Source organism: Kitasatospora sp. NPDC057015 (genome assembly GCF_042673745.1).
Lineage (GTDB): Bacteria > Actinomycetota > Actinomycetes > Streptomycetales > Streptomycetaceae > Kitasatospora.
The window spans coordinates 112,881-168,020 of record NZ_JBHUSG010000009.1; the positions used below are offsets into that span (position 1 = coordinate 112,881).

Genomic DNA, 55,140 nt, shown 5'->3' on the forward strand with positions numbered 1-55,140 from the left:
CCACCAGCAGGGTGGTGCCGCGGCCCATCGAGTCGATCTGTGCGGTGAAGGCGTCCCGCTCGCTGTCGTGCAGCAGGGTGAAGGCGTGCGCGGCCGTCCCGGTGGTCGGGATGCCGTGGGTGAAGCCGGCCTCCAGGTCGGAGGTGGCGCTGAAGCCGGCCACGTAGGCGGCCCTGGCGGCGGCCACCGCGGCGCTCTCGTGGGCCCGGCGGGCGCCCATCTCGATGCAGGGGCGCTCGCCGGCGGCGGCGGTCATCCGGGAGGCGGCGGCGGCGATCGCGGAGTCGAAGTTGAGGATCGACAGGATGAGCGTCTCCAGGATCACGGCCTCGGCGAAGCTGCCCTCGACGGTGAGCAGCGGCGAGCCGGGGAAGTACACCTCGCCCTCCGGGTAGCCGTGGATGTCGCCGGTGAAGCGGTAGCCGGCGAGGAAGCGCAGGGTGTCCTCGTCGACCACCCCCTGGTCGGCCAGCCAGTCCAGCTGCGGGGTGGTGAAGCGGAAGGCCTCCACCGCGTCCAGCAGCCGGCCGGTGCCGGCCACCACGCCGTAGCGGCGGCCGTTGGGGAGCCGGCGCGTGAACACCTCGAACACGGAGCGGCGGTGTGCCGCGCCGCTGCGCAGGGCGGCCTGCAGCATGGTGAGCTCGTAGCGGTCGGTGAGCAGCGCGGTCGAGCCGGCCGCGCGCGAAGTGGCGTCCATGGGGATGATGCTACTACCACTTAGCGTCAAAGTGACGATTTCTCTTTCGGGATGTTTCCGTCCGCATCCGGACGACTGCCGGTGCCTCCGGTTGCGGCCCGCGGTGCCCGTTGGTACGGAGTCGGTGACTCCGGCGGCCCGGGCGCCGACGACGGTGGCCGCGGGCCCCCGCCGCCGATCGCCGCCGGCCGTCGCCGCCCTCCCGCTCCGGCCCGCGGGGTCGCGCCTGCGCCCCCCGGTCCGACCGGGAGGTCCGGATCCTCCGGGGTCGCTGGTCCGTTCCGGGCGGGTCTGTCCGGATCGTCCCGCCGAACCCGGGTCGGAATCGCCCGAGGGTCCCCCGGATGGCAGCATGGGGAGCGAAAGAGCATGTGGGAAGCGTGCGAGGAGGAGAGCCAGCGGTGAGTGTCGCGCCCGTCGAGATCGAGCGCCCGGAGGTCGAAGGCCTGCCGGTGGCGGAGCCGGACACACCGTGGGTGACGATCGTCCACAACGACCCGGTCAACCTGATGAGCTACGTCCAGTACGTCTTCCAGGCCTACTTCGGCTACCCGAAGGACAAGGCCAGGAAGCTCATGATGGAGGTGCACACCAAGGGCCGGTCGGTGGTCTCCAGCGGTTCGCGCGAGGAGATGGAGCGCGACGTCCAGGCGATGCACGGCTACGGCCTGTGGGCCACCCTCCAGCACGACTAGCGTCCCGGCGCGGCCCGCGGGAGCGGGTCGGACGCGGGCGGACCGGTGCTACCGAGCAGACGACGAGACGGGCTGACCGATACAGATGGCTGGGTTGTTCGAGAGTGCCGGCGGCGGTGGCGCGGCGATCGCACTGGACGAGCTGGAGGCCTCCATCCTGCGCTCGCTGGAGGTGCAGATGCTGGAGCTGATCGGGCCCGGCCCGGGGGCGGGCAGTGACGACCCGCTCGCGGCGCTGTTCGCGGAGGGGCCGACCGAGGCCCCCAGCGATCCGGCGCTCGCCCGGCTCTTCCCCGACGCGTACGGCGAGCCCGGCGAGCCCGCGGACGCCGACACCAGGGCCGCGGCCTCGGAGTTCCGCCGGTACACCGAGATCGACCTGCGGACCCGCAAGCGCGACGACGCCCTGCACGTGGTGCGGGCCCTGGACGGTCTCGGCGGCGAGGGCGGCGTCCTGAAGCTGGCGGCGCCCGACTGCCTGCGCTGGCTGGGCGCGCTGAACGACCTGCGGCTCACCCTGGCGGCCCGCCTGGAGGTGACCGAGGAGGACGAGCAGGGCCTCTACCGGCTGCCCGACAGCGACGAGCGCAAGCCGCTGGTGATGGCCTACCTCTGGCTCGGCGGCATGCAGGAGTCGCTGCTGGAGGCCATGGCCGACTGACCGGCCGCCCCCGATCCGCCCGCTCGCCGGGCCCCGATCCGCCCGCTCGCGAGTGCGCCCGCGGGCCCGTCGACCCCCTGTCCGAATCCTGGACGGGGGGTCGCCGTATTCGCGGGCGAACCGGGCGAAACCGTGACGTGACATGCTCAAATATCGCTCAGATGCACACCGCTATCCGGTCACCGCGTGGTACGACTGCTCCACCCCACGAGACCAGGACGGTGCACCATGGCCGAACAGATCTACGACGAGCTGACGGACGCCAAGCCGGACGAGGAAGGCTACGAGCGGGGCCTCGGCAGCCGGCAGATCCAGATGATCGCGATCGGCGGGGCCATCGGCACCGGCCTCTTCCTCGGCGCCGGCACCGCGATCTCCAAGGCCGGCCCCAGCCTGATCCTCTCGTACGCCGTCGCCGGCGTGGTGATCTTCGTGATCATGCGGGCCCTGGGCGAACTCCTCACCTACCGGCCGGTGTCGGGCAGTTTCGCCGAGTACGCCCGGGAGTTCATCGGCCCCTTCGCCGGGTACGTCACCGGCTGGACGTACTGGCTGTTCTGGGTCGTCACCGGCATGGCCGAGACCACCGCCGCCGCCGTGTACGTGCGGTTCTGGGAGCCGGGCATCCCGCAGTGGTGCAGCGCGTTGGTCTTCCTGCTGATCCTCTACGCGGCCAACCTGATCTCGGTGAAGCTGTTCGGGGAGATCGAGTTCTGGTTCTCGATGGTCAAGGTGACGGCCATCATCGGCATGATCCTGATCGGCATCGGCGTCCTCACGCTGGGCTTCAGCGACGCCGGTGACACCGCGTCGATCACCAACCTCTGGCAGGACGGCGGGTTCTTCCCCAAGGGCGTCGGCGCGACCGTGATGACCCTTCAGATCGTGATGTTCGCCTACCTGGGCGTCGAGTTGGTGGGTGTCACGGCCGGCGAGAGCGAGGACCCGCAGAAGACGCTCCCGCGCGCGATCAACACCCTGCCCTGGCGGATCGGCCTGTTCTACATCGGGGCCCTGACGGTCATCCTGTGCGTGGTGCCGTGGACCGAGTTCCAGCCCGGCGTCAGCCCGTTCGTCGCCGCCTTCGGCAAGATCGGCATCCCGGCGGCGGCCGGCATCATCAACTTCGTGGTGCTCACCGCGGCGCTGTCCTCCTGCAACTCCGGGATGTACTCCACCGGCCGGATGCTGCGCGACCTCGCCCTGCGCGGCCAGGCGCCCGGCCGGATGGCCGCGCTCAACCGCCGGCGCACCCCGGCGGCGGCGATCACCGCCTCCACGCTGTTGATGGGCCTCGGGGTCGTGCTCAACTACCAGGTGCCCGCCAAGGCGTTCGAGTACATCACCTCGGTCGCCACCGTCTGCGGGCTGTGGACCTGGGCGATGATCCTGATCTGCCAGATCCGCTACCGCTCCGCCTGGAAGAACCGCCACCTGCCCGAGCCGGGCTTCAAGGCGCCGACCGGCGTGTGGTCCAGCTGGGCCGCGCTCGCCTTCCTGGTCCTGGTGGTCGTCCTGATCGCCTTCGACGAGGACAGCCGGCTCTCGCTGTACGTCTTCCCCGGCTGGGCCGTCTTCCTGGTGGTCGGCTACCAGGTGCTCAGGCGCCGCAGGCCGGAGGCCGTCCACGGGGTGCCGCACGACCACCTGCACGTCCCGGACGGACGGTGAGTCCGGCCCGGGGGCGCGCTGGCTATCCTGACCGCATGCTGACCATCACCCGCGAACTGCATGACGCGATCGTCGCCCACGCCCGGGCCGACCACCCGGACGAGGCCTGCGGCGTCATCGCCGGACCGGCCGGCACCGGGCGGCCCGAGCGGTTCATCCCGATGCTCAACGCGGCCCGCTCGCCCACGTTCTACGAGTTCGACTCCGGCGACCTCCTGAAGCTCTACCGGGACATGGACGACCGGGACGAGGAGCCGGTGGTCGTCTACCACTCGCACACCGCCACCGAGGCCTACCCCTCGCGCACGGACGTCTCGCTGGCGTCCGAGCCGCACGCGCACTACGTGCTCGTCTCCACCGCGGACGGCACCGAGCCGGGCGACCCCGTCCAGTTCCGCTCGTTCCGCATCGTGGACGGCGAGATCACGGAGGAAGACGTCCAGGTCGTCGAGGCCCACCAGCCCTGATCGCACCCACCTGGATCCGGCCCGCCGGGCGACCACCGGCGCCCGGCGGGCCTTTCCGCGACCACCGGACGGCTCCCTCCGGCCCTTCTCCGTTCACTCGAATCTCATCAGGAGATACGAAAACATCCGGATCGCGAGACGGGAATGTCGGAGCAGGCCCGGGAATCTATACGATGAGTCCATGCGTTCCGTCGATGTGAGCACTCAGGCACCGGGCACCCGCCTCGTGGCGCGCCTGCACGTCGACCTGTGCCGGCTCGCCAGCGCGATCTGTCCCGGTACGTCCGCCGGCTCCCGCTGAGCCGCCCCGCCCCGGCTGCCGCCCGGCACCGCTCCGGGGCCACGCCCTGCCGCGCCCCTGCGGCCCACCACCCCACCTGCACAGGAGCGCACTCATGGCCATCGAGGTCCGCATCCCCACCATCCTCCGCACCTACACCGACGGCGCCAAGTCCGTCGAGGGTTCCGGCGCCAACCTCGGCGAGCTCATCGCGGACCTCGACGCCCGCCACCCCGGCATCGCCACCCGGCTGCTGGAGGGCGGCGACCTGCGCCGCTTCGTCAACGTGTACCTGAACGACGAGGACGTCCGCTTCCTGGAGGGCATCAGCACCGCCGTCGCGGACGGCGACAGCGTCACCATCCTCCCCGCCGTGGCCGGCGGCGCCCGCTAGCAGCACCCCGCCCGCCCCGCCGCACCGGCGGGGCGGGCGCTTCAGCGCTCTCCCACCCTCACCCGCGTCGCACCCGCGCCGCACCCGCCCGTTGCCGGAGGCTCCCTTGCGTTACGACAGCCCGCTCGAAGCCGTCGGCAACACCCCGCTGGTCCGGCTGCCGCGGCTCTCCGCCGGCGTCCCCGGCAACGAGGACGGACGGGTCAGCCTCTGGGCCAAGCTGGAGGACCGCAACCCCACCGGATCGATCAAGGACCGCCCGGCCCTGCACATGATCGAGCGCGCGGAGGCGGCCGGCCTGCTCACCCCCGGCTGCACCATCCTGGAGCCCACCAGCGGCAACACCGGCATCTCGCTCGCCATGGCGGCCAAGCTCAAGGGCTACCGGATGGTCTGCGTGATGCCCGAGAACACCAGCGAGGAGCGCCGCGAGCTGCTGCGCATGTGGGGCGCCGAGATCATCGGCTCGCCCGCCGCCGGCGGCTCCAACACGGCGGTGCGGATCGCCAAGGAGATCTCCGCCGAGCACCCCGACTGGGTGATGCTCTACCAGTACGGCAACCCCGACAACGCCGGCGCGCACTACGCCACCACCGGCCCCGAGATCCTCGCCGACCTGCCGACCGTCACCCACTTCGTGGCCGGTCTCGGCACCACCGGGACCCTGATGGGCGTCGGCCGGTTCCTGCGCGAGAAGGTCCCCGGCGTGCAGATCGTCGCCGCCGAGCCGCGCTACGACGACCTGGTCTACGGCCTGCGCAACCTCGACGAGGGCTTCGTCCCCGAGCTGTACGACGCCGAGGTGCTCACCACCCGGTTCAGCGTGGGCTCCGCGGACGCGGTGCGCCGCACCCGCGAGCTCCTCCAGCAGGAGGGCATCTTCGCGGGCGTCTCGACCGGTGCGATCCTGCACGCCGCGGTCGGTGTCGCCCGCAAGGCCGCGGCGGCCGGCGAGCGCGCGGACGTGGTCTTCGTGGTCGCGGACGGCGGCTGGAAGTACCTCTCCACCGGCATCTACACCGCGGAGAGCACCGAGGACGCGGTCGAGGCCCTGCAGGGCCAGCTCTGGGCCTGACCTCCCGGGCCTGAGACCTCCCGGGCCTGACGAAGGTCCGGGCCCGGCGCTCAGGCCCCGCGCCGCGCCCGCGCCCAGGTCCGCTCGTCGAGCGGGCCGATCCGGCGGCGGAAGGCGGTCAGCGGGACGTCGCGCAGCTCGTCCGTCTCCAGCCAGCTGGCCCGCCCCCGGGCGTCGCCGACCGAGCCGGGCGGCAGCGCGAGCACCCCGGGCCGCTCGGCGTGGTGCTTGCTGGTGATCTTCGCGACGGTGGCGGTCCGGCCGTTCACCCGCAGCACCAGGCACGGCCGGTCCTTGGCGCCCGGCCCGTCCTCGAACGGCACCTCGGCCCACCAGATCTCCCGCGGCGCCGGCCGCCCGCCCCGGCCCGTCCCCGGCGGCCTGGTCCCGCCCCGCCGCGGCCGGGAGGGCGCCGCTCCCCGCCGGGCCCGGCGGGCCAGCGCCCCCGCCAGCGCGGCCAGCGCCGCGACCACCGCCCCCGCCGCGACCATCCAGTACCCGTTCATCTGCCCGACGGTATACCGGGCCGGTTCCCGCCCGCCCCGCACGGTCGCGCCGGCCGCGCCCCGGGGCCATTTATCCGTTCTCTGCCCCTGATTCGTCACAGAACGGTCACCGCGGCCGATACGCGGCCAAGTCGCCCTCCCGGCCGGAAAGGCTGGACCCGCAGCCGAGGCCGGCCTCGGAGCTCCCCGGCCGAAGGTGTCCCCATGAGCGCGCACAGCACCGACCTGTGGTCCTACGCCGAGATCGCCCGCCACATCAACGTCCAGCCCGAGACCGTCCGCAACTACCGCCGGCACGGGCTGCTGCCCGAGCCCGACCTGCACGACGCCGCGGGACACCCGCGCTGGTACGCCGACACCGTCAGGAACTGGGCCCGCAGCCGCCCGCGCCACCGCTGACCGCGCCACCGCCGACCGCATTCCCGCTCGCCGCGCCCTCCGGCACGCGCCCGCACCCGCGCGCGTCACGCCTGCCCGGGCGGCCGGCGAACGGGGCCCGCAGTCGAGTCGGGGGCGGCGCGCCGCCGGCCCCGCGCGCCGCTCGCCCACGGCCCCCGCCCCGGAGCGTTCTGGTGATTCCAGCCACAGCCCGGCACGGAGACGGGGGCAAAGTGCCTCTCCGCCCTTACTCTCGACACGCGAACGCAGTGCTACCGACCGGTGTACCGGCGGGTAGCAGCGGACCCGGGCCACCGCCCGGGCGGACAGGCACGACCAACAGCAGCCAGCGCGCGTCGGGGCGGAGGGGCTCGGTATGAAACTGACCGTGGTGGGGTGCTCGGGAAGCTTCCCGTCCGCCGAATCGCCGTGCTCCAGCTACCTGGTGGAGGCCGACGGCTACCGCCTCGTCATCGACCTGGGCAACGGCGCGCTGGGCGCCCTGCAGCAGTACAGCGGCCTCTACGACGTCGACGCCGTCCTGCTCAGCCACCTGCACGCCGACCACTGCATCGACCTCTGCGCCTACTGGGTCGCCCGCAACTACCGGGCCGAGGGCTGTCCCGAACTCCTCCCCGTCCACGGACCGGCCGGCACCGCCGAGCGCCTCGCGCGCGCCTACGACATGCCGGAGGAACCCGGCATGCGCGAGGTCTTCGACTTCCACACCCTGCGTCCCGGCAGCTTCGACCTCGGCCCGCTGCGGGTCACCGTCGCCCGCGTCAACCACCCGGTCGAGGCCTACGCCTTCCGGATCGAGCACCAGGGCCGCTCGCTCGTCTACTCCGGGGACACCGGCGAGTGCGCCGACCTCGTCGAGCTCGCCCGCGACACCGACCTCTTCCTCTGCGAGGCCGCCTACCTCGACGGCCGCGACACCTACCAGGCCGTCCACCTCAACGGCCGCGAGGCCGGCGAGCACGCCACCGCGGCCGGTGCCCGCCGCCTCGTCCTCACCCACATCCCGCCGTGGACCGACGCCGAGCACAACCGCAAGGACGCCGCGGCCGCCTTCGCCGGGCCCGTCGAGATCGCCCGGCCCGGAGCCGTCTACGAGCTCTGAGCCGGCCCCACCGGCTCCGCCTCGTCCACCTGCTCCGATCAGCGGCCGACCGGAGTCAGCCAGCCCCGGTAGCGCGGCTCGGCCCCCGACACCGCCGCCTCGTACAGATCGGCCAGACGCTTCGTCAGGTCGCCCGGAGCATCCGGCAGTTCGCGGTCGTCCAGCGAGTGCACCGGCACCACTCCGGCCGCCGTCCCGCAGACGAACACCTCGTCCGCCGCGTACAGGTCCGAGCGCAGCAGGTTCTCCACCCGCACCTCCACGCCCAGCTGTCGCGCCAGTGTCAGCACCGTGTCCTGGGTGATCCCCTCCAGTGCGCCCGCGCTGGCCGGCGGCGTCCGCAGCACACCCCCGCGCACCGCGAAGACGTTCTCCGAACTGCACTCGCTCACGAAGCCCTCCGCGTCGAGCAGCAGCGCCTCGTCGTACCCCGCGTCGGTCGCCTCCCGCCGGGCCAGCACCGAGTTCAGGTACGGGCCGGTGGCCTTGGCCGCGTTCGGCACCGCGTTCGGCGAAGTCCGCTGCCAGCTGCTGGTCTTCACCCGGATCGCCCGGCCGCCGGAGTCCAGCGCCGCGAGCGAGTCCCAGCTCGCGATCACCGTCGAGACGGGGGAGGAGCGCATGTCCAGGCCCATCGCGCCGTACCCCAGGAACGCGAAGTGCCGGAGGTAGCAGGACTCGTGGCCGTTGGCCCGCACCAGGTCCACCGTGGCCCTCGCCAACTCCTCCTCGCCGTAGGGGAGATCGATGCGCAGCATCCGCGCACTGCGCTCCAGCCGGCGCAGATGGTCGGCCAGCCGGAACACCGCAGGCCCCTCGGCGGTGGCGAAGACCCGGGTGCCCTCCAGCACTCCGGTGCCGTAGTGCAGGCCATGGGTCAGCACATGGACCCGCGCCTCGTGCCAGGGCACCAGGGCGCCGTCCATCCAGATCACGGAAGCTTCGGAGAGAGACATGTGCCCATCCTCGACCGCGGCGGCGGCCCGGACCGGGGCACGGACCCGTCCGGAACCGGTCATGACCGGGAACGGCCACGGCCGCGACGGTCGTGCCGGAACGACCGGCACCGCGTGGCCGGCCGGCCCCGGGCCGTCTCGCCGTGCGAAACCCCGGTGCCGCCCCGCCCGGCCCTCGGTAGGGTGCCGCAGATGAAACGGCCCGACGACGCGGCGCCACCCGGCGGCGACGCCGCCCACCTCTACGGCCGGCTGCTCGCCGAGCCCGGCCTGCCGCCCGAGACCCTCGGCTGGCCCCCCGACCGGCTCGCCACCGCCACCGCCGAACTGCGCGCACTCGGACTGCTGCGCCCGGCCGCCGCCGGTCACACCACCGTCTCCGTCGACACCGCCGTACGCCAGCTGCTGCTCGACGCGGACGGGCAGATCGCCGCCCTGTTCGACGCCGTCCGGCGCACCCGCGACACCGTGGAACAACTGCACGGCGGCTACCTGCCCGTCCAGGAGCGCCACCGCGCCGACCACCTGCTCGAACTCGTCCGGGGCCCGGAGCGCATCGCCGCCCTGCTGGAGGACACCGCCCGGGGCGCCCGTACCGAGGCGCTCTCGCTGCGGCCCGGACAGGACCCGTCCGGCCCCGCCCTCGCGGACAAGCTCGCCCGCGAACGCATCGCCCTCGCCCACGGCGTGGCCATGCGCACCGTCTACCCGGCTGCCGCGCTGCGCCGCCCCGCCGTCCTCGCACACCTGCGGGAGCTGACCGCGGCCGGCGCCCGCATCCGGGTCGCCCACACGCTGCCGCTCTGGCTGATCGCCGTCGACGCCCGGCTCGCCGTCCTGCCCGCCCCGGCGGCATCGGCCTCCGAGACGCCGGCCTCCGAGGTGCCCGCCGAGGCGGCGGCGGCCCTCGTCGTCCGCGAGCCCGCGGTGGTCGCCATGATCCGCGAGCTCTTCGAGTACGTCTGGGCCGGTGCCTGGACCCCGCCCGAACTCCTCTCCACCGCGCGGCGGCCGGCCGAGCCGGCCGACCGCCACCACGAGGTGCTGCGCCTGCTCGCCGCCGGACTCACCGACGCCGCCATCGGCCGCAAGCTGGAGATCTCCGAACGCACCGTGCGCCGGCTGGTCGCCGAGCTGATCGCCGACCTCGGCGCGGAGAGCCGCTTCCAGGCGGGCGTCCACGCGGCCCGGCTGGGCCGCCTGTAGGCGGCCCAGCCGCCCGGCTCAGCGCACCCGGCTCAGCGCTGCCCGGGCACGGGCAGCCCGAGATGCTCGCGCAGGGTCGAGCCGGTGTACTCGGTCCGGAACACGCCCCGCTCCTGCAGCAGCGGCACCACCTGGTCGACGAAGTCGTCCAGCCCACCGGGAGTGAGGTGCGGGACGAGGATGAACCCGTCCGCGGCGTCGCTCTGCACGTGCTCGTTGAGCTGCGCCGCGACCGTGCGCGCCGACCCGATGAACGACTGGCGCCCGGTCACCTCGATCACCAGCTCCCGGCTGCTCAGCTTCTTCTCGGCCGCCGTGGCCCGCCACCTGGCGGCGATCTCCAGCGGGTCGCCGATCCTGGTCCGGCCCTGGACGAGTTCGCTGTCCGGCACCGGGTCGGCCGTCGGCAGCGGCCCGTCCGGGTCGTGGTCGGAGAGGTCGATGCCCCACACCTGCTCCAGGTGGGCGATCGCGGTGCGCGGACTGACCTGGGCCCGGCGGATCTCGGCCGCGCGCTCCTGGGCCTCGGCATCGGTGTCACCCAGGACGAACGTGACGCCGGGCATGATCTTCAGCTCGTCGGGCTTGCGCCCGTACGCCGCCAGCCGCCGCTTCACGTCGTGGTGGAACGCCTGCCCGGCCTCCAGCGTGCTGTGCCGGCTGAAGATCACGTCGGCCGCCGAGGCCGCGAACTCCCGGCCCTCCTCGGAGTCGCCCGCCTGGATCACCACCGGGTGCCCCTGCGGGGGCCGCGGCAGCGACAGCGTGCCCGTCACGTCGAACTGCGGTCCCGAGTGCCGTACGGGCGCGCCGTCGGCGTCCCAGAACTCCCGCGCGAGCTGGACGAACTCGGCCGCCCGGGTGTACCGGTCCGCGCGGTCCAGGTAGCCGCCGCGGCGGAAGTTCTCCCCGGTGAAGGCGTCCGAGGAGGTGACCACGTTCCACGCCGCCCGGCCCTCGGACAGGTGGTCGAGCGAGGCCAGTCGCCGGGCCAGCTCGTACGGCTCGTTGAAGGTCGCGTTCACCGTCGCCGCCAGCCCGAGCCGTTCGGTGACCGCCGCCAGGGCGTTCAGCACGGTGATCGACTCCGGGCGGCCCACCACGTCCAGGTCGTGGATCCGGCCCTTCACCTCCCGCAGCCGCAGCCCCTCGGCGAGGAAGAAGAAGTCGAACTTCCCGCGTTCGGCCGTCTCCGCGAGATGCCGGAAGGACGAGAACTCGATCTGGCTGCGGGAGGCCGGATCGGTCCACACGGTGGTGTTGTTGACGCCGGGGAAGTGCGCGGCGAGATGGATCTGCTTGAGCGGACGGCCGGTCATCGGGTCACCTCGGCGGCGGGGGAGCGGGTGGCGGCGGGGGCGGGGACGGTGGCGGCGTACCGGCTGGCGGGCCGGGCCAGGCCGAGGTGATCGCGCAGGGTGCGGCCGGTGTAGTCGGCCCGCAGCAGTCCGCGCGCCCGCAGTGCCGGCGCGACCCGCTCGGCGAAGGCGGCGAGGTCACGGCCGGGATCGGCGGGGACGAGATGGAACCCGTCCACCCCGCCGGTCGCGGCGATCCGTTCGGTCAGCGCCTGCGCCGCCGCCTCGTCGGCGAGCGCCACGTCCAGGCGGAGCAGGATGCGCAGCTGCTCGCCGGCCTGGAGCCGGAGCCGGTCGGCGACGGCCCGGGCCTCCTCGGGCCCCGGGGCGTCCAACAGGACGACGTCGGCGTACCGCACGGCGAGAGCGGTCCGCTCGGGCAGGTCGTCGGCGGTCAGCGCGACCACGACGACGGGGCGGCCCTGGGGCGGGCGCGGGGTGATGGACGGGCCGCGCACCGAGAAGTACCGGCCCTGGAAGTCGGTGTAGTGCAGCTTGTCGCGGTCGATGAAGCGGCCGGTGGCGACGTCGCGGATCTCGGCGTCGTCCTCCCAGCTGTCCCAGAGCCGGGCGGCGGCGTCCACGGCCTCGGCGGCCTCGGCCCACAGGTCGGCCGCCGGGGCGGTCTCCCGCCGGCCGAAGGCGCGGGCCTCCTCCTCGGAGTCGGAGACCGCGACCTGCCAGCCGGCCCGGCCCTCGCTCACCCAGTCCAGGGTGTTGACCGAGATCGAGGTGTGGAACGGCTCGGTGTGGGTGGTGGTGACGGTCGGCACCAGGCCGATCCTGTCGGTCACCGGGGCGAGCCGGGAGAAGGTGGCCAGCGCGTCCGGGCGGTGCGGGGCGGCGGCGAAGGAGTCGTCGAGGGTGACGAAGTCCAGGGTCGCCCGCTCGGCGGCGAGGGCGAGTGCGGAGTAGTGGTCGGCCCGGACGTGTCCGGGGCTGTCGAGGGCGGCGGAGAAGTGCAGCTGTCGGGGCATGGCGTGGCCTGGTTTCCTCGTGCGGGTACGCGAAGGGGCCCTTTCGGGCGACACGAGATGCTGGGGCGGGCAGAGCCGGGCGGAACGTCAGCCGGGCAGCCGCAGGGAACGGGTCAGGCGCGACACGCCGCGGACCACACGCGACCGAAGTCGATGTGGCTGCGGGTGACCAGAATGCGCCGGACGTTCACCGCCCCAGTTGACCAGCGATCTTGCCGATCCGTCAACCACCGCCCGGGAAGTGGACCGCGCGGGCCCGGCGCCGCGGCCGCCCGGGTACGCGAAACCCCGCCCCGCCGCTCGGGTACGCGAACACCCCGCCCCGCCGCTCGGGGGGTGAGCGGCGGGGCGGGGTGCGGGTGTCGCGGTGGTGCCGGGCGGGCGTCAGGCCTTGGTGACGTCCTCGATCTCGTCGTCGTCCTCGCGACCGGGGGTCTTGAGGTCGAACTTGGCGATCGCGAAGCGGAAGAGGAAGTAGTACAGGGCCGCGAAGACCAGACCGATCGGGATGATCAGCCAGGGGCTGGAGGCCTTGTTCCAGGCGAGGGCGTAGTCGATCAGGCCCGCCGAGAAGGTGAAGCCGTCGTGCACGCCGAGGGCCCAGGTGACGGCCATCGAGACGGCGGTGAGCAGCGCGTGGATGACGTACAGGGCGGGGGCGATGAAGACGAAGGCGAACTCGATCGGCTCGGTGACACCGGTGACGAAGGAGGTCAGGGCCAGCGACATCATCATGCCCATCACGGCCTTGCGGCGGTGCGGCTTGGCGGCGTGGGCGATGGCCAGGGCGGCGGCCGGGAGCGCGAACATCATGATCGGGTAGAAGCCCGACATGAACTGTCCGGCGGTCGGGTCGCCGGCGAAGAAGCGGTTCAGGTCGCCGTGCACGACGGTGCCGTCGACCTTGGTGAAGTCACCGGTCTGGAACCAGGCGTAGGAGTTCACGAACTGGTGCATGCCGACCGGCAGCAGACCGCGGTTGACCAGGCCGAAGGCACCCGCACCGAGCGCGCCGGCACCGATCAGGGTGTCGTTGAGGCTCTTGATGGCGTCGCCGATCGGGCCCCAGGTCAGGGCGAAGAGCACGCCGACGGCGGTGCCGACGAAGGCCATGATGATCGGGACCAGGCGGCGGCCGTTGAAGAAGCCGAGCCAGTCGACCAGCTTGGTGCGGTGGTACTTCTGCCAGAGCACGGCGGCCAGCAGGCCGATCACGATGCCGCCGAGGACGCCGGGGTTCTGGTACGTGGCGGCCACGTACTTGCCGTCGACGATCTTGCCCTCGGTGATCGGGAAGGCGGTCAGCACGTTCTTGTAGACCAGGAAGCCGACCAGCGCGGCGAGCGCGGTGGAGCCGTCGGACTTCTTGGCGAAGCCGATCGCGATGCCCACCGCGAACAGCATCGGCAGGTTGGCGAACACCGCGTCACCGGCGGTGGAGAAGACGGTGGCGACCTTGCCCCAGCCGAGGCCGTCCTTGCCGAAGACGTCGTCCTGGCCCAGACGGAGCAGCAGGCCTGCGGCGGGCAGCACGGCGATCGGGAGCTGGAGGCTGCGGCCGATCTTCTGCAGACCCTGGAGGACGCTCTGGCCGTACTTCTTGGCGGGGCTCGGCGCCGGGGCCGGGGCCGGTGCCGCGTCGGGCGCCGGTGCCTTCGCAGACGTAGTCATGGGGGAGGTTCCTTACGGCAGGGGCGGTCGGGGTGGTGCAGGGGGCGCGGACCGCCGCGAACTGGTCTACACCACACGTGGTGTAGACCAGTTTTCTAGCACGAGCGGAGAAGGGGCGGAACCCCAGATAGCCGTGCAGGTGGGAAGCGCTATGAAATCGAAACCTTCTTGAGGATTCGCGATCATGATTACCGACCGTGATTGTGCTTTTGGCGATTTGCGCAACAAAATGCCCGCCCGACGGCTCCGCGGTCACCCGGGCCGGGTGGTGGTGGACGAACGGTCGGCCCCCGGGGGACGTCTCCGGGGCCGGCTCCGGGCGGGGGCGCCCCGCGGACCGGATGCCGGCGAACCGGTCGACCTGGCCGGGCCGGGCGGGTGGGCGCGGTTCGATCCGCCGGTCCCCTCACCCGCGGCGACCTGCGCCGCAGGGTTCGCCGGACTCCGGCGCGGAGCAGCGCGCGAGGTGATCGGCTGACCGGACATCATCACGGTGAAGAAGCCTGCCACGAACGCGCCGCCGCGCAATCCCCTCCGGTCGATCAACGCCGGAACTGCACAACTCCGTCCGGATCTCACACGCGCCCTGCCGGCGCGGTCGCCGGGATTGTCCCGCTATCCGGAGATCCGTCGCCCGATTGCCCGGAACGGCCCCGGGAATCCGGCCGCCCGGCTGGTGCGCGCACCCGGCCGGGTGCGGGCCGCCGCGCCCGGCACCAGCGGTGACCACCGCCGTGACCACCACCATGACCACCGCGGGGGCCCGCGCGGGCGGGCCGGGTGCCGGGTGGTGAGCCGCCCGCCGGCGGCCCGGGGCCGGCCGGGCCTCCGCCCGGGGAGGTCGTTCCGGTACGAGTCGTCCAATCCCCCCGGAATTCCCGGCGGGGAATTCCCGGCGCTCCCCGGGCCCGCTCGGTCCGGCTGCGCGGAAATCGGAGCGGGCCCCCGGAGAATCACCCCCCGGGGGCCCGCAGGACTTTTCCGACGCTATGCCTTGGTGACGTCCTCGACTTCCTCGTCGTCCTCGCGGCCGGGTGTCTTGAGGTCGAATTTCTTGATGATGAAGTAGAACAGCGCGTAGTAGACCACCGCGAAGCAGAGGCCGATCGGGATGATCAGCCAGGGTTTGGTGGCCAGCGACCAGTTGATGACGTAGTCGATCAGGCCCGCCGAGAAGGTGAAGCCGTCATGGACCCCGAGCCCCCAGGTGACCGCCATCGACACGCCGGTCAGCACCGCGTGCACCGCGTAGAGGGCGGGGGCGATGTAGGCGAAGGAGTACTCGATCGGCTCGGTGACGCCGGTGACGAAGGAGGTCAGGCCGACCGACAGCATCAGGCCGTAGATCTCCTTGCGGCGATGGGGCTTGGCGGCGTGGGCGATGGCCAGGGCGGCGGCCGGCAGCGCGAACATCATGATCGGGAAGAAGCCGGAGGTGAACTGGCCGGCCGTCGGGTCGCCCGCCAGGAAGCGCGGGATGTCGCCGTGCACCATCTCGCCGTTCGCCTTGGTGTAGTCGCCGAACTGGAACCAGACGAAGGTGTTCAGCAGCTGGTGCATGCCGATCAGCAGCAGGGTGCGGTTGGCGACGCCGAAGACCCCGGCGCCGCCGGAGCCGAGGTCGACCATCCACTGGCCGAAGTCGGTCATGGCCCGCCCGATCGGCGGCCAGACCCAGACCGCGAGGCTGCCCAGCAGCATGCCCATCAGGGCGGTGATCATCGGGACCAGGCGGCGTCCGTTGAAGAAGCCGAGCCAGTCGACCAGCTTGGTGCGGTGGAACCGGACCCAGAGCCAGGCGGAGAACAGGCCGATCAGGATGCCGCCGAGCACGCCCGGGTTCTGGTAGACGGCGGCCTCGGCCTTCGCGTTGGCCACGTCCACGCAGGCGTTGCCGACCAGTTTGGTCGGCGCCGGGCAGTCCTCCGGGAAGGACTGGAGGATCTTGTAGTAGACCAGGAAGCCGACCACCGCGGCGAGCGCGGTGGAGCCGTCCGCCTTCTTGGCCATGCCGATCGCGACGCCGATGCAGAACAGCAGCGGCAAGCCCAGACCGGAGTCCAGCAGGGCGCCGCCGGCCGCCTTGAAGACCGTGGCGACGTTGTCCCAGCCGAGGCCCTCCGGGCCGAAGACGTCGTCCTGGCCCAGCCGGTTCAGGATGCCCGCGGCCGGCAGGACGGCCACCGGCAGCTGGAGGCTGCGGCCCATCTTCTGGAGTCCGCCGTAGAAGCCGTGCCACCATTTCGCCTGTGATGCTGCGGCGCCTGCTGAACTCATCATCGCCCTCCGAGAGCAGTGCCCGTTGCGTGCGCTCACCGGGAGCTGCCGGAACACCTGGGGCGTTTCCCACGTTCATCGGAGTGGACGTAATATTGGTGTAGACCACTCGCGGCGAAGGGGGCGGGCGCGCCAGGGGACCGGAGGTCCCGCTGACCGTCATCCTCAGACGAAGATCCAGAGTGCGCGCGCCGAGGTGGGCCAAACGTGGACTAACCTGGCAAACCGGTCCAACTCGGGTGATGCTGGTCGCGCCGCTGACGCGACACGGCACATGAGCCCGCGTCAGCGCCGACCCACCGCAGCACAGGGCAGTACGGCACCCGGCAAAGCAGCCGACGCCGAGACAGAGGGAGAAAGACATGGCCAGCAAGGCTGAGAAGATCGTCGCCGGTCTCGGCGGCATCGACAACATCGAAGAGGTCGAAGGCTGCATCACCCGCCTGCGCACCGAGGTCAAGGACGCCTCCCTGGTCAACGAAGCCGCCCTCAAGGCGGCCGGCGCCCACGGCGTCGTCAAGATGGGCACCGCCATCCAGGTCGTCATCGGCACCGACGCCGACCCCATCGCGGCCGACATCGAAGACATGATGTGACCTGACCCACCCGGTCACCCACACGGCCCGCCCAGCAGCACCCGCTGCCGCGCGGGCCGTCCGCACACCCGGACCCCGCCCGCCCCCGCACCGCCCGGCCCGCACCGGCCACCGCCACCCCCTCCGGCCCGCCCACCGGCCGTCCGCGCGCCCGAGCCCGCCACCAGGACCGACTACGCTCGGACGCTATGTCACGCATCGACGGCCGCACCCCCGACCAGCTCCGCCCCATCACCATCGAACGGGGCTGGAGCAAGCACGCCGAAGGCTCCGTCCTCGTCTCCTACGGCGACACCAAGGTGCTCTGCACCGCCAGCGTCACCGAAGGCGTCCCCCGCTGGCGCAAGGGCAGCGGCGAGGGCTGGGTCACCGCCGAATACTCCATGCTCCCCCGCGCCACCAACACCCGCGGCGACCGCGAAGCCGTCAAGGGCCGCATCGGCGGGCGCACCCACGAGATCAGCCGGCTCATCGGCCGCTCCCTGCGCGCCGTCATCGACCACCGCGCCCTCGCCGAGAACACCATCGTCCTCGACTGCGACGTCCTCCAGGCCGACGGCGGCACCCGCACCGCCGCCATCACCGGCGCCTACGTCGCCCTCGTCGACGCCGTCGCCTGGGCCCGCGACAAGAAGATCCTCCGCGCCAAGGGCCAGCCCATCACCGGCGGCGTCAGCGCCGTCAGCGTCGGCATCATCGACGGCGTCCCGATGCTCGACCTCCAGTACGAGGAGGACGTCCGCGCCGAGACCGACATGAACATCGTCTGCACCTCCGACGGCCGCTTCGTCGAGGTCCAGGGCACCGCCGAGGGCGCCCCCTTCGACCGCGCCCTCCTCGACCAGCTCCTCGACCTCGGCACCCTCGGCTGCGCCGAGCTCGACGAGATCCAGCGAAAGGCCCTCGGGGGCTGACCGGCGCAACCCGCCGCGCGCGACACCGGCACCGGGCCCGGCTCCTGTACAGGCCGGGCCCGGAGCCCGTACGGTTCCCCGCAGTACCCCGCACGGGAACCGCCGGACCCAGCCCAGCGTCCTTCCCCCCGGAACCCCGCGTACCCAGGAGGACCGGATGCCCCAGAGCATCACCCGCCCCGCCACCCTCGCCGTGGCCGCGCTCATCGCGATCCTCCCGCTCAGCGCGGTCAGCTGCTCGGCCGCCCAGAAGGCCCTCGACTGCGGCAACACCGCCATCAAGATCACCGGCGACATCACCGACGTCACCAACGCCTTCAACAACGCCAGCAACGACGCGGCCGCCGCCGGGCAGGCCCTCCAGAAGCTCAAGAACGACCTCGACCAGCTCGGCAAGAACTCGAAGAACACCGACGTCTCCAAGGCCATCACCGACCTCACCACCCAGGTCGACAAGGTCCAGCAGGCCGTCAACGCCAAGCAGGTCCCCGACCTCAAGCCGCTCGGCGACGCCGCCGGCAACCTCACCCAGGTCTGCACCGGCTGACCCCGGGCGACACCGGCGACCCGCCCCACCCCGCCTTGGCTAGGGTGGGGCCATGAGCACCCGCCGCCTCGTCCTCGCCACCCGCAACCAGCACAAGGTCACCGAGCTGCGCGCCATCCTCGGCGCCGCCGGACTGGACGTCGAACTGGTCGGCGCCGACGCCTACCCCGAGATCCCCGACGTCGCCGAGACCGGCGTCACCTTCGCCGAGAACGCCCTCCTCAAGGCGCACGCCCTCGCCAAGGCCACCGGCCTGCCCGCCGTCGCCGACGACTCCGGCCTCTGCGTCGACGTCCTCAATGGCGCCCCCGGCATCTTCTCCGCCCGCTGGGCCGGCAGGCACGGCGACGACCGCGCCAACCTCGACCTGCTGCTCGCCCAGCTCTCCGACATCGCCCCCGAGCACCGCGCCGCGCACTTCGCCTGCGCCGCCGCCCTCGCCCTCCCCGACGGCACCGAGCGGGTCGTGGAGGGCACCCTGCCCGGCACGCTGCGCACGGCCCCCTCGGGCGACGGCGGCTTCGGCTACGACCCGCTCCTCCAGCCGCTGGGCGAGAGCCGGACCTGCGCCGAGCTGACCGCCGACGAGAAGAACGCGATCAGCCACCGCGGCCAGGCCTTCCGGGCGCTGGCACCGGTGGTGCGGGAGCTGCTGGGCTGACGGGGTGTCCGTCGCCACGACGAAGGCCCGCTCGGAGTGATCCGAGCGGGCCTTCGTTTCTAAGGTGCACACCAGTGCGGCCGAAGGGATTCGAACCCTCAAGTCCTCACGGACCAACGGACCTAAACCGTCTGCGTCGCCACTGCGCCACGGCCGCCTGCCCTGCTGGGCATCATGCTACTTGGCTGCCGAAACGAAGTGCACCTCGCTTTTCGAGCTCAGCCCTGGCCGGCCGGGGTGCCCTCCGTCCGAGGTGGTGGGCCGGGCGTCGGGAGGTTTGCGCCCAGGCCGCCCCTGTTCCTCCCGCAGTAGGTGTCCGTGGTCGCATGGCAGTTCGGGCAGAGCAGTCTGAGGTTGCCGGGGCGGTTGTCCGACCAGTCCCCGTTGATGTGATCCACTTCGAGGGTGAGCGGCCGTCCGAGCCACTCGGGCCCCGTGCCGCAGCCTTCGCAGCTCTCAGGACGGCCGAGTTCCGTCAGGGCCTTGCGGAGCCTTCTCCCCGGAAGACGTCCGCTGTCCGAGGGGCGTTCCACGAGGAGCTCCCCGGGTGCAAGCTTGCTCGCGGGTGGCTTGCCCCGGTTGTGGGCCTGTCCCGTGAAGTGCGAGGTGTCGATCCCGAACGCCGCGATGCGGCGCGCGACGTGGGCCTGGGTTCCGCCGCCCTGGCGGTGGTTCAGGTGGCGCAGGACACCGGCCAGGCTCTGTGAGGCCGTCACGGCCTCCTGCAGCAACTCCCTGGTGTAGACCGTGCGGACCGGCCGGAAGTGCGAGGTGTCGATCCCGTAGTGCTTGAGCCGCCTGCTCAGGTAGCTGTGGGTGCCGCCCGCCGGCGGGACGCCGAGGCGTCGCATCATGTCGTTGACGCTGCTGGACTCGGCGGCCAGTCCGGCGAGCAGTTCGCGGGTGTACTTGATGGTCATGCGTGTCCCCTCGGGCCGAGTGGTGCGCCCGTCCCCCGCTCGTACGAACGACTGTTGGGATGTCTGGGTTACGGGTATGCACGGAAGTTGGGCCGGCGCAGGGGCCTGAGGTGGCGAGTTGGTAACTTCTTTGCCAATTGGTACGGACCTATTGACCGGACTGGTCCAGACCACATAGCTTCAGCGCCAATCTTGTATCCCCCACGTGCGTGCTCCCCACAGGTACGCGCCGGCACTCTCTCCTGGAGGACCGAGTGTTGATCCGAAGCACGGCCGAGGAGCGTCCCACCGCTGCTCGCCGCGAGAAGAGCCCCGGCGTCCGGGCGGGCCTCGCCACGCTCGCCGCCGCCGGGCTGGCCGGCCTGCTGGTCGCCACCCTCGGCGCCGCGCCCTCGCAGGCGTCGGCCACCGTCAACAACGCCGACTGTCGCCCCGACGGCATGTACGCCACGCCCGGCGTGGACGTGCCCTACTGCTCCGTCTACGACGAGGCCGGCCGCGAGAAGATGGGCGCCGACCACCAGCGCCGCATCATCGGCTACTTCACGGGCTGGCGCACCGGTAAGGACGGGACCCCCGCCTACCTGGTGAACAACATCCCGTGGGACAAGGTCACCCACCTGAACTACGCGTTCGGGCACATCGGCAGCGACAACAAGCTGTCGGTCGGCACGGACGGCCCGAACAACGAGGCCACCGGGATGACCTTCCCCGGCGTGGCCGGCGCGGAGATGGACCCGACGCTGCCGTACAAGGGTCACTTCAACCTGCTGACCAAGTACAAGAAGCAGTACCCGAACGTCAAGACCATGATCTCGGTGGGCGGTTGGACCGAGACCGGCGGCTACTTCGGTGACGACGGCAACCGGGTCAACTCCGGCGGCTTCTACTCGGTGACCACCAACGCCGACGGCAGCGTCAACCAGGGCGGCATCGACACCTTCGCCACCTCGGCGGTCGACTTCATCAAGAAGTACGGCTTCAACGGCGTCGACATCGACTACGAGTACGCGACCTCCATGAAGGACGCCGGCAACCCGCTGGACTGGACGCTCGCCAACGCCCGCCGCGGCGCGCTCGCCAAGGGCTACGCGGCCCTGATGAAGACGCTGCGCGAGAAGCTGGACCGGGCCGGCGCCGCCGACGGCAAGCACTACCTGCTCTCGGTCGCGGCCCCCTCGTCCGGGTACCTGCTGCGCGGCATGGAGACCTACCAGCCGGCGCAGTACCTCGACTACGTCAACATCATGTCGTACGACCTGCACGGCGCCTGGAACAAGTACGTCGGTCCGAACGCCTCGCTCTACGACGACGGCAAGGACGGCGAGCTGGCGGCCGCCAACGTCTACGGCACCGCGCAGTACGGCGGCGTCGGCTACCTGAACACCGACTGGGCGTTCCACTACTTCCGCGGCGCGATGCCGGCCGGCCGGATCAACGTCGGCCTGCCGTACTACACCCGCGGCTTCAAGAACGTCACCGGCGGCACCAACGGCCTCTGGGGCACCGCGGCCAGCACCACCTGCCCGGCCGGTGCCGGCCTGACGGCCTGTGGTGACGGCGCCGTCGGCATCGACAACATCTGGAACGACAAGGACACCGCGGGCAAGGAGTCCCCGGCCGGGTCGAACCCGATGTGGCACGCCAAGAACCTGGAGAAGGGCGTCGTCCCCGACTACCTCTCCAAGTACGGCCTGACCGACACCGCCCTGCAGGGCACCTACACCCGCAACTACAGCGCCAGCCTGGTCGCGCCGTGGCTGTGGAACGACACCAAGAAGGTCTTCCTCTCCACCGAGGACGAGCAGTCGGTCGGCGCCAAGGCGGACTACGTCATCAACCAGGGCGTCGGCGGCGCGATGATCTGGGAGCTCGCGGGCGACTACAAGTGGGACGCGACCGCCAACGGCGGCAAGGGCCAGTACGTCCAGGGCTCCACGCTGACCTCGCTGATGTACGACAAGTTCAAGGCGGCCTCGCCGTACGGTGCGACCCGCTCGACGATCGCGCTGCCGCAGCAGACCCTGCCGATCGACGTGACGTACACCAACTTCGCGCTGGGTGACTCGAACTACCCGATCAACCCGCGGATCCACATCGTCAACAACTCGACGCTGACCCTGCCGGGCGGCACCGAGTTCCAGTTCGACTACAGCAACTCGGCTCCGGGCAACGCCAAGGACCAGTCCGGCTTCGGCCTGACCGTCATCAAGCAGGACAACCCCGGCCCGGGCAACGCGGGCGGCCTCAAGGGCACCTACAACCGCGTGTCGGTGAAGCTGCCGGGCTGGCAGACGCTGGCCCCGGGCGCGTCGGTCGACCTGGACTTCACCTACTACCTGCCGGTCTCGACCCCGGCCAACTGGACGGTGAACGTCGCGGGCACGCTGTACGGCCTGACCGGCGACCTGACCCGCGGCGCGACCGGCGGCACCGCCTCGCCGAGCCCGACCGCCACCGCCACGGCCACGGCCTCGCCCACCGCGACCGCCACGGCCACCGCCTCGCCGACCGCCACGGCCACCGCGACGGCCTCGCCGACCGCGACCGCCACCGCGACGGCCTCGCCGACCGCCACGGCCACCGCCGGTGCCTGCACCGGCGCCCCGAGCTGGGACGCCGGCACCACCTACGCGACCACCACCAAGGTGTCGTGGAAGGGCCACTACTACAGCAACAAGTGGTGGACCAAGGGAGAGGACCCCACGACCACCGGTACGTGGGGCGTCTGGAGCGACCTCGGGGCCTGCTGATCGGATGACAGCGGCTCACCGAGGTGAGTGACGGCGGTGGCGGTGCACCCGGTCGGGGGGTGTGCCGCCACCGCTTCGTCGTCTCCGGACGGGCCGGTCGCCGCGCTCCGACGGCGGCCGGGCAGTCCGGGGGCCCGTCAGTCCGGCAGTCCGTTCACCGGGCTGCCGGACTGACGGGCCGCGGGGGTCAGTGCTCGATGTCGGAGCGCATCGCGAGGAACAGTGCGGCGGCGTCCTTGACGGAGCTCTTCGGGAACAGCGCGACGCCCGCCGTGGAGGCGTCGGCCCAGCCGCAGATCACGTCCGTGGTGGCCGCCTCGGGCAGCCCCAGGCACTCCACCGATCCGCCCAGCGGGCCGGGGCCGTACGGCGAGGCGGTGCCCGGGGTCCCGGTGGAGCCGTCCTGCAGCGCGTAGTCGATCAGGCCGCGCCACAGGTGCTCGCGGCGCTTGTTCGGGTCCTCGGGCACGTTGTCGACCGCGACCAGGAGGATCTTGCGATCGGCGTTCTGCCCGGCCCGGGCGAAGTTCGCGACGACCAGGTTCATGTCCGGCCGCATCTCGCCCGGGTCGATCGCCACGTCGGAGACGGCGCCCTGCCCGGTGAAGACGGCGAGTCCGCCGGCGGTCTTCGCCTGCTTGACGCGCCGCTTGCCGGCCGGGGCGGCCGGGGGCGCGGTGCTCGCGCCGGGGCTGGCGGCCGCGGTGACCGCGGGTGAGGCGCCGGTGCCGGGTGTGGCGGCGGCCGTGGTGGCGGGCGCGCCGGCCGGGGCGCTGACCGCGGGGCCGTCCGCCGACTCCGGGGTGTTCTCCGGCCCGCAGGCGGTGAGCGCGAGGGCGACCACCGCTCCGGCGGCGGCCATGCTCAGGCGGGCGGGAAGGCGGCGGACGGCGACGGGTCTGTGGCTCTGCACGGGGCACTCCAGGGGCGCGGCGGGAACCGGGCTGCTGGACCCGGTGGGCAGAACCCTAGGGGTGCCGGGGCAGGGGGCGGGGGCTACTTCGCGGGTTCAGGACACCATCGGTACGCGGCGGTGACAGATCCGCGGGGGCGACGCACGGCGTGCGCCGGCGCGCCCCGGGCGGGGCGCGCCGGCGGTGGGCCGGATCAGGCCGCGTCGATCTTCAGGTCGCGGAGCAGCTTGGCGACGTGGCCGGTGGCCTTGACGTTGTACAGGGCGTGCTCGACCTTGCCCTGCTCGTCCACGATCACGGTGGAGCGGATCACACCGACGACGGTCTTGCCGTAGAGCTTCTTCTCGCCGAAGGCGCCGTACGCCTCCAGGACGGACTTGTCCTCGTCGGCGAGCAGGGTGACCTTGAGGTCCTCGGTCTCGCGGAACTTGCCGAGCTTCTCGGGCTTGTCGGGGGAGATGCCGACGACGTCGTACCCGGCGCCGGAGAAGACCTCCAGGTTGTCGGTGAAGTCGCAGGCCTGGGTGGTGCAGCCGGGGGTGAGGGCGGCGGGGTAGAAGTACACGATCACCTTGCGACCGAGGTGGTCGGCGAGGGACACCTGCTTGCCGTCGGCGTCGGGCAGGGTGAAGGCAGGCGCGGTGTCTCCGGCCTGGAGGCGCTCGCTCACGGTGGAACTCTCCTCGTCTGGACTGGTGGTCGTACCACGGCAAACTTACCTCTGTTGGTGGGTGGGGCCGCGCGTGGCGGCGGGTCAGCTGACAAACTGGGTCGGTCGTACAGGACAACATCGGTGAATGGGGTGGCCCTAGTGGGCGAGGCGAGCACGAAGGACAAGGCGACGCGGACGGCCGCCCAGATCGAGGCGGACATCAAGCGGACCCGTACGCAGCTGGCGTCGACCCTGGACGAGCTCGCGATGCGGGTGCACCCGTCGACGGTCGCGGCGCAGGTGAAGGCGAAGGCGGTGGCCTCGGTCGAGCAGAAGGCCGGCCGGGCCTACGTGGCGGCGAGCGGGGCGGTCGAGAAGGCGAAGGCGCAGTTCACGGACGAGAAGGGCCGTCCGCGCAAGGAGCGGATCGTGCCGGCGGCGCTGGTGGGCGTCGGTGTGGTGCTGCTGCTGGCGTCGGCCCGCAAGCGCCGGCGGGGCTGAGCGAGCGCGGATCGTCGTCGCGCGGTCCGTCCGGGGGCGGGGCGGGGCGGTGCGGTGCGGTGCGGTGCGGTGCGGTGTGGTGCGGGCCGGGTGCGCCGGATGTGCGGGCCCGGCCCGCGCGCATGTCGGGCCAGCGTCACGCGGGCGGCCTCGGGCGGGTACCTTCGGGGCGTGAGTACCAACGACGAGCGGACCCCGCAGAACGAAGCGCCTCGCCACGACCGGCTGGGCGAGAAGCTGCCGATCAAGATGCTGCACGACCGGGTGCTGGTGAAGACCGAGGGCGCGGAGGGCGAGCGCCGTTCGACCGGCGGCATCCTGATCCCGGCGACCGCGGAGCTGTCCAAGCGCTGTACCTGGGCCGAGGCGGTCGCGGTGGGCCAGAGCGTGCGCTCGGTGGAGCCGGGCGACCGGGTGCTGTACGACCCGGAGGACAAGCTGGAGGTCGAGGTGCGCGGCGCGACGTACGTGCTGCTGCGCGAGCGGGACCTGCACGCGGTGGCGGCGATGCGTTTCGGTGACGCGGAGGGTTCGACCGGCCTGTACCTCTGAGCGGGCCCGTGCCTCTGCGGCATCCCCGGGCAGGCCCCGGGCAGGTCTCCGGGCGGTCGGCCGAGCGGTGGCGGTAGGGCGTCGTCCGAAGGGGTACCTGTGGATGCACCGCCCGTCGGCGCGGAGCAGGCCGGGCCCGTGCCCGCGCCGCCGCGCCGTCCACGAGCCGCGGTCCGTCCGCGGGCCTTCGTCATGCGTCTGCCCTCGGGTTTCCGCGGGGCGGCCGCGCCGGGCGTCGGCGTGTGGCGGTCCGCCGTCACCCGGTTGCCGGGAGTCCGCCGCCGGGCGGGCGCGCCCCCCTGCGCCGGTGGGCGCCCGACCGGCCGGGTGTCGCGTTCGGCGGGGCGCCCGCGGGGTCGGCTGCATTACTGTCCCCGGGTATGACCGGAACGAGTGGCAGTCGCCCCAGGATCAGTGACGAGCAGCGCCGGGCCAGGCTGGGGGAGCGGCACCTGCTGGTGCCGGCCCGGCGGGCGGAGTCGGTGGAGCAGGTGGCGGACGCGGTGGTCGGCCTGCACGCGACGGACGCCGCCACGGTGTACCTGTCGGCGTGCGCCCGGCTGGCCGAGCCCTCGGCGGCCGAGGTGGAGCGGGCGCTGTACGAGGACGTGACGCTGGTGAAGCTGCTGTCGATGCGGCGCACGATCTTCGCCGTGACGGAGGGCTTCGCCCCGTTCGTGAGCTCCTCGACGGCCCGGGCGATCGCGGTCAAGGAGCGGGCGACGCTCGTCAAGCACCTGCGGCAGTTCGCGGAGGGCTGGGACGAGCAGCGGCTCGCGCGGACCGAGCAGGCCGTGCTGGAGGTGCTGCGGGCGCGCGGGGAGGCGACCACCGCGGAGCTGGCCGTCGAGGTGCCCGCGCTGCGGGAGACGATGCTGATGTCCGAGGGCAAGCCGTACGAGGCGCGGCAGAGCATGGGCAGCCGCCTGCTCCGGGTGCTGGCCTCGGACGGGCACGTGCGGCGGTGCCGGCCGCGCGGTTCGTGGGTGAGCAGCAGCTATCCGTGGGCGCCGGTGCCGCCGTGGCCGGACCTGCCGGTGCGCGAGGCGAAGGCGGAGGTGGCCCGGCGCTGGCTGGCCGCGTACGGGCCGGCGACGGTGGAGGACGTCAAGTGGTGGACGGGCTGGACGCTCGGCGACACCCGGAAGGCGCTGGCCGACGTGGCCGCGCAGGAGGTCGTGCTGGGGGACGGCGGCTCCGGGGTGGTGCTGCCGGGTGACGTGGGGGTGCAACGGGCGGGCGGTCCGTGGGCGGCCCTGCTGCCCGGGCTGGACCCGACGGTGATGGGCTGGCGCGGGCGGGACTGGTACCTGCGGCCGGAGGACGTGCCGGCGCTGTTCGACCGGGCGGGCAACGCCGGGCCGACGGTGTGGTGGGACGGCCGGGTGGTGGGCGGCTGGGCGCAGCGGGCGGACGGCGAGGTGGTGTGGCGGTTGCTGTCGGACGTGGGGTCGGAGGCGGTGGCCGCGGTGGCGGGGGAGGCGGCCCGGCTGGCGGGGTGGCTGGGTGAGGTGCGGGTGACGCCCCGGATCCGGACGCCGTTGGAGCGGGAGCTGGTGCGGTAGACCGGTGCGCGGTGCCCGGGGTGGGGCCCGGGCGGGGCTCAGCGGCTGAGGAGTGCAGGGGCTCAGGTTGCCCGGGGAGCTCGGGGTCAGGGCCTGGGGTGCGGGGACGGCGGGGCCGCGGCGGCCGGGGTGGGGGTCGCGGCGCCGGTCGGGGTCGGTACGGGGGTGGGGGTGTTCCGGGTCGGCGCGGGGGTGGGCGCCGGTGGCGGTGTGGGGGTGGGGGCGGCCGGGGGCGTGGGGTTGCCGGGGGTGGGGTGGCCGCCGGTGGGGGTGGGCGCGGCGGTCGGGGTGCCGGTGGCGCGGTTGCCCGGCGCGGTGGCGGGGGTGGTGGGGTTCGCGGTGGCGGTCGGGCTTGGCTGGGTGTTGCCCGGGGTGGGTTGCAGGTCGAAGTGCTGGACCTTGGTGCCGTCGAGGGCCTCGGCCATGTAGGTCGTCCAGATCTCGGTGGGGAAGGTGCCGCCGTTGATCCGGGACAGGCCGGCCGTCCCGGCCAGGGACTCCTTCGCGTGGGTTTTCGGGTTCTCCCTGAAGAGGCTGACGGTGGTGGCGAGTTCGGGGGTGTACCCGGCGAACCAGGCGGCCAGGTTGGCGTCGGTGGTGCCGGTCTTGCCGGCGGCGGGGCGGCCGAGGGCGAGGGCGGCGGCGCCGGTGCCGCGGGCGCTGACGACGTCGCGCAGGACGCCGGTGACGGCGTCGGCGGTGCCGCGGTCGAGGGCGGTGGTCGCCTCGTGGTCGGGCAGGCCGGGGAGGTCGGAGTAGCCGGCGTGCTCCAGCTTGAGGACGGACCAGGGGGTGTGGGCCTGGCCGTGGTTGGCGAGGGCGGCGTAGGCGCCGGCCAGGTCGATGGCGCTCGGGGTGACGGTGCCCAGGGTCATGGAGGTGTTGGCCGGGTCCATGCCGGGCACGTCGTCGGGGATGCCGAGGCGCACCGCGGTCTCCCGGACGTCGGCCAGGCCGGCGTCCACTCCCTCCTGCGCGTACACGGAGTTGACGGACTTGACCATGGCCTGGCGCAGGGTGACGGGGCCGTAGTCCTCGTCGTCCTCGTTGGGCGGGGCGTAGGGGGTGGGTCCGCCGACGACGTCCCGCCCGCTGGTGCCGTCGTAGACGGTCTCGGTGGTGATCCGGTGGCCGTCCTGGTTGGTGGCCTCGTTGTCGATGGCTGCGGCCAGTTCGAGGGGTTTGAAGGTGGAGCCGATCTGGTTGTCCTGGCGCAGGGCGTCGTTGTAGGGCTGCCGGGCGTAGTCCGGCCCGCCGTAGGCGGCGACGATCCGGCCGGTGGCGGGTTCGACGCTGGCGCCGGCGACGCGGACGTCGGTGTCGGTGCCGGGCCGGGTCCGCGGGTCGAGTTCGTCGGTGAGCTCCTGCCGGACGGCGGCGGCGAAGGCGTCCTGCCGGGGCTTGTCGAAGGTGGTGGTGATGCGCCAGCCGCCGGCCTTGAGGGTGGCGGCGTCGACAGTGCCGGTGGTGGCGAGGTAGGTGTCGGCGATGTCGACGAGGTAGCCGGCCTGGCCGCTGAGGCCGGTGACGGGCCTGGGGTCGACGGGTTCGGGGAATCCGGTGCCGGCCCGGGTGGCCGGGTCGAGGAAGCCGAGCGAGACCATGCCGTCGAGGACGTAGTTCCAGCGGGCGACGGCCTTGGCGCGGTTGGCGGGGGTGGCGTTCTTGACGTCGTAGGCGCTGGGGGCCTGGAGCAGGGCGGCGAGGTAGGCGCTCTGGGCGGTGGTGAGCCGGGAGGCGTCGGTGTTGAAGTAGGCGTTGGCGGCGCTCTGGATGCCGTAGGCGTTGCGGCCGTAGTAGCTGGTGTTGAGGTAGCCGGCGAGGATCTGGTCCTTGCTCTGCTGCTGGTCGACCTTGAGGGAGATGAAGAGTTCCTTGACCTTGCGGGAGAGGGTCTGGTCCTGGGTCAGGTAGTAGTTCTTCACGTACTGCTGGGTGATGGTGGAGCCGCCCTGGGTGCCCTGGCCGGTGACGGTGTTCCAGCCGGCCCGGATCATGCCCTTGAGGTCGACGCCCTTGTTGCGGTAGAAGGTGCGGTCCTCGGCGGAGACGACGGCGTGCTGGGTGTCGGCCGGGATCTGGTCGAGGGTGACGTCGCTGCGGTTGACGGCTCCGGTGCGGGCGAGTTCGGTGCCGTCGGCGTAGTAGTAGATGTTGTTCTGGGCGACGGCGTGGGCGTTGGGGTCGGGCACGGGGACGATCAGGTAGAGCGTGACGAAGGCCGCGATGCCGAGCAGGAGCAGGCCGGTGAGGCCGGTGAGGAGCATCCGCCAGGTGGGGATGGCGCGGCGCCAGCCGGGCAGGGCCCGCCGGGCCCGGCGGCGGTCGGTGCGCTTGGCGCGGCGGCGCTCGCGGCGGGTGCCGTGGGCGGGGCCGCCGGTGTGCGGCCGGCCGTGCGCTCCGTCGGGCGCGTGGGGTGGGCCGGTGTCGGGCTGCGGGTCGGCGGGCTCCTGACTCATGGGGTGATTATGTCGATTTGATCGGTGATCAGGTGGTTCTTCCCGCGCTCGTGGCGGGGTGGCTCGGCGCGGGCGGCCCGGGGCGGGGGTGGGGAATTCGGCTGCGCCGGTTGATCGGTGGCGGTACGGTGCAAGGTGAGAACCGCATAGCGCAGTCAGTGGACGTCAGCTCCGCCCGCCGCCCGGGTCACCCCCGGGGTCCGGCCGGTCGGGGCCGGTCCGGCGTGTGCGCGTGAGTGCGCGCTCCGGTCGGGCGGGGTGGCGGCCGTGACGGCGACCGGGGTTCTCCGACGCCTCCCCTCGTGTCGACAAGGAGACAATATGCCGGTATCACCGCAGCTCGACGGCCCTCAGCGTGACGGCCCACCGCCCGGCGGGGCGCCTGCGGGCGGTTCGGCTCCGCCCGGGCGACCGCCCGCCCCCGGCGCCTGGGCCCGGCTCTACCTCGCCGTCGCCGCGGGCAGCTTCCGCCGCTACTCCACCTACCGGGCCGCCACCCTCGCCGGCGCCTTCACCAACACCGTCTTCGGCTTCATCCTCGCCTCCACCTTCCTCGCCCTCTGGCAGGCCCGGCCGGGCCTCGGCGGCTACGACACGAGTGCGGCCGTCACCTACATCTGGGTCAGCCAGGCGCTGCTGGTCACGGTCGCGGTCTGGGGCGGGGGGTTCCAGGACGACGTCCAGGAGCGGTTCCGCAGCGGCGACATCGCCGTGGACCTCTACCGCCCGGTCGACTTCCAGGGCTGGTGGCTGGCGGGCGACCTCGGGCGGGCCGGCTTCCACCTGCTGGCCCGGGGGGCCGTCCCGATGGTCGCCGGGGCGCTCGCCTTCGACCTGCGGCTGCCGCAGGACCCGCTGGTCTGGGCCGAGTTCCTGTTCTCGGTGCTGCTCGCCGTGCTGGTCAGCTTCGGGCTGCGGTACCTGGTCTCGCTCACCGGCTTCTGGCTGCACGACTCGGAGGGGGTGCGCTCGGTGATGCTGGTGGTGTCGATGTTCTTCTCCGGGATGCTGCTGCCGATCGACCTCTTCCCCGGGGTGCTCGGCGAGGTGGCCCCGCTGCTGCCGTGGGCCGCGCTGGTGCAGGTGCCCACCGACGTCTTCCTGGAGCGCAGCACGGGGGCCGGCCTGTTCGGCGCGCTGGGGTTCCAGGCGGCCTGGGCCGTGGTGCTGCTCGCGCTCGGCCGGGCCGTCCAACTGCTCGCCACCCGCAGGGTGGTGGTCCAGGGTGGCTGACTCCGTACGCGAGCGGGTCCGCTGGTCGGTGTGGGCCTGGTGGCTGATGGCCGGCATGTGGACCAGGGCGATGATGTCCTACCGGGCGTCGTTCGTGCTGATGCTCGGCGCCAACATCATGATCACCTCGCTCGACTTCGTGGTCGTGGTGCTGATGTTCCAGCACACCGACCGGCTCGGCGGCTGGTCCCTGCCCGAACTCGGCTTCCTGTACGGGACGTCGGGCTTCGCGCTGGGCATGGCCAACCTCTTCGTCGGCAGCGTCGACGCGCTCGGCGCCCGGATCCGCGCCGGCACGCTGGACGTGATGCTGGTCCGGCCGGCCCCGGCGCTGGCCCAACTCTGCGCCGAGCGCTTCTCGCTGCGCCGGCTCGGGCGCCCGCTGCAGGCCTGCGCGGTGCTGGTCTGGTCGCTGAGCGCGCTGGACGTGGCGTGGACCTGGGACCGCGCCCTGCTGGTGCCCGTCCTGCTGCTCTGCGGGACGGTCATCTTCGCGGCCGTGTTCATCGGCGGCGCCACCCTGCAGTTCTGGTGGGGCGAGGCCAAGGAACTCCAGAACTCCCTCACCTACGGCGGCGCCACCCTGCTGCACTACCCGCCGACGATCTTCGCCAGGGAGCTCGTCGCCGGCGTGGTCTTCGGCGTGCCGCTGGCCTTCGTCAACTGGCTGCCCGCCCTGCGGATCCTGGACCGCCCCGACCCGCTGGGGCTGCCCGTCGCCTTCCAGTACGCCTCGCCGCTGGCCGCCGTGCTGTGCGTCTGCGCGGCGGGACTGCTCTGGCGGTCCGGCCTGCGGGCCTACCGCGGCACCGGGAGCTGAACGCGACCATCCTCCCCTCGGTCGGTGCGCCCGGCGGGCGTCACCCCCCGGCCGGTGCGCCCGCGCCGGCGCGACACCTCGGACCGTGCGCCCCAGCGGGCGCGACCACCCCGGAAAGGACCCATCGCAATGGCCCTGATCGAACTCGACGACGTCCGCCGCACGTTCACCGTGCGGGCGAAGACCGGCCGGCTGCGGCGTGAGAAGCGGGAGGTCCGCGCCGTCGACGGGCTGACCTTCACCGTCGAGGCCGGCCAGTGCGTCGGCTACATCGGCCCCAACGGCGCCGGGAAGTCCACCACCATCAAGATGCTCACCGGCATCCTCGTCCCCACCTCCGGGCGGCTGCGGGTGGCCGGGGTCGACCCGGCCCGCGAGCGGGTCGCGCTCGCCCGCCGGATCGGCGTGGTCTTCGGCCAGCGCACCACCCTCTGGTGGGACCTGCCGCTGCGCGAGTCCTACGAGCTCGCCCGCCGGATCTACCGCATCCCCGACGCCCGGTTCCGGGCCAACCTCGCCCGCTGCGTCGAACTCCTCGAACTCGGCGACCTGCTCGACACCCCCGTGCGCCAGCTCTCGCTCGGCCAGCGGATGCGCGGGGACCTGGCCGCCGCGCTGCTGCACGACCCGCAGGTGCTCTACCTGGACGAGCCGACCATCGGTCTGGACGTGGTCAGCAAGGGCAGGGTCAGGGAGTTCCTGCGCGAGGTCAACCGGGAGCAGGGCACCACGGTGCTGCTCACCACCCACGACCTGGTGGACATCGAGCAGCTCTGCGACCGGGTGATGGTGATCGACCACGGCCGGGTGGTGCACGACGGCGACCTGGCCGGGCTGCACGCGGTGGGCATGAGCGAGCGCACCCTGGTGGTCGACCTCGCCGAGGTCCGTCCGCCGATCGAGGTGCCCGGCGCCCGGGTGGTGAAGGTGGACGGCCCGCGCCAGTGGCTGGCCTTCCCCGCCCAGCAGAGCGCGGCGCCGGTGGTGGCCGCGGTCGCCGAGCGCTACCCGCTGGTCGACCTGTCGGTGCGGGAGCCGGCGATCGAGGACGTGATCGCGAAGATGTACGCGCAGGTGGCGATCGGCTGATCGTCGTCCCGAACCGCCGCGCCCCGAACCGTCCCGCCCGGGCCGCCCCGGGGGCGGTTTGGGGCGCGCGCCGCGCGGGGAGGGGGCGTGGGGGAATTCGCGCGCCGGGTGCGGGCAGACTGGCGGAGTGAGCGACGAAGCCTTCCACGCAACGGGCCCCGGAGTGCGGTTCACCGCGGCCGACGAGGAGAAGCGCCGCGGAGTGCGGCGGATGAAGACCATCGCGACCGGACTGCTGGCCTTCGCCAGCGTCGTCTTCGCCCTGGCGACCTGGGCGGACGCCGCCGGCGCCGGAGCCTGGGCCGGTTACCTGGCGGCCGCCGCCGAGGCGGGCATGGTCGGCGCCCTCGCCGACTGGTTCGCGGTGACCGCGCTCTTCCGCCGCCCGTTCGGCCTGCCCATCCCGCACACCGCGATCATCCCGACCAAGAAGGACGCCTTCGGCAAGTCCCTCGGCGACTTCGTGGGCGACAACTTCCTCTCCGGGCAGGTGGTCCGCGGCCGGCTGGCCTCGCTCGGCGTCGCCCGGCGCCTCGGCGAGTGGCTGGCCGCCCCCGGCAGTGCCGAGCGGGTCACCAGGGAGGCCTCCGCCGCGCTGCGCGGGCTGCTCGCGGTGCTGCGCGACGACGACGTCCAGGCGGTGGTCAGCGAGGCCGTCACCCGCCGGGCCGCGGCGACCTCGGTGGCCGAGCCGATGGGCCGGATGCTCGGCAAGGTGGTCGCCGACGGCGGGCACCACGGGGTGGTCGACCTGGTCGCCGTCCGGGTCCACGACTGGCTGGCCGAGAACCACCTGGAGGTCGTCCAGCGGGTCACCCAGAAGACCCCGGGCTGGACGCCCAAGTTCATCGACCACCAGGTCGGCGAGCGGGTCTACAAGGAGCTGATGCGCTTCGTCACCGACATCCGGGACGATCCGCAGCACCCCGCCCGCGGCGCCGTCGACACCTTCCTGGCCGACTTCGCCACCGAACTCCAGCAGGACCCGGCCACCATCGCCCGGGTCGAGCACGCCAAGGCCGAACTGCTCGCCCGCCCCGAGGTGCAGGAGCTGATCGCCTCCACCTGGGCCGCCGTCCGCGCCCTGGTGATGACCGCCGCCGAGGACGAGGACAGCGAGCTGCGCCGGCGCATCACCCGGGGCGTGCGCGACTTCGGCACCCGCCTGGCGACCGACGCCAGGCTCCAGGGCAAGGCGGACACCTGGCTCCAGGACGCCGCCCAGTACGTCGTCGACACCTACCGCGAGGAGATCACCTCGCTGATCTCCGAGACGGTCGCCGGCTGGAACGCCGACGACGCCTCCCGCAAGATCGAGGCCAACGTCGGCCGGGACCTGCAGTTCATCCGGATCAACGGCACGGTGGTCGGCGCCCTGGCCGGGCTGCTGATCCACACGGTCGCCGTGGCGCTCGGCGGCTGAGCCGCACCGGCGCCGCCGGCGCCGCCGGCGGCGCTGGCGCGTGCTGCTCCGCGGCCACCTCGCGTAGCCTTGCCGGAACTGATGAGACGCGCGTAGAGAGAGAGTCACACCGTGGTCCAGCCGGACGGGAAGAGCGGCATCGAGGCGTTCATCGCTGGCATGCCCAAGGCGGAGCTGCACGTCCACCACGTCGGATCGGCCTCGCCCCGGGTGGTCGCCGAACTGGCCGGCCGCCACCGCGGCTCCGCGGTGCCCACCGACCCGGCGGCCCTCGCCGAGTACTTCACCTTCACCGACTTCGCGCACTTCATCGAGGTCTACCTGAGCGTCGTCGACCTGGTCCGCGACGCCGAGGACGTCCGGACCCTGACCTACGGCGTCGCCGAGGACATGGCCCGTCAGCAGATCCGCTACGCCGAGCTGACCGTCACCCCGTACTCCTCGGTCAGCCGGGGCATCCCCGACGTCGCCTTCATGGAGGCCATCGAGGACGCCCGCAAGGCCGCCGAGAAGGAGCTCGGCGTGGTGCTGCGCTGGTGCTTCGACATCCCCGGCGAGGCGGGCCTGGCCGCCGCCGAGGAGACCGCCCGGCTGGCCCTGGACCTCGCCCCCGACGGGCTGGTCAGCTTCGGCCTCGGCGGTCCGGAGATCGGCGTCCCGCGCCCGCAGTTCAAGCCGTACTTCGACCGCGCCCGCGCGGCCGGCCTGCACAGCGTGCCGCACGCCGGCGAGACCACCGGCCCCGAGACGGTCTGGGACGCCCTGCGGGTGCTGGGCGCCGAGCGGATCGGCCACGGCACCCAGGCCGTCAAGGACGCCTCGCTGGTGGACTGGCTGGGCGAGCACCGCATCCCGCTGGAGGTCTGCCCGACCTCCAACATCGCCACCCGTGCGGTGGAGCGGATGGAGGAGCACCCGATCCGGCAGATGGTCGACGCCGGCCTGCTGGTCACCGTGAACAGCGACGACCCGCCGATGTTCGGCACCGACCTGAACACCGAGTACGGCGTGGCCGCCCGGCTGCTCGGCCTCGACGAGGCGGGCGTCGCCGCACTCGCGAAGAACTCCGTCGAGGCGTCCTTCCTGGACCAGGCCGGCAAGAACCGGCTCGCCGGTGAGATCGACGCCTACCTGGCGGACTGGGACAGGGGCTGAGCCCCGCCCGTCCGACCCCCCCCGCCCGACCCGGCACCGCCGATCCGGTACCGGTGGGCCCGCCCCGCGGGGCGGGCCCACCGCCGTACGACCGGCCCGACGGCGTCAGGCGGTCGTCACCGCTCCGGCCACCGCCGGCGCCGGCGTGCCGCGGTGCAGCCAGGCGCGCTCGCCCGCGCTCCAGGCCGTGGTGGTCACCAGGTAGAGCCCGGCCGCCAGCGGGACGAGCGCCGCGAACAGGACGGTGCCGAAGGACAGGTAGGGCAGCAGCGCCGCCCCCGGCGCCGGCGGGGCACCGGCCCCGGCGGCGGCACCGGGCAGGCCCGCCCGGCGGGCCCGGCGGAAGTTGGCGTAGCCCACCGCCGCCAGCGCCGCGTACAGCGCACCGAACACGGCCAGCTGCGCCGGACCGTGCGCGCCGCCCACGTGCAGGCCCAGCGGGACCCCGAGGACGGTGTGGTCCAGCAGCTCGTTCGGGGTGGTGAAGAGCCGGTACATCACCGAGAAGAACGGGATCTGCACCAGCATCGGCAGGCATCCGGCGAACGGTGACGCCTTCTCCTCCCGGTAGAGCTCGGCCAGGGCCTCCTTGAGCTTCTCGGGCTTGCCCTTGTGCTTGCGGTTCAGCTCGGCCACCCGGGGCGCGAGCCTGGTACGGGCCTTCTCCCCGCGGGCGGCCGCCCGGGCCAGCGGGTGCAGCGCCAGCCGGACGCAGACGGTGAACAGGATGATCGCGGCGGCGGTCGGCAGGACGTGCGCGAGCGCGGACACGGCGTCGTGGGCGAGGCTCACGGCCGGGTCGAGGATCGACAGGACGGACATGGTGGAGCGAGCCCTCCGGGGTCTCGGGAACGAGAGGTCGGCGGAGGACGGCCGCGCGGGAGTGCGGTGGGGAGGTTACGCGGCCGCCGGGGCCGCGCCCGGCGCCCTGGGGCGGCGGCGGCCGCGGGCGTCCGGGTCCCGTTGCGGGAGGAAGGCGGTGCGCTGCGCGTGCCGGCGCAGCGTCCCGTCGCGGACGGCGGCCGGAGCCCGGGCCCCCAGCAGGCGGCCGGTGGCGAGGGAGCCCGCCACCACGCCGGAGAGCAGCACCAGGGTGGCGGCCGCGGCGACCGCGGTCAGGCCGGGGGAGCCGGTGAGCTGGTCGCCGCTGAGGATCCGCAGCAGTCCGAGCAGGGCGGCGAGCAGCGTCATCGTCGTCCCTCCCGGTACGGCCCGGTACTCGCCCGGGCGGGGGTGCTCGTGCGGGCGGGCCCGCTGGTCGTCCTGACGATGGTACGGGTTCGCACCAGCCCCGCGCCGACTGTAGCCAACGGTGCTACACGGGGCTACCGTGGAGGGATGAAGACGATTACCCAGCGGGAGTTCCGCAACAACTCCGCCGCGGTGATGGACGCGGTGGAGGCGGGCGAGATCTTCCACATCACCCGCAACGGCGTCGAGGTCGCGGAGCTGCGGCCGGTCTCCGGCCGGCGGCGCCTCAGCGCCGAGGAGCTGGTGGCCCGGCACGGCAGGCTGCCCAGGGTCGACTACCAGCAGATGCGCAAGGAGACCGAGGAGTTCTTCGGCTCCGAGGACCTCGTCGGCGAGGACGACGACCCCTTCGAGCGCCGCCGTGGCTGAACGCCGCCGCAGCACCCGACGTCGGCCCGCCGGGGTGCTGGACACCTGTGTCTACATCGACCTCGCCCTGCTCGACCCGGCCGACCTGCCGGCCGTCCCCGAGCTGACCGCGATCACCTTCGCCGAGCTCCAGCAGGGCGTCGCGATGGCCCGGGATCCGCTCAGCCGCGCCGCGCGCCTGGAGGTGCTGGGGGCGGCGATGGCCGACTTCGACCCGCTGCCCTTCGACAGCGCCGCCGCCGCCCGCTACGGCACGCTGGTCGCGCTGACCATCGCCGCCGGGCGCCAGCCGCGCCCGCGCCGGATCGACCTCATGATCGCGGCCGTCGCCTCCGCGAACAGCCTGCCGCTCTACACCCGCAACATCGCCGACTTCCGCGGCCTGGGCGCCGCCGTCGAGGTCATCGCGGTCTGAGCCCGCACCCCAGGCCACCCGCCCCCCGGCTCCCCGAACCACCCGAAGCACGTCCACCCCGCAGCGCCGTGACCCGCGGGAGGCACAGGCCCGCGAGCGAGCCGAAGGGGCGCGCCGGTGCCGTAAGGGGGGTACCCCCGGCCGGAGGCTGGGGGAGAGCGACGACCGTCGGCGCCGGATCAAAGCGCTCCGGAGGCGAGGGAGCCTAGTTAGGCCAGCCGCACCACCGTCCCCGTGGCGGCCGACGCGCGCGCCGCCTCCAGCACCGTCAGGGTGGCGACGGCGTCCCGGGGGTCGACCGGGGGCGGGGCGGTGCCCGCGAGGGCGGCGGCGATGCCCGCGTAGTAGGCGGGGTAGTCACCGGGGTAGGTGGGCAGCGGGGCGGCCGACTCGTTGGTGCCGAAGGCGCCGTGGTGGGCCTCGTCGTCGGCCCCCCAGGGGCGGCCGCCGGTGGGGCGGTGACCGGCCCTCAGCTCCTCCTCCTGCGGGTCCATGCCGAACTTGACGTACCCGGCGCTGTCGCCGAGCACCCGCAGCCGCGGGCCGACCAGCGGGGTGATCGCGCTGGTCCACAGGTGCGAGCGGGTGCCGCTGGTGTGGGTGAGGGCGAGGAAGGAGTCGTCGTCGACCACGGCGCCGTCCCGGCGGGTGTCGATCTCGGCGTAGACGCTCTCGACCGGGCCGAACAGGGTGATCGCCTGGTCGACCAGGTGGCTGCCGAGGTCGTAGAGGGTGCCGCCGGCCTCCGCCGGGTCGGCCAGTTCGCGCCAGCCGGCCTTGGGCTTGGGGCGGAACCGTTCGAAGCGGGACTCGAACCGGTGCACCCGGCCGAGGGCGCCGCTCTCGATCAGGTGCCGGGCGGTCAGGAAGTCACCGTCCCAACGGCGGTTCTGGAAGACCGAGAGCAGCACGCCGCGGCTCTCGGCGAACTCGCAGAGGTCCAGGGCGGCGGCTGCGGTGGCGGCCAGCGGCTTGTCCACCACGGTGGCCAGTCCGGCGGTGAGGGCGGCCCGGGCGAGCGGCACGTGGGTGCGGTTGGGGGAGGCGATGACGATCAGGTCGAGGGCGTCCGGGTCGGCGAACAGCTCCTCGGGGGTGTCGACCGCCCGGGTGTCGGGGTGTTCCGCCCGCAGCTTCTCGCGGCGCTCGGGGTTGGCGGTGACCACCGCCTCCAGCCGCAGTCCGGGGGTGGTGGCGATCAGCGGTGCGTGGAAGGCGGAGCCGGCCAGGCCGTAACCGACCAGGCCGACACGGAACGGGGGACGGGGCGCGGTGCTCATGCGTCCCACTCAATCACGGTGCACCCCGCGACCCGCGGCTCCGACTCCGGGGCCGCGGGCGGCGTGTTCGGCGTCAGCGGGCGTGGGCGCCCGGGGTGCGGCGCCCGCGGCGCAGGGCGAAGACGGTGAATCCGGCGAGGAGGAAGGCGGAGCCGATCGAGGCGAGGATGCCGAGCGAGCGGTCGGTACCGGTCTGGGCCAGCTTCGCGGTGTCGGCGGTGGTGTCGGCGGCGGTGCCGGCCGGGGTGGTCGTGCCGGACGCGGATGCGGCGGAGGCGCTGGGCGCGCCCGGTGCGGCGGCCGTCGCGCTGCCGGTGCCGGCTGCTGCGACGGGCACGGGCCCGGCGGTGTCGGCCGGGCCGGCGGCGGGCACGGCCGGGTTGGGGCTGCCGGCGCCGCTCGTGCCGCCCGTGCCGGTGGGTGTGCCCGGCGTGTTCGGGGTGCTCGGCGCGGCCGGGGTGGCCGGGTGGGAGTGCCCCGTCCCGGCCGGCGTACCGCCCGTGGTGGGTACGGGCACGCTGCCGGGGGTGTTGCCGCTGCCGTCGAAGACGACGTCCGAGCAGGAGTAGAAGGCCTCGGGGCTGTCCGAGCGCTGCCAGATCGCGTAGATCAGCTGGCGTCCGGTCCGGCCGGCCGGGATCCGGGCGGGCAGGACGTACGAGCCGTCGACGAGTTGCGGGTCGGTGACCGTGACGAACGGCTGGGCGTCGAGGTTCGACCAGGCCAGCGGCTTGGTCGGGTCGTAGCTGCCGTTGGTGAGGAACAACTGGAAGGTGCCCCGGTGCGGGGCGGTGGCCCGGAACCTGAAGGCGAAGTCGCTGCCGGAGGTGAGGTTGGTGGCGGGCCAGTCGGCGCGCGCGAGGTCCATGCCCTTGTACGTCTCGTCGCCGGCGCTGCAGAGCCGCCCGTCCGGGATCAGGCCGCGGTGCTGTCCGGCCGCGTCGCCGATCCGCAGGCTCATCCAGTCGTAGAGCGCCGCCGTGCCACCGGCCGCGACCGCGGCCTTGCAGGCGGCCGACTTCGGGTTCTCCGCGCCCTCCAGGTAGCAGCCCTCGACCCGGCTGAGCGGGTTCTGCATCGAGCCGTGCGCGACGGCGTCGGGGGCCACGGCGGTGCCGGCCAGCACGCAGCCGGCGAGGGTGAGGAGAACGGTGGTCAGGCGGCGCTTGAGCATGGGTGGGGAACTCCTTCTGAGGAGTCGGGTGAGGGGTTTGGAGCCCTCACGCTAGACCCGCCGACCGGCCCTACTGACAGGTAATCAGTGCGGTTAGGGGCGGCTTAAGGAGCCTTTGAGGGGGTCGACCGCCCGGCCCGGCGCAGCGGGCCGGGCGTCCGGTGGGCGGGCAGTGCTGCCGTCGGGCAGGTGTGCGGATTAGGCTGTGCCCCGTTGGGGCAGCCAGCAGTACCCCCGGTCGCCCGGTGTTCCCTGCGGGAGTCCGGGTGGGCGGGGCGCGCACCGGAGACGTTGCGCAGTTCGTTTCGTACGACCATCGCAAGACTTCGGGAGACACGCACGTGGCAGACCGCAAGCCCATCGAGTCCTGGCTGACCGACATGGACGGCGTCCTCATCCACGAGGGCACGCCGATTCCCGGCGCGGAGGAGTTCCTCCGTCGGCTGCAGGAGTCCGGCAAGCCGTTCCTGGTGCTCACCAACAACTCCATCTACACGCCGCGCGACCTCAGCGCCCGGCTGGCCGGCATGGGCCTGAACGTCCCGGAGGAGCGGATCTGGACCTCCGCGCTCGCCACCGCCAAGTTCCTCAAGGGCCAGCGCCCGGGCGGCACCGCCTACGTGATCGGCGAATCCGGCCTCACCACCGCGCTCTACCAGGCCGGTTACGTGCTGACCGACAACAACCCGGACTACGTGGTGCTGGGCGAGACCCGTACCTACAGCTTCGAGGCGCTCACCAAGGCGATCCGCCTGATCAACGCCGGCGCCCGCTTCATCTGCACCAACCCGGACGAGACCGGCCCGTCCACCGAGGGCGTGCTGCCGGCCACCGGCTCGGTCGCCGCGCTCATCACCAAGGCCACCGGCGTCGACCCGTACTTCGTCGGCAAGCCGAACCCGCTGATGATGCGTGAGGCGCTCAACAGCGCCGGCGCCCACTCGGAGACCGCCGTGATGATCGGCGACCGGATGGACACCGACATCGTCGCCGGCATGGAGGCCGGCATGGAGACGATCCTGGTGCTGACCGGCCTCACCGCCGCGGCGGACGTGGAGCGGTTCCCGTACCGGCCGACCCGGGTGGTCAAGTCCATCGCCGACCTGATCGAGATGGTCTGACGGCGCACTCGCCGACGGGCCCCCCGCACGGCTCCGGCCGCGCGGCGGGGCCCGTTGTTCCTTGAGGGGGGAAGGATCATGAGCCGACCGACGACGAGTCCGCAGCCCGCCGGGGCGCGGTCCGGGGCCGGCCAGGGGGAGGCGGCGCGGGCCCGGACCGCGCCGCGGCCGGCGCCGGCGGGCGGGGAGCCGCGGCCGGGCGGGGCGGCACCCGAGGCCGGGGAGAAGCGGGTCACCTGGGCCGAGCTCTACTTCGACCTGGTCTTCGTCTTCGCGATCACCCAGGTCTCGGCCCTGCTGCACCACCACCACGACTGGACGGGCGTCGCCCAGGCCCTGGTGGTCTTCGTCCCGGTCTACTGGTGCTGGGTCGGCACGACCGTGCAGGCCAACATCCGGGACGTCGACAACCCCCGCGACCGGATCGGCATCTTCGCCGTCGGCCTCGCCGGGCTGTTCATGGCGCTGGCCCTGCCCGGCGCGTACGGCCGCCGGGGGCTGCTGCTCGGCGGGGCGTACTGGGCGGCCCGTCTGGTGCTGCTCGCCCTGGTGGTGCGGGTGCCCGGCGTCTGGCGCGGGCCGTACGGGATCGGCGCCCTGGTCAGCGGGCCGCTGCTGCTCGCGGGCGGGCTGCTGGACGGCGGCCCGCGGCTGCTGCTCTGGTCGCTGGCGGCGCTCTGCGACCTCTCCGCGCCGGTGGTCCTGCGGCGGCGGCTGGCGAACGTGGCCTACCACCCGGCGCACCTGCCCGAGCGGTTCGGGCTCTTCCTGCTTGTCGCGCTCGGCGAGTCGATCGTGGGCACGGGCGCGGCGGCCGCCGGCGTCGCCCTGGACGCCGCCGAGCTGATCGCGGTGGCGGCCGCGTTCACCATCTCCTGCGGCCTGTGGTGGCAGTACTTCGTCCACGCGGCCGACGCCATGCGTTACGCCGTCACGGTCGCCGAGTCCCGCCGGGACGTCATCCGCCGGGTCTTCCAGTACGGGCACCTGGGCCTGCTGGCCGGGGTGATCGCCGTCGCGGTGGGCTTCGGCGAGACCGTCGCGCACACGGGCCGGGCGCTCGGCGGCGGGGCGGTGGGCCTGCTCTACGGGGGCTGCGGGCTGTACCTGCTGAGCTTCGGCTACACCCGCTGGATGATGTTCCGCAGCCTGTCGGGCACCCGGATCGCCGCCGCCTGCCTGGTGCTCGCCCTGGTCCCGGTGATGATGCGGCTGCCCGCGATCACCGCGCTGCTGGCGCTGGCCGCGGTGCTGGTCGCGCTGAACGTCGTCGAGCACCTGCGGGTGCGGCGGGCCGCCCCGGCACCGGAGCGGGAGGAGCCGGCCTGCGCGGCCCCCGAGCTGCGTTGAGGCGGGATGTGTCGGTGGGGCTGTGTAGCGTTCGGGGTGGAAGAAGGACGTACCGGGCAGCGCGCGGTACGCCTAGGTCGGGGTGGCGCGGCCGTGTGCCGCCGCCTGGTGGGAGGTTGAAGTCGTGACGGACACTGTCGAGGCCGGCGTGGGTGCGGGGTTGGAACTGCCGGAGTCCTGGCGCGGGGCGCTGGCGGACGAGGCGGGCAAGCCGTACTTCGCCGAGCTGGCGGCCTTCGTGGCGGCCCAGCGCGCCGAGCACCAGGTCTTCCCGCCGGCCGGCCAGGAGTTCGCCGCGCTGGACGCCACGCCGTACGACGAGGTCCGGGTGCTGGTGCTCGGGCAGGACCCGTACCACGACGACGGCCAGGCGCACGGCATGAGCTTCTCCGTGCAGCCGGGCGTGCGGATCCCGCCCTCGCTGCGGAACATCTTCAAGGAGCTGGACGCCGACCTGGGCATCCCGGCCCCCGACAACGGCTACCTGATGCACTGGGCCGAGCAGGGCGTGCTGCTGCTCAACGCGGTGCTCACGGTCCGCGCGCACGAGCCCAACTCGCACAAGGCCAAGGGCTGGGAGAAGTTCACCGACGCGGTGATCAAGGCGGTCAGCGACCGCGAGGAGCCGGTCGTCTTCGTCCTCTGGGGCAACTACGCCAAGAAGAAGCTGCCGCTGATCGACACCTCGCGCCACGTGGTCGTGCAGGGGGCGCACCCGTCGCCGCTGTCGGCCAAGCTGTTCTTCGGCAGCCGGCCGTTCTCGCAGATCGACGAGGCGCTCGGCGGCTTCGGCGGCGAGCCGATCGACTGGCGGGTGCCGGACGTCAAGACGGGCTGACCTGGACGCCGGGCAGGCCGGGGGGTGCGGGCTGAGCGCCCGTCACCCCCCGGTCGCCGCGCCCGGCGGCGCCGTGGGAGTCTTGATCGACTACGGGGTGGCCGGGGAGGGACTGTGCTCGTACGCGGTGGACGGCGGGGGTGGCCGCACGGCTCGGTGGTGGGCGCCGCGGCGCTCCTGCTGACGGCCGTCACGGCGGGGTGCGGCGGGCCGCCGCAGGCCGAGCGGGCCGCCGACCGGCCCCCGGCCGCCGCACCGGCCACCACTGCCACGACGGTTGCTCCGGGCCCCGGCGCCCCGCCGCAGCCGGCCGGCCAGAGCTTCTACGTCTCCGACCGGACGGCCGCGGCCCGTCAGCTCCCCGAACTGCGCGCGCAGGGCCGTACCGCCGAGGCCGATCTGATCGCCCGCCTCGCCGGCACGCCGTCCGCGCACTGGCTGACCGGCGGGGACGACCGGGCGGCGGTGGAGGAGCTCAGCCGGGCGGCCGCCGCCGCCGACCGCACCGCCCTCTTCGTCGCCTACAACATCCCGCAGCGCGACTGCGGCAGCTTCTCGGCCGGTGGCGCCCCCGACGCGGCGGCGTACCGCGCCTGGGTGGACGGCCTCTCGGCCGCGCTGGCCGACCGGCGCGCCTGGGTGGTGCTGGAGCCGGACGCGGTGCCGCACGCCCTCGACGCCTGCGGCCCCAAGGGCGCCGCCGCCGCCGAGCGCTACGCGCTGCTCGGGTACGCCGTGGACGCGTTGAAGCGGCACCCGGCGGTCCGGGTGTACCTGGACGCGGGCAACCCGGGCTGGGGGCAGGACCGCGCCGCGCTGGCCGACGCGCTGAGCCGGTCCGGAGTCGGCCGGGCGGACGGCTTCGCCGTCAACGTCGCCAACTTCCAGGGCACCGACCGGAGCGCGGCGTACGGCGCCGACCTGTCCGCCGCCCTCGGGGGCGCCCACTTCGTGATCGACACCAGCCGCAGCGGCCGGGGACCGCTGGACGGCGGCGCCTGGTGCAACCCGCCGGGGCGCTCGGTCGGCGAGACGCCCACCGAGCGGACCGGCCGGCCCGGCGTGGACGCCTACCTCTGGGTCAAGATCCCGGGGGAGTCGGACGGGGACTGCGGGCGCGGGGAGCCGGCGGCGGGCCGGTTCTGGCTGGAGTACGCACTCGGCCTGGCCGCGGGGTAGCGGCCGGGCGGCCCCCGCAGTACCCGCGCTCCGCCGCTCCCGGCCCCCCGCTCCGCGGTGTCAGCCGGCCGCGCCGAGGAAGCCCTGCCAGCCGCCCGCCGGGGCCTGCCCCACGTTCAGCGACCGCAGCTTGCGCAGCGTGGACTGGTCCTGCGCCTCCAGCCAGTCGACCAGCTGACGGAAGGACACCAGTCGCACCTCCGGCTTGCCCGCGATCGCCTTGAGGGTGTCCTCGACGGCGTCCATGTAGATGCCGCCGTTCCACTGCTCGAAGTGGTTCCCGATGAACAGCGGGGCCCGGTTGCCGTCGTACGCCCGGTTGAACCCGGCCAGGTAGCAGTCACGGGCCTGGGCGCGCCACTCCGGGTACTTGGCCGGGTCGCCCTTGGTGCTCCCGGCGGACTGGTTGGCGAGGATGTTGTAGTCCATCGACAGCACCTGGAAGGAGTGCCCGGGGAACGGCAGGCCCTGCAGCGGGAAGTCCCAGACCTTGCCGTCCTGCACCTTCTGCGGCCAGATCTGCAGCCCGCCGGAGGAGCTGGCGTCGTACTTCCAGCCGAGCGCGGCGGCGGTCGGCAGCAGCCCCTTCTGGCCCTCCAGGCAGGGCGTGCGGCCGCCGATGAGCTCCTTGCGGTAGTCGAAGGGCAGCGGGTCGACGTCCGTGAAGCCGGTGTTGGTCCGCCACTGCGTGACGAAGGAGACGGCCTGGTCGATCTCGCTCTTCCAGTCCTCCGGGGTCCACTTGTTGACGCCGTTGCCGTCCGGCCGGGTCGAGCAGAAGTGCCCGTTGAAGTGGGTCCCGATCTCGTGGCCGGCCAGCCAGGCCTGGCTGATCAGCTTGATGGTGGTCTTCACCGCGCCGTCGGACAGGTACGGGATGTCCGAGGCGCCGACCGAGTGCTTGGGCGGGTGGTAGAGGTCCGCCTTGCCCTTGGGCAGCGTGTAGATGCCGGAGAGGAAGAAGGTCATCGCCGCCTTGTGCTCCTCGGCGAGCTTGAGGAACCGGGGGAACTGGCCGTCGTCCGTCCCGCCCGCGCCGTCCCAGGAGAACACCACGAACTGCGGCGGGCGCTCGCCCGGCTTGAGCTTCTCGGCCTTCGGCTGGTTCGGCTGGGTGCCGGTGTCGGCGGTGGACCCGTCCCCGATCGGGGTGCCCTTCACCGCGCCGGCCGCCGGGCTGCCGGGCTTGCCGTCGCCGCTGCCCGAGGAGCTTCCGGTAGTCGCACCCGGCCCGGCATCCGACCCGGACCCCGAACCGGATCCGCCTGAGCAGGCCGTGACCGCTCCGAGCGCCGCCGTCGCGGCGGTGGCGCCCAGTATGGTCCTGCGCGAGATGCCGGTCATGGTCTCCCCTGGTGTCAGATGCCCCGGCACGGCGCGGACGAGCCCAGGAAAACGTCCTGCGGGCGGGTCCCGGAGGGCGGTCCGGGAGCGTCGGCAGGACATCGGGCGGCGCCGGTCATTTTGGACATTAACGAATAATCCACCCAGCATGCCATGTGCGGATGGGGCCGACCAAGGCCTCGGTCCGCCGTTATCCATCACGTCGGCGGCGTCCGGACGGCTGCGTTCGGATGCGTTCTGTTGCCGTCCTGTGACGCGTCGGACGGACCGGCGCTCGGCGTCGCTCCGGCAGTCGTCCGGGCCGGTCCGGAGCTGACCGCAGCTGTCCGCAGTCGTCCGTCGAGCGGGCCGGCCGCGGTGTCCGGGGCCGCCCGTCGGTGAGCCCGGTGGCGGCGTGCTGAGGGCGCGCCGCGCGGTGGCGGCGAGGCCCGTTCAGCCGGTGGCGAGCCGGCGGTTGCGGCGCACCACGCGGGCGACGGCGGCGCTGATGGTGGTCGCGGCGGCGCAGGACACGGCCAGGCTCAGCCAGGCGGTGTCGAACCAGTGGCTGTTCAGCCAGCCCAGGGTCACGATGTAGGCGGCCCAGATCAGCGCGGCCAGCGCCGACCAGCGCAGGAACTTGCGCGGATGCGAGGGCGAGTGGCCCATCGCGAGGTCGAGCACCGTCCGCCCGGCGGGCACGAAGCGGGCCACCACCACGATCGCGGCCGCCGCTCCCGTGGTGCGCCCGTCCAGGGCCTGCTGCACGCGCGTGACGCTGGCCGCCAGCTGCGGCCGGTGCTCCAGTCGACGGCGCACCGACGGCGCGCCGCGCCGGGCCAGGTTGAGCAGCAGGATGTCGCCGAGGAAGGACGCCACCGCCACGCCGCCGGCGAGCATCAGCGGGGCGCCGTCGATCCGTGCGGTGTTCAGGACGGCCAGGATGACCAGCGTGCCGCTGGGGATGAAGGGGAGGAAGGCGTCACCGAGCACCGCGAACAGTGCCACCGCGCAGATCCATGACGATCCGACCAGTGTGGTGATGTCCATCGCGTACTCCCTCCAGACCGGCCCGGGGGAGCAGGTGGTTGCAAGGGGCAACGCTAGCGCCTCGACCTTTCATGCCATGAAGCACCCCCTCTGTGGCCGGCCTCACACAGGCGCGAGCCCCCGGAGCGGGGTGCCGCTCCGGGGGCTCGCGGGGATCGAGCGGCGCTGGTCCAGCCCGTCGATCTTGCTTTGCGGGAACGGATCCCCAAACGCGATCCGCCCTGATCGGTAGCCTGCCGGACGATGGCGGCCCAGTGCGAGCCCTGGGACTGGCGACTTCCCGCGCTGGCGCGAACTCGCCACCCGGGAGCGCCCGCTGGCCGTCTGTCAGGGCTCTGACCAGCCGAACGACCGGTCGTCATGGTCAGCCGAACGCCCGGTAGGCCGGGCCGCGGAGGGCCCGATCGGCGCCGTGCCGGGCGCGATGCCGGGCGGCTGCGGACCGGCGTTCCGGCCCCCCGTCCGCCCGGTTCCCGGGACGGTCCGCGCCGCCGCCCGCGGAGCGGGAACACCCCGCCGCCCCCGGCGGTTGTCCCCCGACGGCGGGGAGGCCCGCTCGTACACGATCAGGAGGCCGGACGGCATGAGCACCGAGGACCAGCAGGCACGCGGAGCCGGGCACCCGGCCCGTCCCGGCAGCAGCGGCACCGCCGGCGGCCTCGGGGCCGGCGCCGGGGCCGTCCACGGGGTGGCCCGCGGCACCGCGCCCGCGCCGCTGTCGATCCTCGACCTCGCCCCGGTAGGGGTCGGCCACACCCCGGCCGAGGCGCTGGCCGCGACCACCGAGCTGGCGCGCAGCGCCGAGGCCTGGGGCTACCACCGCTTCTGGGTCGCCGAGCACCACGGCATGCCGGGCGTCGCCAGCTCGACCCCGGCCGTGCTGCTCGCCCACCTCGGCGCGCACACCAGCACCCTGCGGCTCGGCTCGGGCGGCGTGATGCTGCCCAACCACGCGCCGCTGGCCGTGGCCGAGCAGTTCGGCCTGCTGGAGGCGCTGCACCCCGGCCGGATCGACCTGGGCCTCGGCCGTGCCCCCGGCACCGACCAGGCCACCGCCCGGGCACTGCGCCGGGGCCTGGCCGAGGGCGCCGACGACTTCCCGCAGCAGCTCGCCGAGCTGACCCACTTCCTGGACGGCGACTTCCCGTCGGGCCACCCGTACGCCCGGCTCAGCGCCGTGCCCAGGGGGGACGACCGCCCGCCGATCTGGCTGCTCGGGTCCTCGGGCTTCAGCGCCCGGCTGGCCGGCCGGCTCGGGCTGCCGTTCGCCTTCGCGCACCACTTCAGCGGTGAGAACACGGTGCCCGCGCTCGACCTGTACCGCGCGAGCTTCCGCCCGTCCGAGGTGCTCGCCCAGCCGTACGCGCTGATCGGCGTGAGTGCGGTGGCGGCCGACGGCGAGCAGGAGGCCCGGCGGCTGGCCCGTTCGGCGGGGCTGGGGATGCTCCGGCTCCGCCAGGGCGCCCCGGGCCCGATCCCGACGCCGGAGGAGGCGCAGTCGTACCCGTACAGCCCCGCCGAGGCGGAGTTCCTGGACCAGTGGCTGTCCAACGTGGTGCTCGGGTCGCCGGGGGAGGTGGCGGACGGGCTGGAGTCGCTGCGCAAGCGCACCGGCGCGGACGAGCTGATGGTCACCTCGCACATCCACGGCCACGAGGCGCGCCGCACCTCGTACGGGCTGATCGCGCAGGCCTACGGACTGACGGCGCAGGAGGCGTAGCCGGGCGGCGGGCGGCCGGGCGCCGGGCGGGCCCTGAGGCCACGGCCGCCCGGCGTCAGCCGCCCGCCGCCCGGCGTCAGCCTTGGCGTTCGCGCAGTATGGCGGCGACCAGCTCGGCCTCGCCGGGGCGGGCGAAGTACCAGCCCTGGGCGGTGTCGCAGCCGGTCAGGCGCAGCCGCTCGGCCTGGGCGGCGCTCTCGATGCCCTCGGCGGTGACGGTCAGCCCGAGCGCGTGGGCGAGCTGCACCATCGCGCGGACGATCTGCTCGTCCGCCTCGGTCCGCCGTGCGCCCTGGCCGGGCCGCCCGGGCACCGGGTCGCGGAAGCCCTCGATGAAGGTGCCGTCCAGCTTGAGCACGTGCACCGGCAGCCGGGAGAGGTACGCCAGGTTGGAGTAGCCCGTCCCGAAGTCGTCGATCGCGATCCGCACGCCCATGTCGGCCAGCGCCTGGAGGGCCTGCAGCGGTCGCCCGCCGGGGCCGAGCAGCGCGCTCTCGGTGATCTCCAGCTGGAGCAGCCGGGCCGGCAGCCCGCTGCTCTCCAGCGCCTGGGCGACGTCGGCGACGACGTCGGAGTCCCAGATCTGCCGGGCCGCCAGGTTGACGCTGACGAAGGTCTCGGTGTCCGGGAACTCCATCAGCCAGCGCCGGGCTTGACGGCAGGACTCCTCCAGCACCCACTTGCCGAGCGGGACGATGGCCCCGGACTCCTCGGCGAGCGGGATGAAGCGGTCCGGCGAGAGCGTCCCGTACCGGGGGTGGCGCCAGCGGACGAGGGCTTCGGCGCCGTGCACGGCGCCGTCGGCGAGGCCCACCAGGGGCTGGTACTCGACCGAGAACTCGCCCCGCTCCAGCGCCGGGCGCAGGGCGGTGGTGAGGAGCTGGCGGGTCAGCTGGTGGGCACCGCGGTCCGGGTCGTAGAGGGTCCAGCGGGCCCGGCCGTCGGCCTTGGACCAGTACAGCGTCGAGTCGGCGTCCTTCACCAGCTCGGTCGGGGTGGTCCCCGCCACCGGGCGCTCGACCACGCCCACGCTGGCGGTCACCACCAGCTGGTGGCCGGCCACCTCGAAGGGGTGCTGCAGGGACGCGACCAGCTGGGCGGCCAGCGAGGTGAGCTGCTGGTCGCCCTCGCTGTCGGCGACCAGCAGGGCGAACTCGTCGCCGCCGAGCCGGGCCACCAACCGGCCCTCGCCGCGGGCGAACCCGATCTCCAGCCGGGCGGCCACCGCCACCAGCAGCTGGTCCCCGATGTGGTGCCCGAGCGTCTCGTTGATGGCGGCGAAGCCGTCCAGGTCCAGGTAGCAGAGGCCGACCCGGCGGCCGTTCGGCTGCCGTGCCCCCGCCGCGGCCGGTCGCGGCCCGAGGACGGAGGGGCCGGGCCCGCCGCCCGCCGACCCGCCGGCCGCTCCGGAGGCGCCCGCGGGCCCGTCCGCGGCCGTCAGGCAGGCGGCGTCGAGCCGCTCGAAGAACAGCGCGCGGTTGGGCAGCCGGGTCAGCGGGTCGTGCAGGGCCTGGTACTTGAGCCGGTCCCAGAGCCGCCGCTGCTCGGTGATGTCCTCGACCATGGCGAGGGTGTACATCGGCCGGCCGGCACCGTCCCGGATCAGCGAGAGGGTGACGTTGCTGAGCACCGTGCGCCCCTCGCGGTGCTTGAGCCGCTTCTCCATCCGGAGCCGGTCGCGCTCGCCGCGGACGAGTTCGCGGTAGAGGCGCCGCGGGGTGTCCTCGGTCTCGATGATGTCGTGGATGTGCGTGCGCACCAGCTCGGACACCTCCCGCCCGATCATCGCGGCGAGCGCCGGGTTGGCCTCGATGACCCGGTCGGCGGGATCGATCAGGGCCATGCCGATGCCGGCGTCCGCGAACGCGGCCCGGAACCGGGACTCGCTGGCCCGCAGCGCGTCGAGCAGGTGGTCGGTGCTGTCGGCCGGCGGAGCCGAGCAGGTGGGGCAGACGGTCAGCAGCGGGCTGCCGGCGGTGCCGGGCGCCGCGGCGCCGTCCGTCGTGGTGCCGTTCATGGCGGTGCCGTTCCCGCCCGGCGTGTCGCCGAGGTGCGGCCACGGGCGCCGGTCGTCGATGTGTCGAAGTCCCTCGTGCCGCACGCCCAGGTGGTGTGCGTCGGCCCCCTCGCTCTGGCCCGGCACGGCATGCTCCCGTCCGCTGCTGACGCTCGTCCGGCCGACTGTCCGGTGCCGCGGGGGCCGGAGATCCCGCACACCTGTCGCGGCCGCCGGAACCCGGACCGGGTGCTCGTCGCGGAGCACTCGGCGGGGAACGGGGGGCGCTGCGGCCGATCATAAAGCGCGCGAGGATCGGACGGTGACCGCCGCTCGGGTGAGTCGCCCGGGTTTTGGGGCAGTTGTGCCGGTACGTCAGCAGACGCGAACGCCCCCGGGCGCCTTCACTGGAGGCGCGTCGGGGGCGTGTGCGCAGGTCGCGCGCTCCCCGGGTCCGCCGCGGGCCCCGGACGGGGCGGCACGGCGGCCGGGGAGCACGCGATCCGTCAGGCCAGCTTCGCGGTGAGCGTGATGGTCGTGCCGGTCAGGGCCTGGCTCACCGGGCAGTTCGCCTTGGCGTCCTCGGCGGCCTTGACGAAGCCGGCCTCGTCCAGACCCTCCACCTCACCGGTGACGGTGAGGTGGATACCGGTGATGCCGGTGCCGGGCTGGAAGGTCACGTCGGCCTGGGTGTCGAGCTTGGTGGGCGGGGTCCCGGCGCCGGCCAGGCCGTGCGAGAGCGCCATCGAGAAGCACGCGGAGTGCGCGGCCGCGATGAGCTCCTCCGGGCTGGTCTTGCCGTTCGGCTCCTCGGAACGGGCCGGCCAGGACACGGGGTACGTGCCGATGCCGGACGAGGCGAGGGTCACCTCGCCCTTGCCGTCGAGCAGGTTGCCCTCCCAAGCGGTGCGGGCGGTGCGGGTAGTTGCCACGATCGGTACCTCCAGTACTGAACTACTGCCGATTGGTCACGTCCGGTCATGCCGCGTACAGCCTACGGGTCGGCCGGGCGCCGGTTGCGGGCGGCACTCGCAGCACTTACACAGCGTCATATTCGCCAACGACGACGATTTTCGGACGGACGGACAGCGCGGGCGGGCGGGCGTGCGGACAGCGCGGGCGGGTCAGGGGGCGGGGGCCGCCTGCCCCGGGCGTGGTCCGGGACGGCCGGGGTGCGCCACGACCCCCACGGCCCTCCGAGGCCCACCGGCGGAGCCCCGGCGGGGCGGCCGCGTCGGGCCCGACCGGGCGGCCCGGGCCCGCGCGCGCCGTCTCGCCGGTCGGTCCGCATCGCGGACAACCCGGTCGCATGATGGGCGCCCGCGCGGGCCGCCCTGTTAGATTTGCCCGGGCCCGAGCCCGACCACTGGTCCGACCGGGTGTCCTCCCGCCCGTACAGCCCCGGAGCCGCCCCGATGACGGACCACGCCACGAACCCCGACGCCGGGACGACCGACGGGATCGACGATGCCGTCCGGGCCGAGCTGACCAGCCTGCGGGAGAGCATCGACAACATCGACGCCGCCGTGGTCCACATGCTCGCCGAGCGCTTCAAGGCGACCCAGCGGGTCGGCCGTCTCAAGGCCGAGCACAAGCTCCCGCCGGCCGACCCCGCCAGGGAGCGCGACCAGATCAAGCGCCTGCGCGAGCTGGCGGCCGGGGCCCACCTGGACCCGGTCTTCGCGGAGAAGTTCCTCACGTTCATCATCGCCGAGGTGATCCGGCACCACGAGGCCATCGCCCGGGCCTGAGGCCGGGCCTGCACCCGGGCCTGCGCCTGAGGTCGGGCCCGTGCTCGGGCCCGGACCTGCGCCGGCGCTCGGGCCCGGCCCCGCCCCCGTCCGGCCCGGTGCCCGTCCGCCCGTCCACTGGGCGTCCGTCCGCTGGCCGCCCGTCCGTGCCCCGGCCCGGCGCGGCCGTGTCGGCTGCTGCTAAATGTCTGATTTCGTGGCGCCTGATGATTGGCGTTAGCGTGCTGTATTCCTGGATCGGCTGATCCGGTGGATCGCGGCCCCCCGCGCAGTCAGGGCGCGGGCGGACGGCAGTGGTCCGGAGAGGCGGTTCGCGATGGCTTCGGCGATGGCACAGTGGCGGCGGGAGCCCCGGGAGCGGCACGGCGCCGATCGGCCGGCGGCGCCCCGGGCGGCCGGGGGCGCGCACCGCGCCGGCCGGGAGGGCCGGCCCGGCCTGATAGCCGCGACCCGGGGGTGTACCCGATGACGACGGAGCTGACCGGCCCGCGCCGGGCCGACCGCCGCCGGGCCGCTCCCGGAGGCCGTCCGCGCCGGGGCCGCCGCGCCGCCGGCCGGGTCGGGCGTCGCCGCCGCTGGCCGTGGTGGGCCGAGATCCCGGCCATGGTCGTGGTCGGCCTGCTGGTGGCCCTGCTGATCAAGACCTGCCTGTTCCAGGTGTTCACCATCCCCTCGGGGTCGATGGAGAACACCCTGCGGATCGGCGACCGGGTGGGGGTCAACAAGCTCTCGCCGCTGCTCGGCTGGGAGCCGAAGCAGGGCGAGCCGGTGGTGTTCAAGGACCCGGGTGACTGGCTCCCGGCCCACGCCACCAGTGGCGGCAACCCCGTCGTCGGCGCGGTCGGCGACGTCCTCTCCTTCGTCGGCCTGGTGCCGCCGAAGGATGACAACTACCTGGTCAAGCGCGTGATCGCGACCGCCGGACAGACCGTGCAGTGCTCCGGCACCACGCTGAAGGTGAACGGCGCCCCGGTCAGTGAGCCGTACCTCTTCGCCGGGGACGACTCCTGCGCGGGGCTGGACTTCGGCCCGGTGACCGTCCCGGAGGGCCACGTCTGGGTCGAGGGCGACCACCGCAGCGACTCCGCCGACTCCCGGTACCACCAGCAGGACAAGGGCGGCGGCGCGGTGCCGGTCGGCAACGTCGTCGGCCCGGTCTCGGCCGTGGTGTGGCCGCTCGGCCACCTCGACTGGTTCGGCTGGTCCGGCCACTGACCGGCCGCTCCGGCCACTGAGCAGTGCGGCGGCGGGTGCGCGGCGGGGGCCCGCCGCGCACCCGCCGCGTGCGCGCTACGCCCGGACCGTCCCGGCCCGCTCGGCCGCCCCGCCCGAGCCGTCGCCGGCGGCCCCCGCCGCCGCTTCGCGCGCGGCGGCGTCCACGGCCGTGTCCACCGTCCCGATCCCGCCGGCCGGCTCGACGGCCCCGCCGCGGCCGTCCTTCCCCCCGCCGCCCTTGCTGGTCTGTGCGGCGAACGCCCCCGCGAGCACCAGCAGGCCGCCGGCGAGCTGCGGCGCGCCGAGGTGCTCGCCGAGCAGCACCCAGGCCAGCACGGTGGCGACGACGGCCTCCAGGTTGGCCACCACGCCCGCGACCGGCGGCGACAGGTGCCGGACGGCGACGACCCCGGTCAGATAGGCCAGCACGGTCGCCACCAGGATCATCCAGGCCGCCGGGACCAGCGCGGGCAGTGCGTACCCGTTCATCCGGACGTCCCCGCCGAGGACGCCCCAGTCGGCCTGCCAGGGCCGGGTGACGCCGGTGAGGACGACGGCGCCGATCAGCAGCCCGTACGCGCTGACGGCGATCGGGTCGACCGGGCGGTCGCCCCGGCTGCCCGCGTCGGCCAGCACGAAGTAGCCGACCTGGCAGCAGGCCGCGCCGAGGGCGAAGAGCACGCCGAGGGCGTCGAAGCTCAGCCCGTTCCACACCTCGACCACGCAGGCCAGGCCGGCCACCGCGACGCCGGCGCCGATCGCCGCGCCGCGGCTGACCGGCCGGCGCTGGACGAACCTGACGTAGCCGAGCAGCAGCGGCGGCCCGAGGTACTCGATCAGCAGGGCGACCCCGACCGGGATCCGGGATATCGCCGCGAAGTAGCAGGCCTGCACGCCGGCCACCGCGAGCAGTCCGAAGCCGATCAGCAGCCCCGGCCGGCGCAGGACGGCGGCCCGGTGCCGGTAGGCCAGCGGGAGCAGCACGACGGCCGCTCCGGTCACCCGCAGCCAGACCACGTGCAGCGGCGACAGTCCGGCCTCGATGAGGGGTTTGGCGGCGGTGCCGGAGCCGCCGAAGGCGCAGGCCGAGACCAGCGCGAGAGTCAGGCCGAGGGATCGGCCCGACGCGCTGCGGGTGAGGGGCTGAGAGCTGTGCATCGGGGCATTCTGTCAGCCGAGCGCCCGGTTCGGTAAGGCGCCACTGGAAGTTTTGCTCCTCACGCGACGGCGGCCGGGCGGCCGCCCGCCGGGGCGGGTCGTACCCGACCGGCGCGGGCGGCGGCCGGCGGTGCCTAACCGCCGCCGGCCACGGCCGCGTCGGCGCCCGCGCCGGCCGGCCGCGCCGGGTCGACCGCCGGCGGCGAGGCCTTGGCGGGGTCGGTGGCGGGTGCCCGGCTCGGCCGGGGGGTGGCCGCCGGCGCGGTACCGGAGGGGCCGGCCGAGGCGCTCGCGTCGGGGCGGTTGCCGGTGCCGTTGCCTCGACCGCCGTACCCGGACGAGCCGCCGGAGCCGGTCGTCCCCCCACCGGTCGGGTCGGTGGCGCCCGGGCTCGCCGCGCCGCCGGCCGCCGGCGCGGAAGGCGTCGGCGAGGGCGGCGTGCTCGCCGTCGGCGCGCTCGTGGCCCCGCGGCCGGCGCCCCCGTCGGCCGTACCCGCGGCGGCCGGGAAGCTCGTCACGGGCTTCCCCTTCAGCGCGGCCTTCATGTAGGCCGTCCAGATCTGGGCGGGGTACATCCCGCCGGCCGCGCCGTCCAGCCCGCCGGTGCCGCTCAGGCTGACCTGTGCGCCGGTGGCCGGGTCCTGGCCGAACAGGGCGACCGCGGTGACCAGCTCCGGGGTGTAGCCGACGAACCACACCGACTTCTGGTCGTCGGTGGTCCCGGTCTTGCCGGCGGCCGGCCGGCCGAGCGCCTGCGCCCGGAACCCGGTGCCGCCCGGGTCGTCCACCACGCCCCGGAGC

Annotated in this window: 53 protein-coding genes and 1 tRNA gene (2 of these 54 running past the window's edge); 32 read left to right on the forward strand and 22 right to left on the reverse strand. The window is 73.7% G+C overall.

Features of this window, described 5'->3' with window-relative positions:
- Positions 1-700, reverse strand: the 5' portion of a protein-coding gene (locus tag ACFTWP_RS11740) for a nicotinate phosphoribosyltransferase (RefSeq protein WP_380264311.1). Its footprint begins 614 nt before the window's first position; the window shows 700 of its 1,314 coding nt (coding positions 1-700); its start codon is at positions 698-700; the stop codon falls past the left edge of the window.
- Positions 701-1,101: 401 nt separating this feature from the next.
- Here ACFTWP_RS11740 and clpS point away from each other — a divergent pair, with 401 nt between their 5' ends.
- The 7 genes from clpS to ACFTWP_RS11775 all read left to right on the forward strand — a co-directional run bounded on the left by clpS (position 1,102) and on the right by ACFTWP_RS11775 (position 5,943).
- Positions 1,102-1,395 carry an ATP-dependent Clp protease adapter ClpS gene (gene clpS / locus ACFTWP_RS11745; protein WP_380264312.1) on the forward strand — a complete coding sequence of 98 codons (294 nt, stop codon included), beginning with the start codon at positions 1,102-1,104 and terminating at the stop codon, positions 1,393-1,395.
- Positions 1,396-1,480: 85 nt separating this feature from the next.
- Positions 1,481-2,056 carry a DUF2017 domain-containing protein gene (locus tag ACFTWP_RS11750; RefSeq protein WP_380264313.1) on the forward strand — a complete coding sequence of 192 codons (576 nt, stop codon included), beginning with the start codon at positions 1,481-1,483 and terminating at the stop codon, positions 2,054-2,056.
- A 228-nt stretch (positions 2,057-2,284) separates the two neighbouring features.
- Positions 2,285-3,727: an amino acid permease gene (locus ACFTWP_RS11755; protein ID WP_380264314.1), complete on the forward strand. Its 1,443-nt coding sequence runs from the start codon at positions 2,285-2,287 to the stop codon at positions 3,725-3,727.
- Between the two features lie 35 nt (positions 3,728-3,762).
- Positions 3,763-4,194 carry a Mov34/MPN/PAD-1 family protein gene (locus tag ACFTWP_RS11760; RefSeq protein WP_380264315.1) on the forward strand — a complete coding sequence of 144 codons (432 nt, stop codon included), beginning with the start codon at positions 3,763-3,765 and terminating at the stop codon, positions 4,192-4,194.
- 181 nt (positions 4,195-4,375) lie between these two features.
- On the forward strand, positions 4,376-4,495 hold the full coding sequence (locus tag ACFTWP_RS11765; RefSeq protein ID WP_329495163.1) for a putative leader peptide: 120 nt from the start codon (positions 4,376-4,378) through the stop codon (positions 4,493-4,495).
- 94 nt (positions 4,496-4,589) lie between these two features.
- Positions 4,590-4,868: a MoaD/ThiS family protein gene (locus ACFTWP_RS11770; RefSeq protein ID WP_190211342.1), complete on the forward strand. Its 279-nt coding sequence runs from the start codon at positions 4,590-4,592 to the stop codon at positions 4,866-4,868.
- A gap of 106 nt (positions 4,869-4,974) precedes the next feature.
- Positions 4,975-5,943: a PLP-dependent cysteine synthase family protein gene (locus ACFTWP_RS11775; protein ID WP_380264316.1), complete on the forward strand. Its 969-nt coding sequence runs from the start codon at positions 4,975-4,977 to the stop codon at positions 5,941-5,943.
- Positions 5,944-5,993: 50 nt separating this feature from the next.
- Here the strand turns inward: ACFTWP_RS11775 and ACFTWP_RS11780 are convergent, their stop codons facing one another.
- The gene (locus tag ACFTWP_RS11780; RefSeq protein ID WP_380264317.1) at positions 5,994-6,449 is read right to left on the reverse strand and encodes a type II toxin-antitoxin system PemK/MazF family toxin; all 456 of its coding nucleotides are present in this window, start codon (positions 6,447-6,449) and stop codon (positions 5,994-5,996) included.
- Positions 6,450-6,653: 204 nt separating this feature from the next.
- On the opposite strand from ACFTWP_RS11780, the gene ACFTWP_RS11785 reads away from it, so the two are divergent.
- Positions 6,654-6,848: a MerR family transcriptional regulator gene (locus tag ACFTWP_RS11785; protein WP_380264318.1), complete on the forward strand. Its 195-nt coding sequence runs from the start codon at positions 6,654-6,656 to the stop codon at positions 6,846-6,848.
- 355 nt (positions 6,849-7,203) lie between these two features.
- Entirely contained in the window at positions 7,204-7,950 is a 747-nt protein-coding gene (locus tag ACFTWP_RS11790; protein WP_380264319.1) for an MBL fold metallo-hydrolase, read from the forward strand.
- A 38-nt stretch (positions 7,951-7,988) separates the two neighbouring features.
- Here ACFTWP_RS11790 and ACFTWP_RS11795 read toward each other — a convergent pair whose 3' ends face one another.
- On the reverse strand, positions 7,989-8,906 hold the full coding sequence (locus ACFTWP_RS11795) for a branched-chain amino acid transaminase (RefSeq protein ID WP_380264320.1): 918 nt from the start codon (positions 8,904-8,906) through the stop codon (positions 7,989-7,991).
- Positions 8,907-9,098: 192 nt separating this feature from the next.
- Between ACFTWP_RS11795 and ACFTWP_RS11800 the strand changes: the two genes are divergently transcribed.
- Positions 9,099-10,112 carry a LuxR C-terminal-related transcriptional regulator gene (locus tag ACFTWP_RS11800; RefSeq protein WP_380264321.1) on the forward strand — a complete coding sequence of 338 codons (1,014 nt, stop codon included), beginning with the start codon at positions 9,099-9,101 and terminating at the stop codon, positions 10,110-10,112.
- Positions 10,113-10,144: 32 nt separating this feature from the next.
- On the opposite strand, the gene ACFTWP_RS11805 is transcribed toward ACFTWP_RS11800, so the two are convergent.
- The 4 genes from ACFTWP_RS11805 to ACFTWP_RS11820 all read right to left on the reverse strand — a co-directional run bounded on the left by ACFTWP_RS11805 (position 10,145) and on the right by ACFTWP_RS11820 (position 16,395).
- Positions 10,145-11,431, reverse strand: a complete 1,287-nt coding sequence (locus ACFTWP_RS11805) for an LLM class flavin-dependent oxidoreductase (protein ID WP_380264322.1) — start codon at positions 11,429-11,431, stop codon at positions 10,145-10,147.
- Positions 11,428-12,447 carry an LLM class flavin-dependent oxidoreductase gene (locus ACFTWP_RS11810; protein ID WP_380264323.1) on the reverse strand — a complete coding sequence of 340 codons (1,020 nt, stop codon included), beginning with the start codon at positions 12,445-12,447 and terminating at the stop codon, positions 11,428-11,430. Before ACFTWP_RS11810 ends, ACFTWP_RS11805 begins: the two co-directional genes overlap by 4 nt.
- Positions 12,448-12,831: 384 nt before the next feature.
- Entirely contained in the window at positions 12,832-14,118 is a 1,287-nt protein-coding gene (locus tag ACFTWP_RS11815; RefSeq protein WP_380264324.1) for a PTS transporter subunit EIIC, read from the reverse strand.
- Between the two features lie 987 nt (positions 14,119-15,105).
- A complete protein-coding gene (locus ACFTWP_RS11820) occupies positions 15,106-16,395 on the reverse strand; it encodes a PTS transporter subunit EIIC (RefSeq protein WP_380264325.1) in 1,290 nt (429 codons plus the stop codon).
- 362 nt (positions 16,396-16,757) lie between these two features.
- Here ACFTWP_RS11820 and ACFTWP_RS11825 point away from each other — a divergent pair, with 362 nt between their 5' ends.
- From ACFTWP_RS11825 to rdgB, 4 genes are all read left to right on the forward strand, one after another.
- Positions 16,758-16,991 (forward strand): glucose PTS transporter subunit EIIB, encoded by a 234-nt coding sequence (locus tag ACFTWP_RS11825; protein WP_063349220.1) that lies wholly within the window; start codon positions 16,758-16,760, stop codon positions 16,989-16,991.
- A gap of 188 nt (positions 16,992-17,179) precedes the next feature.
- Positions 17,180-17,905 carry a ribonuclease PH gene (rph, locus tag ACFTWP_RS11830; protein ID WP_380264326.1) on the forward strand — a complete coding sequence of 242 codons (726 nt, stop codon included), beginning with the start codon at positions 17,180-17,182 and terminating at the stop codon, positions 17,903-17,905.
- Positions 17,906-18,062: 157 nt separating this feature from the next.
- The gene (locus ACFTWP_RS11835) at positions 18,063-18,452 is read left to right on the forward strand and encodes a hypothetical protein (protein ID WP_380264327.1); all 390 of its coding nucleotides are present in this window, start codon (positions 18,063-18,065) and stop codon (positions 18,450-18,452) included.
- Between the two features lie 52 nt (positions 18,453-18,504).
- Complete coding sequence (rdgB, locus tag ACFTWP_RS11840) at positions 18,505-19,113, forward strand: RdgB/HAM1 family non-canonical purine NTP pyrophosphatase (protein WP_380264328.1); 609 nt, start codon at positions 18,505-18,507, stop codon at positions 19,111-19,113.
- Between the two features lie 75 nt (positions 19,114-19,188).
- On the opposite strand, the gene ACFTWP_RS11845 is transcribed toward rdgB, so the two are convergent.
- Positions 19,189-19,270 (reverse strand) — tRNA-Leu (locus ACFTWP_RS11845).
- A 61-nt stretch (positions 19,271-19,331) separates the two neighbouring features.
- Positions 19,332-20,033 carry an HNH endonuclease signature motif containing protein gene (locus tag ACFTWP_RS11850; protein ID WP_380264329.1) on the reverse strand — a complete coding sequence of 234 codons (702 nt, stop codon included), beginning with the start codon at positions 20,031-20,033 and terminating at the stop codon, positions 19,332-19,334.
- Between the two features lie 260 nt (positions 20,034-20,293).
- Here ACFTWP_RS11850 and ACFTWP_RS11855 point away from each other — a divergent pair, with 260 nt between their 5' ends.
- Entirely contained in the window at positions 20,294-22,786 is a 2,493-nt protein-coding gene (locus ACFTWP_RS11855; RefSeq protein WP_380264417.1) for a chitinase C-terminal domain-containing protein, read from the forward strand.
- Between the two features lie 187 nt (positions 22,787-22,973).
- Here ACFTWP_RS11855 and ACFTWP_RS11860 read toward each other — a convergent pair whose 3' ends face one another.
- Both ACFTWP_RS11860 and bcp read right to left on the reverse strand, forming a co-directional pair.
- Positions 22,974-23,699, reverse strand: a complete 726-nt coding sequence (locus tag ACFTWP_RS11860; RefSeq protein ID WP_380264330.1) for a hypothetical protein — start codon at positions 23,697-23,699, stop codon at positions 22,974-22,976.
- 194 nt (positions 23,700-23,893) lie between these two features.
- On the reverse strand, positions 23,894-24,370 hold the full coding sequence (gene bcp / locus ACFTWP_RS11865; RefSeq protein ID WP_380264331.1) for a thioredoxin-dependent thiol peroxidase: 477 nt from the start codon (positions 24,368-24,370) through the stop codon (positions 23,894-23,896).
- 141 nt (positions 24,371-24,511) lie between these two features.
- On the opposite strand from bcp, the gene ACFTWP_RS11870 reads away from it, so the two are divergent.
- The 3 genes from ACFTWP_RS11870 to ACFTWP_RS11880 all read left to right on the forward strand — a co-directional run bounded on the left by ACFTWP_RS11870 (position 24,512) and on the right by ACFTWP_RS11880 (position 26,970).
- Complete coding sequence (locus ACFTWP_RS11870) at positions 24,512-24,853, forward strand: DUF3618 domain-containing protein (RefSeq protein WP_380264332.1); 342 nt, start codon at positions 24,512-24,514, stop codon at positions 24,851-24,853.
- Positions 24,854-25,102: 249 nt separating this feature from the next.
- Positions 25,103-25,405 carry a GroES family chaperonin gene (locus tag ACFTWP_RS11875; RefSeq protein ID WP_380264418.1) on the forward strand — a complete coding sequence of 101 codons (303 nt, stop codon included), beginning with the start codon at positions 25,103-25,105 and terminating at the stop codon, positions 25,403-25,405.
- 380 nt (positions 25,406-25,785) lie between these two features.
- Positions 25,786-26,970 carry a winged helix DNA-binding domain-containing protein gene (locus ACFTWP_RS11880; RefSeq protein WP_380264333.1) on the forward strand — a complete coding sequence of 395 codons (1,185 nt, stop codon included), beginning with the start codon at positions 25,786-25,788 and terminating at the stop codon, positions 26,968-26,970.
- Positions 26,971-27,056: 86 nt separating this feature from the next.
- On the opposite strand, the gene ACFTWP_RS11885 is transcribed toward ACFTWP_RS11880, so the two are convergent.
- Positions 27,057-29,429, reverse strand: coding sequence for a transglycosylase domain-containing protein (locus ACFTWP_RS11885; protein ID WP_380264334.1), 2,373 nt, complete (start codon positions 29,427-29,429; stop codon positions 27,057-27,059).
- A 321-nt stretch (positions 29,430-29,750) separates the two neighbouring features.
- Between ACFTWP_RS11885 and ACFTWP_RS11890 the strand changes: the two genes are divergently transcribed.
- The 5 genes from ACFTWP_RS11890 (at position 29,751) to ACFTWP_RS11910 (ending at position 35,149) form a co-directional block, all read left to right on the forward strand.
- Positions 29,751-30,662: an ABC transporter permease gene (locus tag ACFTWP_RS11890; RefSeq protein ID WP_380264335.1), complete on the forward strand. Its 912-nt coding sequence runs from the start codon at positions 29,751-29,753 to the stop codon at positions 30,660-30,662.
- Positions 30,655-31,482, forward strand: a complete 828-nt coding sequence (locus ACFTWP_RS11895; RefSeq protein ID WP_380264336.1) for an ABC transporter permease — start codon at positions 30,655-30,657, stop codon at positions 31,480-31,482. Before ACFTWP_RS11890 ends, ACFTWP_RS11895 begins: the two co-directional genes overlap by 8 nt.
- Positions 31,483-31,611: 129 nt before the next feature.
- The gene (locus ACFTWP_RS11900) at positions 31,612-32,571 is read left to right on the forward strand and encodes an ATP-binding cassette domain-containing protein (protein WP_380264337.1); all 960 of its coding nucleotides are present in this window, start codon (positions 31,612-31,614) and stop codon (positions 32,569-32,571) included.
- Positions 32,572-32,698: 127 nt separating this feature from the next.
- Positions 32,699-33,994 carry a DUF445 domain-containing protein gene (locus ACFTWP_RS11905; RefSeq protein ID WP_380264338.1) on the forward strand — a complete coding sequence of 432 codons (1,296 nt, stop codon included), beginning with the start codon at positions 32,699-32,701 and terminating at the stop codon, positions 33,992-33,994.
- 159 nt (positions 33,995-34,153) lie between these two features.
- Positions 34,154-35,149 carry an adenosine deaminase gene (locus ACFTWP_RS11910; RefSeq protein WP_380264419.1) on the forward strand — a complete coding sequence of 332 codons (996 nt, stop codon included), beginning with the start codon at positions 34,154-34,156 and terminating at the stop codon, positions 35,147-35,149.
- Between the two features lie 105 nt (positions 35,150-35,254).
- Here ACFTWP_RS11910 and ACFTWP_RS11915 read toward each other — a convergent pair whose 3' ends face one another.
- Positions 35,255-35,971: a YidC/Oxa1 family membrane protein insertase gene (locus ACFTWP_RS11915; RefSeq protein ID WP_380264339.1), complete on the reverse strand. Its 717-nt coding sequence runs from the start codon at positions 35,969-35,971 to the stop codon at positions 35,255-35,257.
- Positions 35,972-36,046: 75 nt separating this feature from the next.
- Positions 36,047-36,340 (reverse strand): DUF6412 domain-containing protein, encoded by a 294-nt coding sequence (locus ACFTWP_RS11920; protein WP_380264340.1) that lies wholly within the window; start codon positions 36,338-36,340, stop codon positions 36,047-36,049.
- Positions 36,341-36,487: 147 nt separating this feature from the next.
- Here ACFTWP_RS11920 and ACFTWP_RS11925 point away from each other — a divergent pair, with 147 nt between their 5' ends.
- Positions 36,488-36,769, forward strand: a complete 282-nt coding sequence (locus ACFTWP_RS11925) for a type II toxin-antitoxin system prevent-host-death family antitoxin (RefSeq protein WP_380264341.1) — start codon at positions 36,488-36,490, stop codon at positions 36,767-36,769.
- Positions 36,762-37,184: a type II toxin-antitoxin system VapC family toxin gene (locus ACFTWP_RS11930; protein WP_380264342.1), complete on the forward strand. Its 423-nt coding sequence runs from the start codon at positions 36,762-36,764 to the stop codon at positions 37,182-37,184. Before ACFTWP_RS11925 ends, ACFTWP_RS11930 begins: the two co-directional genes overlap by 8 nt.
- Positions 37,185-37,393: 209 nt before the next feature.
- Here the strand turns inward: ACFTWP_RS11930 and ACFTWP_RS11935 are convergent, their stop codons facing one another.
- Positions 37,394-38,464, reverse strand: coding sequence for a Gfo/Idh/MocA family oxidoreductase (locus ACFTWP_RS11935; RefSeq protein WP_380264343.1), 1,071 nt, complete (start codon positions 38,462-38,464; stop codon positions 37,394-37,396).
- Positions 38,465-38,537: 73 nt separating this feature from the next.
- A complete protein-coding gene (locus ACFTWP_RS11940; protein ID WP_380264344.1) occupies positions 38,538-39,638 on the reverse strand; it encodes a lytic polysaccharide monooxygenase in 1,101 nt (366 codons plus the stop codon).
- 341 nt (positions 39,639-39,979) lie between these two features.
- Between ACFTWP_RS11940 and ACFTWP_RS11945 the strand changes: the two genes are divergently transcribed.
- The 4 genes from ACFTWP_RS11945 (at position 39,980) to ACFTWP_RS11960 (ending at position 44,126) form a co-directional block, all read left to right on the forward strand.
- The gene (locus ACFTWP_RS11945) at positions 39,980-40,759 is read left to right on the forward strand and encodes an HAD-IIA family hydrolase (protein WP_380264345.1); all 780 of its coding nucleotides are present in this window, start codon (positions 39,980-39,982) and stop codon (positions 40,757-40,759) included.
- A gap of 78 nt (positions 40,760-40,837) precedes the next feature.
- Positions 40,838-42,109, forward strand: a complete 1,272-nt coding sequence (locus tag ACFTWP_RS11950; protein ID WP_380264346.1) for a low temperature requirement protein A — start codon at positions 40,838-40,840, stop codon at positions 42,107-42,109.
- A gap of 124 nt (positions 42,110-42,233) precedes the next feature.
- On the forward strand, positions 42,234-42,947 hold the full coding sequence (locus ACFTWP_RS11955; protein ID WP_380264347.1) for a uracil-DNA glycosylase: 714 nt from the start codon (positions 42,234-42,236) through the stop codon (positions 42,945-42,947).
- A 114-nt stretch (positions 42,948-43,061) separates the two neighbouring features.
- Positions 43,062-44,126 carry a glycoside hydrolase family 6 protein gene (locus tag ACFTWP_RS11960; protein ID WP_380264348.1) on the forward strand — a complete coding sequence of 355 codons (1,065 nt, stop codon included), beginning with the start codon at positions 43,062-43,064 and terminating at the stop codon, positions 44,124-44,126.
- Between the two features lie 60 nt (positions 44,127-44,186).
- On the opposite strand, the gene ACFTWP_RS11965 is transcribed toward ACFTWP_RS11960, so the two are convergent.
- Both ACFTWP_RS11965 and ACFTWP_RS11970 read right to left on the reverse strand, forming a co-directional pair.
- Positions 44,187-45,470: a hypothetical protein gene (locus ACFTWP_RS11965; RefSeq protein WP_380264349.1), complete on the reverse strand. Its 1,284-nt coding sequence runs from the start codon at positions 45,468-45,470 to the stop codon at positions 44,187-44,189.
- A 432-nt stretch (positions 45,471-45,902) separates the two neighbouring features.
- On the reverse strand, positions 45,903-46,499 hold the full coding sequence (locus tag ACFTWP_RS11970) for a DedA family protein (protein WP_380264350.1): 597 nt from the start codon (positions 46,497-46,499) through the stop codon (positions 45,903-45,905).
- Between the two features lie 583 nt (positions 46,500-47,082).
- Here ACFTWP_RS11970 and ACFTWP_RS11975 point away from each other — a divergent pair.
- Positions 47,083-48,219: an LLM class flavin-dependent oxidoreductase gene (locus ACFTWP_RS11975; protein WP_380264351.1), complete on the forward strand. Its 1,137-nt coding sequence runs from the start codon at positions 47,083-47,085 to the stop codon at positions 48,217-48,219.
- Positions 48,220-48,295: 76 nt separating this feature from the next.
- Here ACFTWP_RS11975 and ACFTWP_RS11980 read toward each other — a convergent pair whose 3' ends face one another.
- On the reverse strand, positions 48,296-50,362 hold the full coding sequence (locus tag ACFTWP_RS11980) for a putative bifunctional diguanylate cyclase/phosphodiesterase (RefSeq protein ID WP_380264352.1): 2,067 nt from the start codon (positions 50,360-50,362) through the stop codon (positions 48,296-48,298).
- Positions 50,363-50,721: 359 nt separating this feature from the next.
- Positions 50,722-51,147: an OsmC family protein gene (locus ACFTWP_RS11985; protein ID WP_380264353.1), complete on the reverse strand. Its 426-nt coding sequence runs from the start codon at positions 51,145-51,147 to the stop codon at positions 50,722-50,724.
- 483 nt (positions 51,148-51,630) lie between these two features.
- Between ACFTWP_RS11985 and ACFTWP_RS11990 the strand changes: the two genes are divergently transcribed.
- Together ACFTWP_RS11990 and lepB are read left to right on the forward strand one after the other, a co-directional pair.
- On the forward strand, positions 51,631-51,966 hold the full coding sequence (locus ACFTWP_RS11990) for a chorismate mutase (protein WP_380264354.1): 336 nt from the start codon (positions 51,631-51,633) through the stop codon (positions 51,964-51,966).
- Positions 51,967-52,431: 465 nt separating this feature from the next.
- Positions 52,432-53,181 carry a signal peptidase I gene (lepB, locus tag ACFTWP_RS11995; protein ID WP_380264355.1) on the forward strand — a complete coding sequence of 250 codons (750 nt, stop codon included), beginning with the start codon at positions 52,432-52,434 and terminating at the stop codon, positions 53,179-53,181.
- Between the two features lie 75 nt (positions 53,182-53,256).
- Here the strand turns inward: lepB and ACFTWP_RS12000 are convergent, their stop codons facing one another.
- Together ACFTWP_RS12000 and ACFTWP_RS12005 are read right to left on the reverse strand one after the other, a co-directional pair.
- The gene (locus ACFTWP_RS12000) at positions 53,257-54,339 is read right to left on the reverse strand and encodes a DMT family transporter (RefSeq protein ID WP_380264356.1); all 1,083 of its coding nucleotides are present in this window, start codon (positions 54,337-54,339) and stop codon (positions 53,257-53,259) included.
- Between the two features lie 134 nt (positions 54,340-54,473).
- Positions 54,474-55,140: the end of a transglycosylase domain-containing protein gene (locus ACFTWP_RS12005; RefSeq protein ID WP_380264357.1), read on the reverse strand. 1,685 nt of this gene lie beyond the right edge of the window; 667 of the gene's 2,352 nt are visible here — the last part of the coding sequence; its start codon lies beyond the right edge, outside the window; it ends in the stop codon at positions 54,474-54,476.

Bases quoted from the DNA above. Each gene is read 5' to 3' on its own strand.
- ACFTWP_RS11915 (WP_380264339.1), bottom strand. From the start codon at position 35,971: ATGTCCGTCCTGTCGATCCTCGACCCGGCCGTGAGCCTCGCCCACGAC.
- ACFTWP_RS11825 (WP_063349220.1), top strand. From the start codon at position 16,758: ATGGCCAGCAAGGCTGAGAAGATCGTCGCCGGTCTCGGCGGCATCGAC.
- ACFTWP_RS11925 (WP_380264341.1), top strand. From the start codon at position 36,488: ATGAAGACGATTACCCAGCGGGAGTTCCGCAACAACTCCGCCGCGGTG.
- ACFTWP_RS11900 (WP_380264337.1), top strand. From the start codon at position 31,612: ATGGCCCTGATCGAACTCGACGACGTCCGCCGCACGTTCACCGTGCGG.
- ACFTWP_RS11810 (WP_380264323.1), bottom strand. From the start codon at position 12,447: ATGCCCCGACAGCTGCACTTCTCCGCCGCCCTCGACAGCCCCGGACAC.
- ACFTWP_RS11800 (WP_380264321.1), top strand. From the start codon at position 9,099: ATGAAACGGCCCGACGACGCGGCGCCACCCGGCGGCGACGCCGCCCAC.
- ACFTWP_RS11770 (WP_190211342.1), top strand. From the start codon at position 4,590: ATGGCCATCGAGGTCCGCATCCCCACCATCCTCCGCACCTACACCGAC.
- ACFTWP_RS11765 (WP_329495163.1), top strand. From the start codon at position 4,376: ATGCGTTCCGTCGATGTGAGCACTCAGGCACCGGGCACCCGCCTCGTG.
- ACFTWP_RS11795 (WP_380264320.1), bottom strand. From the start codon at position 8,906: ATGTCTCTCTCCGAAGCTTCCGTGATCTGGATGGACGGCGCCCTGGTG.
- ACFTWP_RS11935 (WP_380264343.1), bottom strand. From the start codon at position 38,464: ATGAGCACCGCGCCCCGTCCCCCGTTCCGTGTCGGCCTGGTCGGTTAC.
- ACFTWP_RS11755 (WP_380264314.1), top strand. From the start codon at position 2,285: ATGGCCGAACAGATCTACGACGAGCTGACGGACGCCAAGCCGGACGAG.
- ACFTWP_RS11760 (WP_380264315.1), top strand. From the start codon at position 3,763: ATGCTGACCATCACCCGCGAACTGCATGACGCGATCGTCGCCCACGCC.
- ACFTWP_RS11890 (WP_380264335.1), top strand. From the start codon at position 29,751: ATGCCGGTATCACCGCAGCTCGACGGCCCTCAGCGTGACGGCCCACCG.
- ACFTWP_RS11835 (WP_380264327.1), top strand. From the start codon at position 18,063: ATGCCCCAGAGCATCACCCGCCCCGCCACCCTCGCCGTGGCCGCGCTC.
- ACFTWP_RS11965 (WP_380264349.1), bottom strand. From the start codon at position 45,470: ATGACCGGCATCTCGCGCAGGACCATACTGGGCGCCACCGCCGCGACG.
- ACFTWP_RS11920 (WP_380264340.1), bottom strand. From the start codon at position 36,340: ATGACGCTGCTCGCCGCCCTGCTCGGACTGCTGCGGATCCTCAGCGGC.
- ACFTWP_RS11785 (WP_380264318.1), top strand. From the start codon at position 6,654: ATGAGCGCGCACAGCACCGACCTGTGGTCCTACGCCGAGATCGCCCGC.
- ACFTWP_RS11910 (WP_380264419.1), top strand. From the start codon at position 34,154: ATGCCCAAGGCGGAGCTGCACGTCCACCACGTCGGATCGGCCTCGCCC.
- ACFTWP_RS11780 (WP_380264317.1), bottom strand. From the start codon at position 6,449: ATGAACGGGTACTGGATGGTCGCGGCGGGGGCGGTGGTCGCGGCGCTG.
- ACFTWP_RS11790 (WP_380264319.1), top strand. From the start codon at position 7,204: ATGAAACTGACCGTGGTGGGGTGCTCGGGAAGCTTCCCGTCCGCCGAA.
- ACFTWP_RS11975 (WP_380264351.1), top strand. From the start codon at position 47,083: ATGAGCACCGAGGACCAGCAGGCACGCGGAGCCGGGCACCCGGCCCGT.
- rph (WP_380264326.1), top strand. From the start codon at position 17,180: ATGTCACGCATCGACGGCCGCACCCCCGACCAGCTCCGCCCCATCACC.
- ACFTWP_RS11970 (WP_380264350.1), bottom strand. From the start codon at position 46,499: ATGGACATCACCACACTGGTCGGATCGTCATGGATCTGCGCGGTGGCA.
- ACFTWP_RS11990 (WP_380264354.1), top strand. From the start codon at position 51,631: ATGACGGACCACGCCACGAACCCCGACGCCGGGACGACCGACGGGATC.
- ACFTWP_RS11950 (WP_380264346.1), top strand. From the start codon at position 40,838: ATGAGCCGACCGACGACGAGTCCGCAGCCCGCCGGGGCGCGGTCCGGG.
- ACFTWP_RS11940 (WP_380264344.1), bottom strand. From the start codon at position 39,638: ATGCTCAAGCGCCGCCTGACCACCGTTCTCCTCACCCTCGCCGGCTGC.
- ACFTWP_RS11850 (WP_380264329.1), bottom strand. From the start codon at position 20,033: ATGACCATCAAGTACACCCGCGAACTGCTCGCCGGACTGGCCGCCGAG.
- rdgB (WP_380264328.1), top strand. From the start codon at position 18,505: ATGAGCACCCGCCGCCTCGTCCTCGCCACCCGCAACCAGCACAAGGTC.
- ACFTWP_RS11750 (WP_380264313.1), top strand. From the start codon at position 1,481: ATGGCTGGGTTGTTCGAGAGTGCCGGCGGCGGTGGCGCGGCGATCGCA.
- lepB (WP_380264355.1), top strand. From the start codon at position 52,432: ATGACGACGGAGCTGACCGGCCCGCGCCGGGCCGACCGCCGCCGGGCC.
- ACFTWP_RS11875 (WP_380264418.1), top strand. From the start codon at position 25,103: ATGCTGCACGACCGGGTGCTGGTGAAGACCGAGGGCGCGGAGGGCGAG.
- ACFTWP_RS11820 (WP_380264325.1), bottom strand. From the start codon at position 16,395: ATGAGTTCAGCAGGCGCCGCAGCATCACAGGCGAAATGGTGGCACGGC.
- ACFTWP_RS11815 (WP_380264324.1), bottom strand. From the start codon at position 14,118: ATGACTACGTCTGCGAAGGCACCGGCGCCCGACGCGGCACCGGCCCCG.
- ACFTWP_RS11805 (WP_380264322.1), bottom strand. From the start codon at position 11,431: ATGACCGGCCGTCCGCTCAAGCAGATCCATCTCGCCGCGCACTTCCCC.
- ACFTWP_RS11880 (WP_380264333.1), top strand. From the start codon at position 25,786: ATGACCGGAACGAGTGGCAGTCGCCCCAGGATCAGTGACGAGCAGCGC.
- ACFTWP_RS11885 (WP_380264334.1), bottom strand. From the start codon at position 29,429: ATGAGTCAGGAGCCCGCCGACCCGCAGCCCGACACCGGCCCACCCCAC.
- ACFTWP_RS12000 (WP_380264356.1), bottom strand. From the start codon at position 54,339: ATGCACAGCTCTCAGCCCCTCACCCGCAGCGCGTCGGGCCGATCCCTC.